Origin of the sequence: Lysinibacillus boronitolerans JCM 21713 = 10a = NBRC 103108 (assembly GCF_000772935.1) — a bacterium.
GTDB classification, from domain to species: Bacteria; Bacillota; Bacilli; order Bacillales_A; family Planococcaceae; genus Lysinibacillus; species Lysinibacillus boronitolerans.
The window spans coordinates 57,672-115,342 of record NZ_JPVR01000073.1; the positions used below are offsets into that span (position 1 = coordinate 57,672).

Genomic DNA, 57,671 nt, shown 5'->3' on the forward strand with positions numbered 1-57,671 from the left:
TGCTTTCACTGCATCAGAAAGTTGTGCAATTGAAAAATGCTCAATACCATTGTATACAAGCTTCTCATAAATTTCATCTGACACGATTAAAATATCTTTTTCTTCTGCAACAGCAGCAAGTTCTGCTAGCTCTTCACGAGAATAAATCATGCCTGATGGGTTGCTAGGAGAATTGATAATCACTGCTTTTGTCTTGTCTGTCACAGCTGCTCTCAGTTGATCCGCTGTAATTTTATAGCTTTGTTCACGTGTACCTTCAACATATACTGGTACGCCGCCAGCTAATTTCACTTGTTCTGGATAAGACACCCAATAAGGAATTGGAATAATAACCTCGTCGCCCTCATTTAAAATCACTTGGAATAGCGTGTATAAAATATGCTTTGCCCCTACACCAACAATGATTTCATTTGGCTGATAGGCAAGGCTATTGTCACGTTGAAGCTTATCAATAATGGCTTTTTTCAGAACTGGAAGTCCACCAGCAGGTGTATATTTTGTATATCCTTTTTCCATTGAATCAATGGCAGCATTTAAAATATTTTGAGGTGTATTAAAGTCTGGTTCACCAGCTCCAAGACCAATAACATCAATACCTTGCTCTTTCAATGCTTTTGCTTTTGCAGTAATCGCTAATGTTGAAGATGGTGTTAAAGTTTTTACACGTGTTGCTAATAAATTTTTCATTCGGGATCTACTCCTCTTATAAATTCGTAATGCGCTTCCACCAGTCGCCATCCTTAAACAAAATATAGACATAGTTGAGCTGGTCGTGGTCGTTCAGATACGTAATTTCCCAAACTGCGCCAGGCTCCTCATAGCCTAATTTCATGTGGAGGACTTTTTGTACATTTCCTTCATTTTTAAAAACCGATAATGCTTGCTTTTCCGTAATACCATCTTCTAATAACACTTCCTGAATGGAATCCTCGTCTAGATTCGTCGGAACAAAGACAGCTTTTTTATCACCGTATTCGTCTACCCCGAACACAGTAACATACGAATGTTTGCCATTATATGTGTAGGACTCCGATACAATTGCGAGGGCTTTGGCATCGAGTGCCAACTGTTCAGCCTGCTCTTCAATTGAACGGAACGGAGCCTCGGCTTTCCAGAGTACTAAAATACTAATGACAAGTGACAACGAAACAATAAAGACAGAAATGAAAATTAACCAGTTTTTCATCTATTCACCTTATGTTTCACATCGAGCTGTTTGGGCATAACACATAGCTGATGCATGTGTGTGTCTATAACTGTGTAACCATTCATTTTGCTTTCCATTTTGTCAACCTGCTTTCTTTCCTCATACCACAACATTATACAACAATTTTGTGCTGTCGTGTTTCTTAATTTCATATATTGTACGTTGCTAGAACAACGTTTTCAAATGATGACTACAGTAAATTTCATTCCACCACATAGAAGCCTCATTTTGGGGATAAAAAACATGGTCCTTTCACAAGAAAAATTCCTATTTAGCTATGTAAATAGGAATCTGTCATTATGATAATTCGTATAGCACGCAGCTAGCACGACCATTCGCTTTTGCTTGATATAAACAGCTATCTGCTTGCTCAAATAGCTCCTTGTATTGATAGTTTTTCTGATTATTCACACAAGCCCCCATACTGACACGTAAAGGATAGCTTTGCTGTTCTTGTTCGAGCTTTAATGAGAGCAAATAGGCATGTGTGTTATGGACCAATGTTTTGATATAGTCTTTTTGCGAATGCCTGAAACAAAGGATGAATTCATCTCCACCATAACGAATAATTTTCACATCTTCATCCTGTAAAAAATCCTGCAAGCTGTTAGCTAAAAGCTGTAAAATCATATCTCCAAATAAATGACCATGCGTATCGTTAAATAGTTTAAAATAATCGACATCCAAAACCGTAATACATACATAGGATTGCGTTATTTCGGCTGCATTGAGCCATTCCTGTAGCTCATAATCTAAAAAATGGCGATTTAAAACGCCTGTTAATGGATCATAATGCGCTTTTTTCTCAAGCTTTTCCTTTTGTCGCTTAAATTCCAAATTCATTACTTGTTGTAATAAATTTGCAACACTCATTTTTTCCGAGAGATCAATATATTCACGCTGTACATCAAAAATTTCATCTCGCCAATCCAATTGATACAATACATTTAAGAGTAAGCGCATCACTTTTTTTGTAATAGGCTTATCTCCATAAGATTGGGCAAGATCTATGGCTTGTTTATAATAGAATACGGCTTCTTCAAGCTTTTGTTGCTTTTCAAATAAAAAACCGTAGCCAAACAATGCCGCTACCTTTTCTCGTTTATGGTGATGAATAATGTCAGAAGATAACGTACTGTCCAGCAATGCCTTCCCCGTTATAAAATCACCTTCTAAAATATACACATCTGCTAAATTATTATTAATACGAATATCATGTAATTTTGCTAGATCAGGCATTGTTCTAGCTAAGGATTTATTATACGCTCTAGCTAATAGCCCCGCTTGAAGTGCTTCCTTTGTACAGCCCTTCTCTACCTCTAAATAGCACAGATTATTATGACAGCGAACAAGCATGATAGGATCTTGTAGCTCCTGTGCATAGGCGATAGATTTTTTTGTCATCTCTACCGTTTTTTCACGGATGCCAACTAAATCATAGATTAAGGACATCACTAAATGATACTGCATTAAATCTTTTGTCGTACCATAATCTTGACAAATGGCCTCATACTCATGAATTAGGCTGACCATGCTTAATGTGTCACCTAAAGAATGATGAACTAATATTTTTTGATAGTACAAATCCATAGCATATGGATAGTTATTGCTCTCTAATGCGACTAAAAGACCTTGATCAGCAAGCTTTAGTGCTTCCGTTAAATACCCCTTTGTGCGCATCTCCATTATCGTTTTATTTAATTCTTCTAATGTTAATTCCACCGTTTCACCACTTCTCCATGCCCCATATCATCCAGTTTACTTTGTGCTTTCTCAATTATAAGACATATTTATTCACTTCGTCCGCCTTTTTCGTAAGATACCAACTATTACCTACAACGCAAAAATCTCTTGTGATGATTGTTTTAAGATCTTACATCTGTTTGCTTTAAAATGAATCATTTTATTTCCATAATATGTAGTTAAATTTTTTATGTTCTTTACACATTTTTCTCCATTTTTGTCCCCGTTACCTGTTGTTTTTACCCATATGATGAGTCAATTAGCTTTTTTAGTATCGAAAAGGGACGTGATGTTGTGAGTATGCAAATTAACCCTTCTGTTCCAGCAACGATTCCAAAATTTGTAGATGAACTTCCAAAGCCAATGATCGCCAAACCAAAATACAGCAGAGGGCAACAGAAGAATGATTATTACGAATTGGTCATGATGGAAGGCCAGCATCGTTTTCATAAGCATTTTCCAAACACATTAATTTGGGGCTACAATGGGCTTTACCCAGGACCAACCATCGAAGCTTCTAAAGATAAAACGATTTATGTGAAATATAAAAACCAGCTGCCCTTACAGCACTTTTTGCCAGTAGATTTTACACTTCATGCTGCCAACGATTCACAAGAAGTAAGAACAGTTACTCACTTACATGGTGCCAATGTGGATTGGCAGAGTGATGGACATCCTGAAGCATGGTACACAAGAGACTATCGGCATACTGGTCCAAAATTTAATAAGGAAATACATGAATATACGAACCATCAGCCAGGCACTACCATGTGGTATCATGACCATGCCATGGCTTTAACACGTTTAAATGTATATGCAGGATTAGCAGGCTTTTATTTACTCAGGGATGCCCTTGAGGAACGCTCTAACTTACCATGTGGCGACTATGAATATCCGATTTTAATACAAGATAAATCATTTAATGAGGATGGCTCATTGTTTTATCCTGATGAACCCCCCTTTCCCGTGCCCGTTCACCCCTCTATCACACCAGGCTTTGTTGGCAATACGATAGTGGTTAACGGAAAACTATGGCCTTTTTTAGATGTAGAGCCACGTAAATATAGATTTCGTTTTCTAAATGGCTCTAATCGACGTGGCTATGTCATCAGTCTGTCAAATGATCAGCCAATGTTTCAAATTGGTACAGATGGCGGTTTCTTACCAGCCCCACAACTTATTCAATCTGTCGAGTTGCTACCAGCTGAACGTACGGATGTCATTATCGATTTTTCAAGCTGTGCTGGACAGGAAATTACCTTACTTAATACTGATACCGATTTTAGTGATGAACATACAAACGTGATTATGCAGTTTCGAGTAACTGTGCCTTTGAAATGTGAAGATACAAGTGAAATTCCAGAAAGACTTGCCGTTTCTATGGATCTACATCCACACCATGCACATATTGAAAGACAACTACCATTGACGGCGACTACCGATGAGTTTGGGCGACCTATGTTGCTATTAAATGATCGTATGTACCATGATCCGGCAACGGAAAAACCTTCTTTAGATAGTGTGGAAATTTGGAACTTTATTAATGCGACACCCTTTATCCATCCTATTCACCTGCATCTCATTCAATTTAAAATTCTGGAACGAAGGCCGTTTGATTTAGAGATCTATCAAAATGAAGGCATCGTTCAATTTACAGGGCCGCCTGAAGAACCAAGAGACTATGAGCGAGGTTGGAAGGATACGGTGAAGGCTGACGCTGGAAAGGTGACGAAAATTATTATGCATTGGAAAGATCATATCGGGAATTATATGTGGCATTGTCATTTCCTAGAGCATGAGGATCATGATATGATGCGACCCATTCTCGTTATGAAAGACGTCCATGCTGTCCAGCAGCCGCATGTAGCAGTAGAACATCCAGCAACACATCAAGAAGCAACAGCTCCAACAAATCCTACGAGCACGACAAGTACTACCCATCATAGCGAATCTTCAGCACCACTATTAAATGCGGTAGAACACTCATCACATGAGGAAGAAAGGGTAGACTCACCTACTGAAGAGGAATCCATTACTTTTCATATAGGAGATAATACACAACATATGCCAACACTACTGTTTCCAGCCCTTCCTTCCAATACTAATACCAGCAGAAATAGGCCTCAGCGTAGAACCCGAAGATTTTAGCTAAGTATTGCTATACAAAGAAAACTACCAATGAAAAGGTGGTTTTCTTTGTTCTAGCAATTTATTTAGCCTCCAATCGCCATATTTTTTTCGTTACGAAGGCTAATAATAATACACACATAGATATCATAAGGACTGGTATATAGATGTTGCCTTGAAAGAACTCAAATAACAACCCATACCCCATTTGCCCAAGTGGTGCCATACACTGTGATACTGCCATCATAATCGCCATGACCTTCCCTAATTGTTCATTGGGTGTTTCTTTTTGGACAAGGGTCATTACGTAAATGGAGATGATCGTCATCATCATCGCAATGATAAGAGCACAGCCAATAAATAAGCTATACGAGGGATAATAGCCAATTTGAAGTGCGCGAGGGAGCACAGCCATAGCCATGGGAATTACCAAAAATGCTGACACCAATACCCAAATATAGAGGGTGTGAATATGCAGCTTTTTTGCAAAGTAACCCATTGTTAACGCGCCTAAAATCGTCGCAAAATCAATAATGCCCATGCCTATTCCATACAATGTATCACTACTTTTCATCGTGACACGAAGAATAATAGGCACACCGACGATAAAAAGTGGGGTCAATAGTAGATTCAATAAAGCAGCTAGTAGCGTGCATTTTAAAATAAATGTTTGCTTTACCACATAAGTAAAACCCTCTTTCATGTCTTTCATTAAAGTCGGTACAAAATGACCATCGTAGCTACGATTCACATATGGAATTGTCATAAACATTTCTACAATAGCTGTAAAGAAAAATAATAAACCACTTACTATGACGAGAAGCTTGAGGCCAAGCATTCCATATAAAATCCCCCCTAGCACAGGTGCTGTCACCCCTGCTAATGCCTGAACCCCATTGACGATTCCATTAGCCTGCTCAAGCTTTTGTTCGCTGACTAATAGTGGAATACTAGCCATTACAGCTGGCGTGTACATTGCACTAATGAATGAAAGTAGCACCATAACCAAGCCAGTCCACAGTACAGAATGATTATCTGTTAGTAATACAATAAAAAAAATCAATACAATCCCGCTACTGACAAAATCAAATAGGACCATTAAATTTCGTCGATTAAAACGATCTGCTAGAGCACCACCAAATGGTGTAAGTAAAACAGGTAGGCTTGAAATAGCAAAAAGCACAGCAAAAAGGTCTGCCCGTCCTGTTATATCTAAAACAAAAAGTGAAAGAGCAAATCTTAAAAGCGCAGAGCCCAAAATAGAAATAATCTGCCCGACTACCATAATGATAAAATCCTTTGAAAAGCCTTTTTCTTTGACTAGCATTTCCATATAAAACACCCCTTACTATTTTTAGACCGACAGTCGGTCATTTAATATGTTAAAAAAATGTAGGCGCAAGTTGAGGCTTTACAGCTTCTTGGTCTTGCCCTACAGAAATAGACTGACTGCCGGTTTATAAATAGTATATGTGAACGCTCCAAAAAAAGGAACATATTTTTATATCTTCCTTTTTGTTATTCCTATTTGCTTTTAAAGTAATGTTTAATTTGCTCAATCATAGCTGTTGTTGCCTGACTGACATAGCGATCTACGCGGTAAATAATGGATAAGCTACGGCTTGGAGCACCATTTGAAATACGTATACTGCACAATGTAGGATCATTCATTTGTTGGAGCAAAGGATAGGGTTGCACCGTTACACCAATATTGGCTCGAACAAGATTCAGAATGGACGTGACAGAGCTTGTCTCAAGAATAGTATGGAGGTGAAAACCATGCTTTTTTACAGCCTCTTCTACAACCTCTCTACCAAGAAAGCCTTCTGGATACATCACCATAGGAAGGCCCTCTAATTCAGCAATTGGGATCACAGTTTGCTTTGCCAATGGGTGCTCCTTTGAAACGGTTAGTACATATTCCTCTTTACATAAAGGGATAATGACCAATCGATCATCTGATTCAACATTCGTCCCAATACCGATATCCACTTCATTTTCGAGAACCTGCCGCATAATATCGATGGAAGCAAGTATCTTTAATTTTACCTTTGGAAACTTTTGATGGAAATCTATCACAAGCTGTGTGATCCGATAATCAAGGTCAGATGGCATGATGCCAATACTTATTTGTCCCCCTTCTAGCGCCTGTAAATCTTTAATCGAATCTTTGACATTTTGTAATGTATTAAATACCTCTGTCGTATAGCTAAACAAAAGGGAGCCTGCCTCAGTCACAACAATTTTTTTGCCAATACGATCGAACAATGGCATTCCTAGCTCATCCTCCAGCACTCGTATTTGCTGGCTTAATGTTGGCTGAGAGATGCCAAGTTTCTCAGCAGCTTTTGTAAAATGTAGCTCCTCACAGACTGCCATAAAATAATGCAGATGCCGTATTTCCACATGGATCACGCCCTATCATAGTTTATAACTATCATTGTAATAGTAATAATAGTATTGTTCAATCATTCTAATTCCTATAGACTTCAATTTGGGCTTACTATTTATTTGATATGACGGAGAGAAAAGACAATGCATATAAAACGCAAAATTATACCAATTATCGCCATTATTTTAGCTTCTTTTAATTTACGGCCTGTCATTACTTCGGTGTCCCCTTTATTAGGAACTATTCGTCAGACTTTACATATGAGCGCAGCTACTGCTAGTTTGCTAACTTCTTTAGCTGTGCTCTGTATGGGCTTATTTGCACCTTTCGCAATCAAACTAGCCAATCGTTGGAGCATCGAGCGAACTATCGCTTACGCTCTTATTCTTATTGGACTAGCAACAGCTACCAGATATTTTGCTAATACTGCCTGGGTCATGCTAGTAACAGCCTTGTTATCAGGCATTGGCATTGCCATCGTGGGACCATTATTATCAGGCTATATTAAGGAGAAATTTGCAAACCCTTCCCGTGTAGTGGGTATTTACTCGCTAGCACTTGTAGTAGGAGCTGCACTTGGCTCAGGGCTTTCTATTCCATTAAGCCATCTTTTTCATTCATGGCAAGCTTCTGTTGCCTCTTGGGCTATTCTTGCTTTAATCGCTTTATTCTTTTGGTGGAAGCCAATCGAACAGCAAGCAGCTACAGCAACAGTCACAGATTCACCTAGTTTGAGCAATAATGCGAAGCAAATGTTACTGAGTCAAAAGGCATGGCTTTTAACAGGCTTTTTTGGTTTGATGGCCTTGATGTTTTATACCATCATGGCTTGGTTACCTCCCATCGCTGAAAATTTAGGCTATAGCAAACACGACGCTGGAATGATGCTGACACTATTAACTGTTGCCCAAATGCCAGCTACATTTTTAGTGCCTATTTTAAATAACCGTTTTCAGCATCGAGCCGTATGGCTAGTAGGTAGTTCATCATTAGAATTAATTGGCTTATTGATGCTACTGTTTTCTTATAATCCTTGGCTGAGCAGTATGCTAATTGGCCTTGGTGCAGGTGGGCTTTTCTCATTAGGGCTAACATTACCAATTGATGAGGCCAAAGATATTCACGAGGCTAGCTTCTTAGCTGCCATGACACAATCAGTTGGCTTTGTATTTGCTGCATTGGGCCCCTTCTTTGTCGGTCTTGTTCGAGATTTCACAGGCAATTTTACAACTGCTATTATTGGCATGATTATCCTCGTCATTGTGATGATTTTGATTCAACTTAAAATTGGAAACCAGAAGGAACCGCAAATACATCCTATTCACATGAAAAAGACGACTTTCTAACAAGGAAGGTCGTCTTTTGATAATGGAATCGATTTTGCGCCTTTGTTGTATTGCCTACATGGGGTGACACTGGCAATACATGTAGCGTCTTCACATGATAATTGCTAATTAGCTGACTGAAGCATATTTTAGAACAACTGCCTCTAAAACATCAATTCCTATTAATATATCTTCTAGCTCCGTATGTTCATCAGGATGATGACTTAAACCATCCACTGAAGGAATAAAAATAAGGCCAACTGGTCCGAGCCTCGTCATATTCATAGAATCGTGACCTGCTCCACTTTGCATATAGTGATAGGAGAGTTTCTTCTCTACACAAATCGCTTCTAAATCTTGCATTAGCTTTGGAGAAAGTAGGACAGGCTCCTCTGAGCTAATGACATTGTATTCAATCGTAAGCTGTCTCTTTTGTTGAACATTTGCAATAACCGTATAAAAATGCTGAAGCACTCGTTCTCTTGATTCCACAGAGGATGATCGGATATCTACAGTTAACTCCACTTCACCTGGAACTACGTTCATTGAACCTGCCACCACCTCTAGTATCCCAACTGTTGCCACAGTGCCAAACTCCTGCTCTGCTATCGCTGCTTTTTCCAATTCTAATGCCAATTCGGATGCTCCTAAAAGAGCGTCCTTTCTCATATTCATTGGAGTCGTGCCTGAATGGGACGCTTTTCCATTTAACTTCATTAAAAGGCGAACTGGTGCTGCTACCCCTGTGACAATACCAATTTTCTTTTCATAGTTAATTAGCAATGGTCCCTGTTCAATATGCAATTCGAAAAAGGCATGGAATCCTTCATCTACTCTTGTCGCTTGATCAACATTACTAAAATCAAGTCCACAATGAGCAAAAGCCTGCTCCATCGTAATACCATCTCGATCAACTAAATGGCGATATTTTTCTTTATCGATTAGTCCTGCCATTGCTTTACTGCCTACTGTCGACACACCAAATCTTGAAGACTCCTCACAGGCAAAGGCGATAATTTCAATTGGATGTTCTGTCACAATAGATCGCTCGTTTAATCGCTTGATAACTTCTAGGGCAGCAGTTACGCCCACAACACCATCATATTTACCGCCTTGATAGACAGTATCTAAATGGGAGCCCATGACAACAGGCTGCAATCCTGGCACACTGCCTTCTCTTCGAGCAATAAGATTACCACAATGGTCAATATGAATTTGAAGATTTTCATCTTTACATAAACGAATAAAGGCATGTAAACAAGCCTGTTCTTCATTCGTATAGGCAACTCTCGTAATCCCTTTCTCGCCTGAATTGTATTGATTCATTTTATCTAGTAATTGTTGATAACGTTCTTTATAGATCATGTAAACAGCTCCTTTTGAAGAATTACGAAGATGAAAATCAACCAAATGTACGCTTGTATAGTATCTTTTTTCATTGTATCAATTCTTTTACACTTTTTTGATTGAAAATTAGAAAAGGGATTCTCCATAACGAGATCCCTACTCTAATTCACTAGAAAGACTTAAGCAGACTATAACTGCTCCAATCTATTTACTATTCGCCATTTTGTCATTGAAACGATGGAACAATGCATCACATTCTTCAGTCGTTTCAATTTTTTGCATGTTCAATACACTTTTATCTTTACCCGTTAAGTAATCACGTAGATGCATATCAGAGAAGCCATGTACATGAGCATCTTCTGCTGTATTACAATAATGAACTTCTTTAATACCAGACCAAATGATAGCGCCCACACACATTGGACATGGTTCGCAAGTAGCGTAGATAACACAATCTGATAAATCCATCGTACCAAGCTTTTTAGAGGCTTCACGAATGGCTACTATTTCTGCATGTGCAGTGATGTCTGTATCACGCATCATTGTATTGCCAACAACAGCGATGATTTCATCACCTCTTACAATGGTTGCACCAAATGGTCCACCAATATTTTGTTCGATACCTTCTTTTGTTTTGTCAACAGCTAGTTGAATATAATCCATACCGTGATTCCTCCTAGTTAATAATATGAGTACCAGCCTGATTATTGATCGCTTCTTTCAGACTTTCAGGGTTTGTAATAATTACTCGATGACCACCATTTTCTAAGAAGCTTAAGCTTGCTTCGATTTTTGGTAGCATACTTCCTGGCGGGAACTGATTATCTTGAACATGCTGCTTTGTTTCCTCAACTGTAATTTCTTCAAGTGCTTGTTGTTCAGGTTTTCCAAAGTTAATAAACACACGAGGAACACCCGTCGTAATAATTAATGAATCTGCATTTACTTGTGCCGCTAATAAACTTGTCGCAAAGTCTTTGTCAATGACTGCATCTACACCCTCGTAGACATTGTTTTCTTTTTTCACAACTGGAATTCCACCACCGCCTACAGCGATCACGACATAATCATTATCAATTAATGATTTAATCGCATCTTTTTCCACGATATCGATTGGTTTTGGTGAAGGCACAACGCGACGATAACCACGGCCAGAATCCTCTACCATTTTCCAATCTGGATGCTCTACTAGCATCGCCTCCGCTTGCTCCTTTGTAAAGAATGAACCAACTGGCTTTGTAGGGTTAATAAAGTTGGGATCATTTTCATTGATTTCAACTTGTGTAATTACACTAACTACCTTTTTATTAATTTGACGTTTAGCCAGCTCGTTAATTAATGCTTGCTGAATTAAATAGCCAATTCCACCTTGTGTGTCAGCCACACAGTTTACTAGAGGAATTGCTGGCATACCCGATACCTCATTAGCAATTTCACTTCTTTGTAATGTGAAACCAACTTGTGGACCATTGCCGTGTGTGACAACCACTTTATATCCTTCCTGAATCATATCCGCGATATGTTCAACAGTTTGAGCAACTGCCTGTTGCTGACTTTGAATGGATTCGCTACCACTATCTTTTACCAACGAGTTACCGCCGATTGCTACAATTACTAATTTATTCACAACTACACCCCTACTTCTTTTTCTACACTATTTTGAACATTTTGCTGATTAAATCTATATAACAGCGTATATAAAATGAATGACACGATCAGTCCGCTAAAGAAAGCAAAGTTATTTAGCTGTACTAAAAACGGCACACTTTTCAGGAAAGCACCTGACATTGGTAAGAGGAAGCTTATTAATAGAACGATACATGCTACGATGTTATAGCCAGATTTATAAGCGCCATTATGACCTTCTTCCACATAAATCAAAGATAAATCTAAACGTCTTTTACGCTCGATAAAGAAGCTAGACAACATAATACCTGCGATTGGTCCAAACATAGAGCCTATAAAACTATAGAAGAAAAACAACGTCTCTGTACTCGATACGAGTTTCCAAGGCAAAATGACTGTGCCAATAATAGCTGTTAAAATACCTGCTGTTTTGACAGTAAAGACTTTAGGGAATAAAGCTGTCATTTGTAATCCAGATGGTAATAAATTACCGAAAACTACAAAAGCTGTTGCGCCCACATTTAAGGCTAAAATTAACACAATTACTGAAAAGGGATTTTGAATTTTATCAATAGCGTCCACAATATTAAAAATTGGTTGCCCGAAAGCAATTTCTGTCCCTGCTATTAAACTAATACAAGTAATCGCAAATAATAGATACGAGCCGATCATACCAATGGATAAGCCATAGATCATTGCTTTTGGTGATTTAGCTCTATGCGTAAAATCTGCAATGTTTACAATTGGACCAGCCCAGTTAGACACCAATGCGCTAACACATGCAATAAAGACCAATGGACTTTCCATCGTTGTTGAAGGCTTATAGTCTAAAATTGGTCCAATTCCTCCAGCAATATTAATTGCCCAAATCGCTGCGCCAATAATGAAAATATAAACAATTGGTGATGAGTATTTACCGAAGACTGTTAGCATGTCCATGCCGCCTAAAAATAGTAAAACTGTAACTACCCATAAAATAATATAAGAAATCATTGTCGGAACATCTAAGCCAAAAATAGCGAAGTCTCCACCAATAGACATATAGTTCGGAATGAATCTTGCAAATAATACATTAAGGGATTGAGCGCCCACAACGGTCGTCGTTCCAAAGAATACAACCCCTGCAATCAACCCTCGACATAACGCCGGAATAATAGAGCCTTTCACTCCAAATGAATCTCTTAGTAATATGGCAAACGGAATGCCATATTTAGAGGCGGAATATCCATTTAAGCAATAGCCTGCTGAGACGATTACTGCTGAAAGCATAATGGCTAAGAAAACTTGATTAACTGATAATCCTAAGACAAAAAACCCTGCAACCGTCATATAAGACATAATATTGTGAACTGCGCCCATCCACACGGTAATGTAGTTAAAGATTCCCCAGTCTCTTTCTTGAGGACCTTTTGGTAAAAGTTCTTCCGAATAGCCAAGTGCTCTATAATCTTGATTGGACTGTTCAATTTTTGCATGTTCCATAGAAAGCTCCTCCTACTTATAGGAAGTGGGCTTAAGCCCACTTCTCACTAATTGTAATTAATGCTTTTTCAAAAGCTTCCATTGGAGGATTTGTAATACCAGCACCAATCATTCCGATTCCAGCCTCTTTATGTGCGATCGCTGTATTAATAATTGGAAGAATACCTGATTGGATGACTTTGCGAATATCAATACCAGTAGGAATTCCCATGAAGTTTAATAATGGAATGGTAATATTTTGGTTTTCTGTCGTCGTAATTTCTTTCATTTTACGAGAATAACCAATTGCTTCATCCACTGTTCCACCTACTAAAGCAACGATTGCTGGTGCAGTAGCCATTGCGAAACCACCAATACCGTAAGTTTCTGTAATAGCACTATCCCCTATATCAAGGCCTGAGTCCTCTGGTTTGTAGCCAGCAAACATCGGTCCGATTACTTTTTGTGCTGGGCCAGTAAACCATGTATTACCTGGCATGCCACTAATACGAACACCAAATTCTACACCGTTACGTGCCATTGTTGTCACGACTGTACTATATTCGATGCCATGTGCAGCATCTAATGCACATTTACAGCATGCCATCCATGTAGGACCTGAGAAATAATCACTACTTGCCACGAAATCAAATACTGCTCGCTTCTGTTCAACAGGATAATCTGTTTCTAAGATATATGGTGTCAGTGCTTGAATTAATAAGCTTGTACCTGCATTATTACGGTTATGGCATTCGTCGCCCATGTGGAGCGCTTGTGCAAGCATTAATCGTAGATCGATGCCGTCTTTATTTAATTTCATTGCATCACGTAAAATTGGTCCTAACACATCACGCATCCATATTAATCGCTCAACAACGCTATCATCGTTGGCACCCATCCGTAAGATTTTTGCCATTTGCTCACTTAAATTTGTATAGGCGATATTGCCATACGTTTTATTTTCAACGATGTGCATAAACATCGAAGCAGATGTTACCCCAGCCATTGAACCAACTGCATTATGCTCATGGCAAGGTGAGAATGTGATATCTCCAGACGCCGCTACCTCTGCTGCTTCTTCTAAATCTTTCGCTAATCCTTCGAATACAAGAGCACCCATAACAGCGCCCTTCATTGGTCCATTCATATTTTCCCAAGTAATGGGTGGTCCTGCGTGTAAGATTGTTTTTTTCGTCATGCCAGGTACAACATTGATCGCTTGGTCGAAACCAATCAGCACGGGTTGAGAGTTCACAATTTTTTCCACCGCAAGACGATTTGCTGCTTCGATTTTTTCGGCAAGTTCTGCTTTATCGATATTGTTTAGTGCTGCAATAATTTCTGGCTTACCTCCACCCGGTGGTGACCACTCTAGGTGTGTAGCACTTGCATTTTGTGCTAATATATCATCCTTAAAAAGTTCAATACCTACGTTAATTACGTTAATTTTACTTGTGAAAAGTTCATTAATCTTACTCATGATTTTCTCCTTTCAACACCATTTCTCTAGCAAGTAATCCTGCATTTGTACTACTGCTTGCATGTGTAACACCTGCATTGACTAATTTTGTCACTTGCTCATCTATGTTTGGTGTATCTAAGTCTGTTCCAAGGACATACCCAATGATCTCTAAATGTCTACCTTCTTTTTCAGCTAATTGTTTAGCTTCAATGATGGCAGGAAGCATAACGCCCACTGGGTCTTCATGAGAGCCAAAGCCTAATACGAAGTCCATCACAATGACACCAACTGTCGGATCTTTTGCTTCTTGTAAGAAGCGCTCAATGCGAGAAGATGGATCGATCATTGGATGTGGTTTACCATTTGTAAAATCATCATCACCGAAGTCAATGAACGTATGTTCTTGACTCACATTGATATCTTTCAATAAGAAATCAGGATTCTTTTGGATGTTACTGTAAATATTATCTAATTTTTCCATCGCTAGATACATAGATTCATCACAAAGCGTACCGCCACAGAATAACCCACGAATGTATTTTTGCTCTGGCGCTAATTTTGCACGAACCTCTTCAACTAATGGAATGTTAAGTGCACGTTTGTTAATGCCTGCTTCATCAATACCTGCTAGTAAGACTGCCTTTAATGCTGCTTCTTTTGATGTTTTAGCAAATTGTCCACCAGCTGCCACTACAGCCTCTTCATTACCACCTATAAAGTAAACCACTACCGGTTTGCTGCATTCTTTAATTTGTGCAAGTACTTTTTTCTCAACACTTGCTTCAGGTGGCTTCGACACAAGTACAATCACTTTTGTGGCTTCATCGGCATCTAGTGCTTTGATGCCATCAAGCATCATCATACCGCCCACTTCTTTACTTAAATCTCTTCCGCCAGTACCAATCAGTTGTGTAATACCCCCACCGAAGTCATGAATGCGAACACTTACTTCTTGGCTACCTGTACCAGATGCCGCTACGATACCGATATTGCCTTTTCTTACAGCGTTTGCAAAGCAAAGTCCTGTATTACCAATAATGGCGGTACCACAGTCTGGTCCCATCATTAATAAGCCTTTTTCATGTGCTAAAGTTTTTAATTCTACTTCGTCTTCAACGCTTACATTATCACTGAACAGCATCACGTGTAGATCATTTTCAAGTGCTTTGCGTGCTTCGCGAACGGCAAATGCACCATTGACGGAAATGACCGCAAAGTTTGCATCAGGGATTCCTTGTGCAGCAGAATCAATCGTTGCATATTTAATATCACTTTTTGCTTGTGCTTTATCTTTATTTGTTAGTAATTCTTCCACTGCTAGGTAAGCGCTTTCTGTTTGATCCGCACTAGTAGTTTTGACAATAATCATTAAGTCCCCTGCTGTTGCTTCCTCCACTTCTGGTGTCATCAAACCAACGTTACGAATGACTCCTTTGTTCATTTCCGTACCCATACCAATAATTGCTTGCTCAACGCCTTCAATTTGATTCGCTTTTGTAGATAGTGACATCAATGACACTGAATCAAAATATGTGTTGCGCTTAATTACGACTTTAATACTCATCATTATCCTCCTAATACTATATTGGCTTCTAAGCCACTTATCAGCCCTAAGGCAATATCTGTTCCTGAGGAGGAGCCAATAGCAAGCACCCTTCTCAGAGCCTCAATGGATTCCACTTCTGTGCCATATAAAATGGCGTGTATGAATGAACAGATGGACTCCCTTACTTGTCCATGTGCTGCCTTCTTCAATGTTGTAAAGCTAATCTCATTGGTCAAAGGTTGCATCATTTTGATAACGCTTTCACACAACGGTTTATACATAGAACACGGGCTATTTTCTAAGTGAATGATAGCAAATAAGCCTACTAAAAAATCGTCCCCTGATGGTGTTAGTCCTGGCCCCAAGCCTACTAAATCAGTTGCATATGTCTGAAAGCAATCCAAACGTTGATTCAATATTTCCTCATAAAGCAAAGTTGTACGCTGCTGTAATAATCTCGATGTCTCCGCTTCAAATTCACTGACGGGTAAATCATTACGTTTGATACCGCCGCCTTTACCGTGTAAATCAATGAATTGTTTTACACGAATCATATTCATTTTTAAACTTGTACGATCTGCTGGATAAATCGGTAGCTGACATTGCCAACGAGTGGCTGTATGAATCGCTATTTGTAATTTCTCTTCTATTAATAGTTGATTATCGCGAACAGATACCCTGTCCTGTTGATTAATATACAGGTGATCCAATGTATCAAGATCAATAACTAGTGTATTGGGTGCACGATCCATTGCCTTCGTAGCAAGTGTAAAAATTTCATCATTACCATCACTCCGAATATTTAAGGCATGTTTAAACACACTATGAACCGTTCCCGTAAACGCCGTCGCTACTATTTGCTGCAGGAAATAATCATCACCCGATTTGGCATGTATCATATGTACACCCTCTTTATGTCGTAGGCATATTACTATTTCGCGCCTGCTTCAAGTAGAATTTTTTCAATTTCAGTAAATCCTTTTTCTCTAGCCATCGCTAATGGTGTCACACCATATTGATCAACCAATTGTGTATCCGCTCCATGTTCCACTAATAGACGAACTATTTCTTGTTGCTTTTCTCCGCCATCATTGAGAAGGATGGCTTCAATTAAAGGTGTCCAGCCACAAATATTTGTATGGTTGACATTGATATCTGTAGTCGTTACAAGTTCACGAACTACCTCTACAAAGCCCTTCTCACTTGCTGGATGAATTCCTACACCACCAAAGCGTGTTAAACGCTCTAAATCTGTGTTTGCTTGTAGCATCATTTTCACAAGCTCTAACTTTCCATTAATACATCCATACAAAAATGGGTTCAAACAAATTTGATCTTGAAGGTCGATATCCGCCCCTTCTTGAATTAAAAATTTTACTGTTTCTAATTGATCATTCATCGCAGCAAGTAAAATTGCTGTACGCTTGCGCTTATTTTGAGAATTAATATCCACACCTTGTTGTAAATAACCTTTCAGAGCGTTAATATCACCTGCTTCGGCTGCAGTTAAAAATTCTGAGACCACATTCATATCTACCAATTTCTTTCCTCCATTTCTCTGACCTATTGTTCATTTCAACTAAAAAGAAATAAACCGTGAGAATGTTACTACTTTCACATTTCCGTCTTACATGTTTTATTTTATTCTCTTATGCCGTGTATATCATTGTTTAGCAATACCAAAAAGAATGGAGATGATTTAGGCAATATGTACAATGTTTTGTGATAAGATGATGGCAAAGGAGTGAAATCATTTGCTAACAATTAAAGATATATTAGAGATAAAAGCACTTGAAGGTATTAAAATTGTTGCTGGAGAGCAAGGAATTCACAATGAAATTGCCCTTGTAAACATTATTGAAAATCCTGATGCATTTGATTGGCTGACACCGAATGAATTACTGTTAACGACTGGTTACATCTTCCAAGATGATGAAGCATTACAAAATAAAATTATCCAAGAAATCTCTAAAATTAATTGTGCAGGCCTTGTTATCAAAATGAGGCGCTATTTACAAAAGACGCCTCAAAACATGATCGATATTGCCAATCAGCATGGATTGCCGTTATTGGAGTTGCCTTATAATTACACCTTGTCTAAGGTGATCTCGATCATCAATGAAAAGGCATCTGGACGTTATGATCTATTAAATAGAAAATCATTGGATATGCACAATACGCTATTTAAGGTGGCGCTTGAAGGAGGAGGCATTGAATCCATTTCCTCAAAATTAGCCGAAACAATTAATAACCCGATAATCTTTTTAGATAATGACTGGAATTTACTGCATTATACAGATCTTGATACGAATCCTGTGCCACTTGCCTATGGGATCAACCTAAAGAAGAATCGTCCAACATTTTCAAAGGATTTTATTGATACCATTCCAAACGATCTCAACGAAATGCAAAAATCCATTACACGAATCTATCAATTAGAAGATCTAGCAGTAACATGTAGAATTCTCCCTGTTGCAGTGGCCAACTATATTTATGGCTATATTGTCATTTGGCAAACTGTACGGGATCTGAATGAGTTTGATTTCATCGTTTTAGAGCAAGCCTCCACGATCGTGGCACTAGAAAGGATTAAACAGAAGGAAATTGAGGGTGTACGTCTAAAAATTAAACAAGAGTTTTTTGATGATTTATTGACTGGAAAAATCACTTCGCTTGAAACGCTACAAACACTATGTGATCTCCACGGCCTAAAGATCAACCATAAATATTATTGCGTCGTCATCTCTTTTAGCAATGAAAACCTTCAAAACCAGCATGATTTAATTTCTAGAAAATACGAAACCGATAATATTGCAAAAAAATGTATGAACTTAATTTATGAGCACTCTAGCACGATCAATGGGGAGATTACTTGCCTTTATCGCAACAACCAAATCATCGTATTAGTTGGGCAGCAAGACGGCAAACAAGATTTCACGATTAATGAAACTAAGCAATACGCAGAAAACATTCTCCAATTATTAGTACAGCAACATACGCAAACCTCCTTCTTAATCGGAATTGGCAAAGAATATAAACATATTCGTTTTGTTCATAAAAGCTTTGCAGAGGCACATGAAGCACTCCGTCTTATGCGTCGCTTCGAAGAACGTGGAGCAGTGGCTCATTATGCGGATCACTCCATTTATCATTTTTTAGATTCGAATATTAATGAAGTGCCGCTAAAGGACTTTTTCTTAGAAAGCTTGGGCGCTGTCTTTGAGCACGATCTATTACATGGGACAAGCTATCTACTTACATTAGAAAATTACTTTATCAATCATATGAATATAAGTGAAACAGCCAAGGAAATGTTTATCCATCGCAATACGTTAATTTATCGGATTGAAAAGATTAAAGAAATTTTAAAAACCGATTTAAAAAGCTATGAGGAGCTGTTACAAATCCAGCTAGCCTTAAGAATCTATCGCTTGCTTGGTAAGTCTTTATACCACGATGAATTTGCAGACTAGTATCAAAAGGTGGTGATCGCATCACCTTTTTTTGATGACCATTCATTTCATATTCAGTTCATAAACGCATGCTATAGTAAAGCCATAGAAACGAAATACATTGTTTTTAGACAATGAAGGAGGCTTATTTCTTTGCAAGAAACATCAAATGATATGTCTAAACAAAAAGATTGGCGCCGTTTTATACAGTTAGTAAAACGTGCCGAACCACCGATATGGCTACTTGTCATCGCTTTAGTGATGAGTTTAGCAACGACAGGTGTAGGGTTTATTGTTCCATTATTTACAAAACAATTAGTGGATGGCTTTTCGTTAGAATCGCTTAATTATTGGCAAATTATTGTATTGGGTATTGCCTTTATCGCACAGGCTATTGCCAGTGGATTATCCATTTATTATTTAAATCGAGTTGGACATCATGTTGTGGCAAAATTACGTGACCAGCTATGGCGAAAGCTGTTGCATTTACCAATACCCTATTATGATGAACATGATACAGGTGAAACATTGAGCCGTGTTACGAATGACACAGCGGTTGTGAAAGAGCTTATAACAGAGCATTTAGCAAACTGTTTATCTGGCGTTATCTCCATTATAGGTTCTATCATCATTCTTCTATTTTTAGATTGGAAAATGACATTGGTCATGCTGATTGCGGTACCACTGGCAATGGTGATCTTAATGTTGTTAGGGCGACGTATGTTTGTGATTTCAAAAGGGATGCAAGATGAAACAGCGAAATTTACGTCTGTATTAAATCAAGTATTACCTGAAACCCGCCTAGTCAAGGCTTCAAATGCTGAGCAAATTGAATATGAGCGTGGAAAAAAGGGCATTACTAATCTCTTTTCATTTGGCTTAAAAGAAGCAAAAATCCATGCCCTTATTTCCCCGCTGATTTCATTCGTTCTGATGTCTGTACTAGTAGCTATTATTGGCTATGGTGGTGTCCGTGTTTCCTCTGGAGAGCTGACGGCTGGCGACATGGTGGCATTTATTTTATATTTAATCCAAATCATTATGCCAATGACGCAATTAACGATGTTCTTTACCCAGCTACAAAAAGCCATGGGTGCTACAGAACGAATTAGTGCATTGCTTGAATACGAGGAAGAACATATTGAAGAAGGCTTAACAGTAGAAAAAGTAGATCAACCCATTTATGTTAAAAATGTTGATTTTTCTTATGGTGAGGAACCCATTTTATCCGATATTAACTTCACAATTGAGCCAGGCAAAGTAACAGCCATCGTAGGGCCAAGCGGCGGCGGTAAAACAACCACATTTTCACTGCTAGAACGATATTATCGGCCAACGAACGGCAGTATCACACTAGGCGATACACCAATCGAAACATTCTCACTCCACTCTTGGCGCAGTCAAATCGGCTATGTGGCGCAGGAAAGTGCCCTGCTATCAGGAACAATTCGAGAAAATATTTGCTATGGTATTGACCGTGAAGTACAAGATGATGAGCTAGAAAAAGTGGCAAAAATGGCCTATGCAGATCAATTTATTAACGAGCTTCCAGACAAGTTTGACACCGAAGTTGGAGAACGAGGCATCAAGCTGTCAGGAGGACAACGTCAGCGTATCTCTATCGCAAGAGCGCTCTTACGTAATCCGCAAATATTAATGCTGGATGAAGCAACATCAAGCTTAGATAGTAAATCAGAAATTTATGTACAAAAGGCATTAGACAACTTAATGCAAGGGCGCACAACACTAGTCATTGCGCACCGTTTATCGACAGTGGTAGATGCCGATCAAATTTTGTTTATTGAGAAAGGGCATATTACAGGCTGTGGTACACACGAAACTCTCTTTGAAACACATGCTATGTATCGTGAGTTTGCCATGCAGCAATTACGCATTAAAGACGTTGAATAAAGGGGTTTGTTGAGATGACAAAACTATTAGTCGTGAATGATGATGCACATATTCGAGAATTGGTAAAAGTGTTTCTGCAAAATGAGGGCTTAGAGGTGATAGAGGCTATCGATGGTGTTGATGCACTGTCTAAATTAGACATTGAAAAAGTCGATATGGTCGTGATGGACATTATGATGCCCAATATGGATGGCTGGGCATTATGTGAGGAAATACGTTCATTCAATACAGATCTACCAATCCTTATGCTTACAGCTAAAGGAGAAACCTCTCAAAAAATCAAGGGCTTTCATTTAGGGACAGATGATTACCTTGTGAAGCCATTTGAGCCTGCCGAGCTAATCGTACGTGTTAAGTCTATTTTAAAAAGATATCGTATTTCCCTTTCTCAAGTTGTAGAGGCCGGTAATGTTAAACTAAATCGCCTTACACACGAAGTGGCAATGAACGGCGAGACGATTCTGCTTCGTTTGAAGGAGTTCGAGCTATTATTTACACTTGCAAGCTATGTCGGCAAAACCTTTTCCCGTGAACAGTTGATCGAAGAAATCTGGGGCTACGACTATGAGGGAGATGAACGAACAGTTGATGTCCATATCAAAAGAATACGAGAACGCTTTCCACAGGAGACGAGCGGCCTTGTCATTCGCACCATTCGCGGTCTTGGTTACCGCTTGGAACTAAGCACATGAGAAAACGAAGATTCTTGTTAAGATTAGCGATGGTCTTTTGCCTGTTTCTGATTGCAAACACCGTTTTCGCTTTTATTTCCTATCATGTGACTTCATGGCTGTATGGACGGTTAGGGACTGAGCCTCATGGATTTTGGCTACAGCTAGGTACAGTGATTGGTGTGTTTGCACTTTTTGCCTGTTCAGCTGCCATTATCTTTTTAATCGGACTAAATCGACAACGCAACTATTGGGATACGATTGTAGATGCATTAAGCCGCATGGCAAAAGGTGATTTTGATGTTCAGTTGGATCTGAGGGCAGATGAGGAGGATCAATTTGGGCAATTGATTCATGGTATTAATCATATGGCCGTTGAGTTAGGTGAACTGGAAAGAATGCGTCAGGAGTTCATTTCCAACGTCTCCCATGAAATTCAATCACCTTTAACATCTATTAATGGCTTTGCAAAGGCACTGAAGAATATTAATCTACCTGAAGAAAAGCGACAGCATTATTTAGACATAATTGAATTAGAAAGTAATCGATTATCAAAAATTAGCGACAACTTACTCAAGCTCACTTCCTTAGAATCGCAGCATCATCCATTTGAGCCTACAAATTATCGACTCGATAAACAATTACGCAATGTGGTGCTGGCACTTGAACCGAATTGGTTAGCCAAACAAATTGACTTCGATCTCGATCTTGATAACCTGAGCATCACTGCAGATGAGGATTTGCTAAATCAAGTCTGGATGAATTTGCTGACAAACAGTATTAAGTTTACACCTACCAATGGAACCATCACATTATCTATGAAAAAGCAATTCGACACGATAACCGTGATGGTTCAAGATACTGGCATTGGCTTAACCGAAGAACAACAAAAGCATATTTTTGAAAGATTTTATAAGGCCGATCAATCGCGAACTGCTGGAAATGGCGGTAGCGGATTAGGGCTGGCCATTGTCAAAAAAATAATTGATATGCATCAAGGAACCATTGCTGTAGAGAGCAAAATAGCTGAATATACAAAATTTTTGATTACTGTACCCATCGACAGTACGCCAACTCGTGCAAACGACTAAAACCGTCTGCACGAGTTATTTTTTCTAGTAAGCTACTTTGCTAAAGTATCGATATACTTTATTTAGTTTTTGCTGTTGCTTCCCTCTTTTGCTTTCCATGTTACCAAACTCAAAAAACTTCACTTTTTTCATCCCAACAAACTTAAACAACGCTCTCTTCATCAAAATTTTATGTGCATTGTTCAACCATAAAAATGGATAATTGGTTGGTCCCTTCATCGTGGATACACAGACTACAGACTTCCCTTTTAAAAGACCCTCTGGAAATAACCCCTTTGTATCTCGATAAGCAAAGTTTGCCGCAAATAATTGGTCAATATACCCTAACAGCATGGCTGGCGGTCTCCCCCACCAGATTGGATAAACAAATACAATTTGATCTGCCCAAGAGAGCTGTTGGCGGTATTTTTCCATTTTCGGATCCCGATACATATCACGACGTCGTTTATGTTCATGGAAAATTAAGCGTGGATCGAACTGTTCTTCATATAAATCTAGTATCTGAATCTCCTCGATGGCAGGATTTTCTCGACACCCCTTTATCACTTCTTGTAAAAAAGCATAATTTAAACTTTTATGGTTGGGATATGTATAAACAATTAACGTTTTCAACGTGTGCCTCCTCATTACTTATCATTTGATAACAAAATAATAATTCACTTCATTTTAGTTGTCAAATGATAATTGTTTTAGGACAAGTTATTTGTTATCTTGACAGTAAGAGGTGATCCCATTGAATAAAAGCGCTTTATTTCATCAGTTTGTAGCATTTACAGCTACAATCCATCAAGTGACACATGATCTCACACAAAATATTACCGCTGCGAATATCACACCGCTACAATATAAAATTCTTGAATATATTAAAGTAAGCCAACCCGTCACACCAACCGAAATCAGTGAATGTCAGCATATGTCCTTACCCAATACAAGCCGTGAACTACGAAAATTGCAGGAACAGCAGCTAATCCAAAAATTTAGCGACACAGCCGACCGCAGAAAGCAGTATGTCCGTTTGTCCAAAGAAGGTGAAAAAATGATGGAGGAGGCATTTGCCTGTATCGAAGAACGCTTTCTACAGCTTATCCAACACGCAACACAGGATGATCTAAAGGACATCCAGCATGCTCTAGCCATTTTAGAGGAAAAGGTTTTACGCCAAAATGGCTAAGACCATGCTGCTTTTGGGGTGTGGTGATCGCTACTATTCGTGAAGCAGGGAACGAGATCTTTTTTGACTGAAATTGCTCTTTCTTAGTTTGAAGTGCTCGCTTCTGATTCAAAGCCGCTCTTTCCTTGGCTTGAAGCGCTCTCTTTTACTTCAAACTTCTGAACCAAAAGTTGCTCATTCTTCTTGGAATTATTCGTCTTTCATGCAAAAAGGTTAGTCATAACTTGAAATGAATTATTAAAAAATCTTTATCAGCATACCCGTGTCACTCACCCGAGATTCGTAACCACTTTGTCTTTTCTTTAATAGTATAAAGGTGAGTAGAAGGAGGAGTCTTAAGTGGAAGTAGTAGTGTTTGATCGGGAGTGGATTGAGGAACAGTTTGAAACACTTCCATTATGGCAACAGTCAGCCTATACTGATTTTGCTGCCACGATTGCAGATGAAGCGAATACGTTTCCATGTATACCAGCAAGAATGGGCTTTTTATCAAACCATTTGCGCTATAGTTTTGTCGGGGATCCACGCGAGGAGCAATCGATTAGGATGTTAGCACAATGCTTAAAGGACTATACAAAAGCCTCACGAACTTTCGGGAAGTATACAACACTCACTGTGTTCTTTCATACCCCTCACGATATGCGAGATCGCTTTGAGGTGGCAGATTATCAGCAATTATTTTGGTCTATCTTAAATAATTTAACCAATATGGATGAGATGGAATGGCCTAAGAGTATACCAATGGAGCCTACTCACCATGAATGGGAGTTTTGCTTTCATGGAGAGCCCTATTTTATCTCTTGTGCAACACCAGCCCATAAATTGCGAAAGAGTCGCCATTTTTCCACCTTATTAATGGCCATTCAGCCACGTTGGATATTCGATGATATAAACAACTCAACGGCCTTTGGACGAAAAATCAAAAAGCTCATTCGTCAGCGAATTGCAGATTATGACACAGTTCCAGGACATCCAGATTTAAAATGGTACGGGCAAGAGGATAGTTATGAATGGAAGCAGTATTTTTTAAGTGATGATAACCATAGTCCATCCAAATGTCCTTTTTTAAGGATGTCTCAGGAAAACGGTTCATTCCGTAATGTTTCTTTGCCTTTTCACAACAATCCAGGTCGCCACACTGATTAAGACTATAAAGAGCAGGCTCACGTAAAAACCGAGTCTGCTTGTTTTTTCACCTAAAGTGCCAGACACCGTCACAGCAATGAGCAACATCCCTATACCATTCTTTACATGCCCCCACTTCGTTAACTCCATGAGTTTCCAGTAGGTCACCAAAATAAAGAGCCAATTATAGATCAACATTAAACCCGCAGCCGTGATCAAATATTCAAAGATTTTTTCTGGCATCAAAAAACCAATTACAATCGTAATTACTAGCCCACTCGTTAAAAATAAAAAGGCGGGAAAAGGAACTTTCATTTTTCCTTTCTTTGCGAGTATTGCCGGTGCATCATGGTCTTCAGCAAGTGTAGTGAGAATGGTAATAACCGCGTATAGCGAGGCCACCATTGTTGAAAAACCAGCAATGATTAGCACACCATTAAAGATATCTGCCACAAAAGGTATATGGTATCCTTGAAGCGCCGTAATAAAAGGACTTTCATCAATCGAAAAGTCTTTCCATGCAACGAGTGCCAATGCAAGGGCAATGGCCATGATGAAAATAATGGTAATCACGCTCAGCATAATTCTCCCTGCTTTTGGCGCCTCTTTTGGATTTTTCAAATCGATGACCATTAAACCCATCACTTCAATTCCTCCATAGGCATAAAAGGCATAAAGTAATCCGAGCCAAATACCTTTTATTCCTTGTGAGAAAAATGCTTCATAATTAGCCTGAAGTGAAGCCATCGTAGCAGATGATGTGCCCCTCATGATGATGACCACTGCTACAATAATGAACATAATGATGGCCGCTGCCTTTAAGGCACCGAAGATATTTTGGAAATTTTCAAAGCCCTTCATGCCTGTGAGAATTACGACTAAACCGATAGCAGCATAAATCGATGCAGCAATCCAGAGTGGTAACGCCGGGAACCAAAATTTCGTAAAAATGCCGAGCGCCATCAGCTGGCTTCCCATGATTAATAGCTCAGAAATCAAGTACACCCAGCCATTGCTAAAGCCTGCCCAGCGTCCAAAGGCTTGCTTGGCATAGGTACGAAAAGAGCCTTTATCTGGGTTTTCCACAGACATTTTAACAAGTGCATCATACACGATATACGTACAAATGGCTGCTAGCAAAAAAGGAATTAATACCGCAGGCCCACTTTTATGAATGGCCATACTTGTCCCAAGAAAAAAACCAGTTCCCAAAGTACAACCGATACCGAGAAGCGAAAGCTGCCACCAGGCCATACTTCCCTTAGCTGCTTTTGAAGTCATTTTTATCAACCCCTCGTTACGTTCTTACCAAAGGTAATGTCATACATCGAATGCCACCACCGCCTTTTTCAAGCTCAGTAACGTCAACCTCAAGCAAATTTTTATTCTTCAGCAGAGGATGCGTCAATAATTGTTGTGGTGTTGCCTGCTTGCTTATTAATATTGTTTCTGGATTCAGGTTAATAAAGTTGATGTCAAGAATGGTCTTATACGAGTCAAGCCAGTAAACATCCAAACCATGACGCTTTAAAAATGGCTCTACCATGTCAAAACGACTGCTTTGAGCTGTTAACACCTGTACAGGAAAATGGCGTACAAAGCTTTTAGCAACTACCAGATTCGGGTTCACAACATTACAATTCATATCTAAATGCAGCGTATCATTGCTTTTCGGTAAATCAATTATGGCGATTTCAGAAAATCCCTCTTGAAAAATGCTTTCCTTCAAGCTTTCGATAGCTTCTATCGTTGTTCTCATCCCAAGGTTAATGAGCACGGCATCTTTATTTAAAATTAACAAATCGCCACACTCGAATGAATGAAGCGGTTGTGATTTTGCTAGCCATTGTTGTGGAAACCATTTCTCTAAAAATGAATGTGCAAGAGGATACTCTGGTCTTCTAAGCGAACTTCCTGCCTTTCCAAGCAATAGTCGATTACCAATGACACAGGCGAGGTCACGCACAAAATAACGATTCAGCAACTGCTCACTTAATAACTGCTGATCGTGAGCTAGTTCCCTTGCATAATCTAGTACATGTACCCCAGCGTTTTCTAATGTTGTCTTTAATGCCATGAAATTCTCCATTGCCTTCTGATGGTTGACCGTAGCACTCCAACCAACCTGCTCCGCTATTTTTAGATCTGTTACATCTACGATGGAGGGTGCACAAAGCATTACCGCTTTCAGTTCCCCATGTTCTGACCAACAATTTAGTTGAAATGAATCCATTCAAGTATTCTCTCCTTCTTCACGACGATCTCTGTTAGCGTTACCATTGACTTTCGGATTATACAAGGATCATAATTAAGAAGAATTTACCAATTATAATTATTTAGAGAAAGGGGTGTCATTATGGAATACTATAAATTTTTAAGACAGTATGTAGGACACCAACCAATTATTTTACCTGGTTCGGTGGTTCTCATTCTTAATACTGAAAACGAAATATTACTACAAAAAAGATATGATGGCGGTTGGGGGCTCCCTGGAGGCTTAATGGAATTAGGCGAGAGCTTAGAGGATACTGCCAAAAGAGAGGTACAAGAAGAGACAGGACTAGCCATCACAGATTTACAGTTACTAGGTGTTTTTTCTGGTCCGGATTGTTACCTTAAAGTTTCGAATGGGGACGAATTATACGCGTTACAGCAGTCTTCTATACAAGAAATGTGCTTGGTAATTTAGTGATTGATTACAATGAATCAGAGACAATGCAATATTTCTCTCTTTACCATTTACCAAACGATTTAAAAGATCGTCGATATATTGAACCATATATCACACAATTAATTTAGAGAGAAAACAAGCCGTTCTCTCTCTAATTGTCATGTAAAATATTCTAATTTTGCTTGAGGGAAAAATTTCTGCATATAACCGTACAGATGCTCCTTTATATCTTCCTCTTCCTCTTTTTGATAGATATATTTACCAATGCCATATTTGCCCCATTTATATCGTCTTACCGTCTCGTCAAGCTCTAGCTTTGTCATTGGATAATTTTTTTCAATCACTCGTTTGGCAGGCTTTGTAAAGCGATGTTGAATAAATTCAAAGGTGATGTCATTGCGCACATCCTTTGGCAATTCAGCATCCAATCGCTCAAACATATGATAATAGCCCTCCTGCCAGCCATCATGAAGATAGATTGGCGCAACAATAAATCCGAGTGGGTATCCAGCTCTTGCCACTTTCCCCGCTGCCTCAATGCGCTTTTCCAATGGTGATGTACCTGGTTCAAAGTGTTTAATGACATAATCAGCATTGACACTAAAACGAAACCTTGTCCGACCATTATGCTTGGCATCCAATAGATGATCCACATGATGGAACTTCGTTACAAATCGTAACTGACCTAGCTCACTTTGTCCAAAATGCTCAATGGCTCGCTTTAAGGTGTGTGTAAGATGATCAATTCCTACAATATCAGAGGTACAGGAAGCCTCAAAGCGTGTGATGTCAGGTGCTCGTTCAGCCATATAATGATCGGCCTGTTCTAGAATCTCATCGACATTAACATAGGTCCGAATATAAGGTTTGCTGCCCATCGTTGTTTGTAAATAGCAATAATGACAATGCCCCATACAGCCAGTCGCAAATGGGATGGCATATTCCGCTGAAGGCTTAGATGTATCAAATTTTAATGTTTTTCGAATGCCCACTACTAAGGTCGATTTTGCTACCCGATACTTTTGAAAATCATTGTCACCAGGTAGATTTCTCACTTGATTGTGCGAAGTTGTATAGCGAATTTCAATCCCCATCTGCTCAAATTTCTCTTTTAGCTCCTGACCTAGTGGATAGTGGAGAGCATCTGGCTCAAAATAAACAAGCTGAGGGGTAAACGGCTTCATCATGCGAGTCCTCCCTTAATGAAAATACTGATGATAGGCCTGTTCAGCCGCCATCTCACTTGCAAAAATTACCATATCATTCGTGATTGGATAATATGTTTCAAATAAAAATAGCGCTAGCTCCTCTGGTTTTTCTGGATGATATACTACTGCCGCTTCCTGTATATTCGTTACATCTTGAATATGTGGATTGCGGTAAAAAATATAAACAATATCTCCCACATCAAATGGTTGTTGCATTTTTTTCACCTTCCTCTGCCTTTCCATTAGTTTGGTGAAAGTGTACAAAAAATATGTCATAAAAAATTTAGTTGGTAATATACATACATTCGTGCGGTTATTTTTAAGAAAATTGCACTTCCTGTAAATTGTAACACTTCAATTGAACCTGCTTTATTCAACTCTCCTACGTCGAATAGTGTAACGTTATCCACTCAAAATTCCCTTACTCTTTTCAGTCTACTTGTAAGGAAAGTAAGCCAGAATAAGTATCAAAACTGCATGTTGGTTAAATTTTCTTCAAAAGGTAAAAGGGTGAAACTTTTAGATTGCTCATACGTTTAATTAGATGTCTTGCTAAGTCAATCAAATGGCATGAAGAAGGGTGGAATTTATGAAAAAAATATGGACTTTACTTTTTGCTGTGATGCTTATTGTACCGTTAGTATTGCAGCCGGCAACCGCACAAGCGGCAAAAGCCATCACAATTAATGTGGATGGAGTGCAATTAAAAACCGATCAGCCGCCTGCGATGATTCAAGGACGTGTTATGCTACCACTTAGAGCGATCTTTGAAGCATTAAATGCAAGCGTAAACTGGAACCCAAAGACTCAAACAGTCACAGGGATAAAAGGGGATACAACGGTAGTTCTCAAGATTAAATCGAAGACAGCTACTATTAATAACCAGACAGTAACGCTTGATGTACCAGCACAGGTATTAAAAGGTAGAACAATGGTGCCAGTACGCTTCGTCAGTGAAGCACTTGGTCAGGATGTTGATTGGAACTCGGAAAAACAGCAAGTATCTATTAAAACTGACACACCAAGTAATAATAGTATTGCGCCAGTGAGCAATGTGTCGGTTCGAGATGTGGATGATCAGGGAGATGGGCGTGATCTTGAGGTTAGCTTCTCTAAATCGTCTACAGAATCATATGTAGATCATTATCGGGTTATGGTTGTGAAGGCTTCTAAAAGTTTCAATGTGTCATCAGCTCTTAAAGTCTCCTCATCTAATTATTCGGTGGTATCGACTTCAAATTCGAATCGTGTCGTAACTTTATCGCAAAGCTCGCGAGATGTGGACGGAGACTACATAAAAAATGATCAGTCTTATGTGGTTTATATACTTGCGATTGGTAAAGGTTCTTATTCTAGCGTATTATCAACTTCTTCTCCGAAGATTACTCTAACAAACATGTCTACTGTTACCGCAGTAACAAATGTGAAGATTAGCGATATTAACGATTTTGGCGATGGACGTGATGTTTCAGTTAGCTTTACTCGTCCACAGAATGATAGCAATACATCCAATTACCGTGTGTTTATAGTAAAGACCAAGGATGCTAACAATTTTAGTCTTACCACTGCGAATAATTTATCCAGCAATTATTATACAACAGTGGACAAATCGGGAAGCAACGGCAGTACGTTGATAGCAACTCTGTCCTCCTCAACACGAGATACTTCAGGTGACTTTATAAAGAATAACGAATCCTACACAGCGTTCGTTATGTCTGTAAGTAATACAAATTCTAGTATGAATAAACTCTCACCTGCTTCATTATCAGTAACGCTTACTGTATCTACTCCGATTATTACACAAGTAGATGATGTTAATGATTTTGGCGATGGACGCGATTTGAGAGTTAGCTTCAACAAAATGTCTGATGAATCGAATGTTCTCTCTTACCGAATTTTTGTTGTAAGAGCTAACAACTATACGAACTTTACATTGACAAAAGCCAACAGTTTACCTAACACTTATTACACACAAGTGAACAAAACAGGCAACAATATTACGCAGGTGCTCTCTGCAGGAGCAAAAGATACTGACGGTTATGCCATTCAAAATGGCGTTAGCTACCGTGTATTTATTATGGCAGTAACTAATAACTCTGCAAATAATGTACTTTCTCCAGCCTCCAATATGATTTCGCTGCTAAGCAACAATGTGGGTGCAGTGTCGAATATCATTGCCAGCGATGTGAGTGATAATGGTAACGGTCGTGACCTCTTTGTGTCATTTAATAAAGCTGCTGATGAGGCACCTATTAATCACTATCGGATTATGGTGGTACCAACAGCAAATTACAATAATTTTAGTCTGACGGATGCTAATAGCGTATCCAGCAGCAATTACACGACTGTTAACAAATCTGGGAAATCCACATATGAGCAAGTATTATCTGAAAATACTCGGGATGTGCGCGGAAATACTATTAAAGAAGGTACGAACTACCGTATCTATGTATTGACGGTTGCCAATGGAAATACCTTAGGAAACAATGCGCTAACTGCCGCAACATCTACGATTACACTAACTAAAAACTTCACAGTGCAAGCTGTAACTAATCTGAATGTTGCAGATATAGATGATAAAGGGGATGGCCGTGATGTGCAAGTAACGTTCACGAAGCCTACAGATGAATCGAATGTTAATCATTATCGGATTCTAATGGTTCCAACTGCATATTACAGTAGCTTTAATCTTTCACAAGCCAATAGCAGCTCTTACTATATCACAGAAGGCAAAGGTGGAAATTTAGTAGCGAATAGAACGTTAGATGGGATTAGGGATGTACGAGGTAATTTTATTACAGAAGGAACTAGCTATCGCGTCTATGTACTGACTGTTGCAAATGGTAACTCTTCAAACGCCTCTGCTCTATCCTCTCCTTCATCTGTGATTACAATTAGTAAAAGCAAAGCTGTTCAGGCAGTAAGCAATATTAATGTAAGCGATGTTGGTGATTATGGAGATGGTCGAGATCTACAAATATCGTTTACAAAACCTTCTGATGAATCAAATATAGATAGTTACCGTATTCTAGTTGTACCCGCATCAAAGGCAAATGACTTTGATCTGAACACAGCTATTAGAGCAACTAATTATACAGGTTGGGGTAAAGGCCAGTATAGTATGAAATTGGGGGCTACTAGTAGAGATACAGAAGGAAGACTTATAACGAATGGCGAAGAATATCGCGTATATATATTGTCTGTAGGTGGTGGAAATTCTAAGGAAATGTATAGCTTATCCTACCCATCTCCTTACATTGTTTTGGAAGACCTTTCAGCCGCTGGATCAGTGGAGAAAGTGACACTTAGTCTCTTGAATAAGGGATATAAATATAACGATATAAACATTAGCTTCGATGTCAAAAATGGTCAAAGCGTAACGGAGTATAGAGTGTTTATGTTGCCGAAGGATAAAGCAGAAAGTTTCAAATTGGAGGATGCTATTAGCAATCCAAATAGCACCAGAATTCATCCGAATCCTCTCTCCAACGTTAGCCAAGCGCTAAGCACACCAGTAGATGCATTTGGTAATCAACTTGATTCATCTACAGAATATGTTGCTAAGGTTCTGATTTTGGCGAAAGGAACTTATTCGCTATCGAACACATCAATTAATTCGGTGCAACTCCAGAAATATCCTGATAATAACCAGAATGAGGCGTCCCAAGGCCCTCAAATTAATCAATAGGTCCATTATTTTTAGCAGGTACTCCTATGGTGTATACATCACCATAAGGAGTACCTGCTTGTTTTGTAATAATAGATTACTTTTCTCTGTTTAAAACATGATCCTATTGCATTATATACTTCATCGCTCTATTTCCACTTCACTTCGTATACTTGAACGACAGCCTGGCTTATAGTTGCTTTGTCATCTGTACCTGCTCTGTTGTTACCTTTAATCCATGCTTTAACAAATAGCTCGTTGCTGGATTGCTCGCTAAGAAATTCACTGTCATCAAATGGACTTTATCTGTTGTAATACTTGCTAAAAACTGTGTTATTAACTCTACATTACTTTCCTCTAGTACTGCCATTTGATAAAGTAGAATACGCTCCACCTCACCACATTCATTCCACAAGGTTTTGTATAGCATATAGCCAAGTGGTTCATTGTTATCTTTATAAAACACCCTTGCTTCTCCCTGCTTCACGCTCTGCCAGCTACACTGCCAGGGAACATTTTCCCGATAGAAAGATAGATGTGCTAGCTGCTCTGGGCGAATGGTCGCCATACGAAGGGCTGCTGTAGGTGTCACCTTTGCTTCATACTCGCCGCTTAAAAATAGTAATTGATTGGCAATCACATAACCATATTTTTCATACAAAGCAATGGCTACCTGATTTTCCTTAATGGCTTCTAGCGTACCCAATTCTACATTTTCTCGCTGATAAATAGCTAGGGTTTCCTCCATTAAAAGGCGCGAGACGCCCTTACCACGATACGCTGGGGAAATACCAGTCCCCCCATTCCAAGCTGTCTTTTTGCCATCGATGGTACGAAAGCCATTCATCACAATGGCAATCGGTTCCTCTTGATCAAAAACGACGATCGAATGCTCAGGAGATAACCCCTCCCCCACTAGTCGCTGTAAAAACATTTCTGCTGTCATATTGATTTCAATAAAATAGCCTTCAAAGCCTTTATTCCATGCTTTCAATACTTCATCCAATGTGCATTGTGCTACTGTTTTAATCTTCATATGCTCCCTCTCTTCAAATGGAATCTAATGCTGCTAAATTTTCTAAGGTTAGTTTTCTCACAATCTCATAACCTTGTCCTTGACCTTTAGGCTTTATGACAACTGTCCCCATATTCGAAATGATACCCAGCCCCACATCTCTTGGAAAGCTATGACCAATAATTATGTTGTTTATGCCCTCGGGTGGGATGATTTCCAGCATTGATGTAGAAATCGTTAATATACTGCTTTGCACTACTGGAGGGAGGTTGCCACCTAGCATAAAGATTTCAAACAAGAAGGGGTCAATTTGGATATTGCTGTTTGGAAATGCCAATCGGGCAGTTTCAATCGTCCGACAAAAAGGGCTGGTTCTAATGGTGGAAAGGATGGGAATTTGCCAATAACGCAGCATTTGACCATAATAAATTGCCTCCCTCCGGCCTTGATCGGATAAATTCCGTTGATTTTGACAACATTGCAATGTGCCATATGCTTGATCTACACCAACAGTCGCTGTCCCATGTCTTGCATATAACGTTAGCCCACCCTTTCTTAATAGCGCCAGGAGACCATTTTCCATTTTCTTCATCTCCTTCATCATATCACTTCTACTTTGTAATGTATGTGTTATACATAGAAAAAAGCTCCCCACAATTTTTGGTAGGGAGCTTTTTTCTGTTATTTTATTGGAATTCTGACAATAGCAGTCGTTTCTAAATGTTTTGATGAATCAATTGAAATATGACCATTATATTTCGTGACAATTTCTTTCACAATAAATAAGCCTTGTCCTCTTATTCTTCCATTCTCATGTTTTTTCGTTGAAAATCCTTGATTAAATATTTGATCAGGATACGTAATATTTGGCCCTGTATTGGTAATTTTAAATTCATACTGTGCCTCATCTGCTGTACAGCAAATTTTAATTTTACGTTGTTCCTCAGGTAATTCAACAGCTGCATCAATCGCATTATCAATTAAATTGGATAGAATCTTGATTAAATCTGTCGTTTTAATCCTATTAAAGTCATTTTGAGAAAGCGTAAAATCCATATCAATATGAAGATTTTGAGCCGTTAATTTCTTCGTTTGCAATAAGATGGACAAACCTGGATGATCAATATTTAATTTTAATGATTTAATGGCTTGAACCTCTTTCGAAAGTGAGGATAAATATTGTTTCGCCTGATCTGTTTTTTCTAATTGCAATAAACCATGTAACACTTGAATATGATTTGTAAAATCATGACGTAGTGACGACACCGAAGTAATCAATGTTTTGATTTCTGCTAAATACGTGTCCTCTGTAGCGCCAACTTCCTTCGCCACCTCTTTTTGATACCATCTTTGTAAAAAGAAAAAAGAACCGATGACTATTAAAATAAGTACACCATTAAAAATAAAATTAAATAGGTTGTCTTCGATGACTTTACCCTTGATACCATTTAGTGTATCTGCACTAATGTCAATGCCTAAATACCCGATAATTGTTCCATTATCATCTTTGATGGGTGCACCAACAGATAAATAAGACCCATGTTCAGAATCATGAATTACCTCTGTAACATAGGTTTCACCATTATAGGCTTTTTCAACATGCTTTGCAGGAACAGTACAAACCACTCCTATACCGAAGCCCTCTTTCATTTCTTTTGGCATCCCTGTAATCATGGCTATTGATACTTCAGGATTGTCCACCTTTAAGGTGTATACGAATAGTGCACCTAGTTTTATCCTTGCGTCGTTTAAATAATTTCTTACTTTCCAATAATAATCATTTTCCTGTGGATTATTTAAAAATTGCTGATAGGCATCGGTATCGATGGATGCAGCAATAGAACGGGCTGCCTCTAAACTTTGATTGGCAATCGACTCTTCAACGGTCTTTTTTATTTTTACATAGGATGTAAAGATGTTTAAACTTGTAAACAAACATAATAAAATCGTTGATAGAATTAATATTAGTTTTATTTTTCTATTTTTCATAAAACACGGTACTTCCTCATCTGTAAATATTCTAGAATACTATTATATTATAATTAACTCTATTTTTTGTTTGTAAAGCAAACATTGCTTGTATATCCTACATAAATTAAAACACAAAATCAATTTTTATTTTATTCATACCCAAAATTACACACCGTAACCAATAGTTTAATAATCCTTGACAAGAAAGTAAACTAAAAAGGTAAGGAATAACGTTTTATGTCTCATTTCCTATTTAAATGGAAAAATGAAAAGACTACTAAAGAAAAGGTAACAAAAAAAGATCAGGTGCCAGCAATACCTGATCTTTAATACAATTTGCTTATTTTTTACTTGAAGTACGTGTTTGATCCTGTGGCTTTAAAAAGGTAGGTCGTTTACTATAACCTTTTGGAGACAGTCGCAATAAGGACTTACGTATATTGCCTTTTTCGAAATCGGCACTAAAGTTTACATATGGCACTCCCAAGACTTTCATATTTGCAGTGTATAAAAGAATGAAAAACACGGCTATAAAAAAACCAAATAAGCCAAAAAACGCCGAAGCCATAATAATGATTAATCGAAAAATACTCATAGCCGTCACAAAGGATTGATTGACCAATGTAAATGCAGCAATACTGGAAATGGCAATCACAACAATCATTGAAGGGCTTGTAACACCTGCTTTAATAGCAGCATCTCCTATAACAAGTCCTCCAACAACGCTGACTGAGCCACTGACTGCACTTGGCAGACGCAAGTTAGCCTCCCGAAACAATTCAAACATAAATAGCATCATTAATATTTCTAAAATAGTTGGAAAGGGCAATCCCGTCCGTGATTCTACAACTGTGGCAAGGAGAAGAAATGGAAGCTGTTCTTGATGATAGGTTGACAATGCAAGCCAAAAACCTGGCAGTAGCATACTAATTAATATCCCTACAATTCTGAGTAATCGTTCTAATGAGCTGACAATGATTGGGTACTCATTATCCTCTGCCGATTTAAAGAGCAACATAATATTTGTAGGTGTAATTATGGCATAGGAAACACCATCAATCATTAATAGTATTCTTCCTCTAATTAATGCCTGCATAGCAAAATCAGGTCTTCCAGTATAATCATGTCTTGGAAGAATTGTCGCTGTCTTTTCGACTGTTTCCATTAATAAGTCACCATTGATAACAATATCCGTATCAATTTTTTGTAATTGAAGTTTAATTTGTTCCAGCATATTTAAATTCACAATGTCTTCCATATAAAGTATGGCTACTGTTGTTTTAGAACGCTTGCCAATTTCTAATGTCTCTACACTAAAAGAATTAGTAGGTAATCGTTTTCTTAATAAAGCAATATTAATAAAAACATCCTCTATAAAGTCATCCCTTGGCCCCTTAACCACTAGTTCGAGTGTTGTTTCTCCAGGCTCTCGATTGGGTCTTTTTGAAATATCACTAGAATAAAGTAACTGATTTTCTTCAAAATACAATAGGACATGGCCTTTATAGACCCTTGTCACTGCATCCTCTTTCGATAAAATCTTTTGTAAATAGGGAATGTGTAAATGCTGTTCGATTTCTTCCTCTAGCATGTCCTCCGTGACATTACTTAACAAAGATTGAACACGTTGAACAACCACAGTTTGAAGTATTTGCTCATTGACCATTGCATCACAAGTTATCAAATGTACTGTATATTGCTGAAAATTATATTGTTGGAAAATCACGTCAGCAGAGCGTTGAAATAGTGATTTCAACATTTTCAAATTAATCAATTGTTCCATTGATGAAATACTTCTCATCTCCTACTGAGCCAGCTCAAGATTAGTACATTTATGAAAACAATCACCTTCAATAAATACACTTAAGCATATTTTTCCCATGGTTGTTCAAAATATTCAAAGAAACAAATGTTGTGACGAGCTTTTCACTTAGTCCTTATCCAATCATTTTCTTGAGATTTGCCATCTCAATCGCAGACATTGCAGCATCATAGCCTTTATTTCCAGATTTCGTGCCTGCACGTTCAATTGCCTGTTCAATATTTTCAGTTGTGACAATACCGAAAATAACAGGTACATTCGTTGATAAAGACACATTGGCAATGCCTTTTGCAGATTCATTACAAACATAGTCATAATGTGTTGTAGAGCCACGAATAACAGTACCTAAACCAATAATAGCATCATATTTCTTTGTTTCTGCCAGTTGTTTCGCAATAAAAGGAACTTCAAAAGCCCCTGGCACCCATGCGACATCAATAGATGCTGAATCAACCCCATGACGAGTTAAACCATCCATTGCTCCATCCAATAACTTGCTAGTAATGAACTCATTAAAACGACCTACAACTACTGCAATTTTCAAATCTGTTCCAATTAATTGTGCTTCAAATGTTTGACCCATTGTTCTTTCTCCTTTTTACATAGAAATTTTAGATTTATTTGTTGATAAGAGCTTACGATAAGCAACTAATGCTTCTATCGATATCATTTTTAAGCCATGATGTGCAGCGAATTTTGTCAGCTCTTCAAACCGAAGCATGTGTCCATCATCACCCATGATTTCGCAAATAACACCTGCAGGTATACTCTGACAAAGCGTCGCTAGATCAATCGCCGCCTCTGTATGCCCTCTTCGTTCGAGCACACCATGCTCTTTCGCAATCAGCGGAAAAATATGGCCTGGTCGACGAAAATCAGTCGGCTTAGCTTGCTTTTCTAGCATCCTTTGTATGGTTAACGCACGCTCAAAGGCGCTAATCCCTGTCGTTGTTTCTACATGGTCGATGCTTACCGTAAATGCGGTTTGATGATTATCCGTATTGTGCTGAACCATTGGATATAAATCTAGCTTTTGTGCAAGCTGCTGCGAAATCGGCGTACAAATTAAACCTCTACCATTGGTTGCCATAAAGTTGATTGTTGCTGGTGTGATGAATTCAGCGAGTGCCAGAAGATCTCCTTCATTTTCCCGATCCTCATCATCAACCACCACAATCATATTGCCCTGCCTTAAATCCTCTAGGGCTTCTTCAATTGAATGTAGCACGACTATCAACTCCTATTCTGTGATTTAAAAACCATGCTGTGCTAAATAATCTCGTGTAATCGCTGGCGTTGTTTGCCCTTTTTTTAATTGCCCTATAATGTATTTACCGACTAAATCGGTTTCGATATTAACGATTGCTCCAACCCTCTTCATACCTAAAACAGTTTCTTTGTAAGTATGAGGAATGAGTGAAATCGTGACACTATTGGCTTCAACATGAAAAAGGGTTAAGCTTGTGCCATCAATTGTTATGGAACCCTTTGGGATACAAAAGTTGGTTAGTTCCTCTGACATTTCGATATCAATATAAACGGCGTTTGCTACTGATCGTTTTCGCAAAATTTTGCCGACTCCATCAACATGACCAGCAACAAAATGACCACCAAATCGTCCATTAGCAGGCATGGCACGCTCCAAATTAACAGAATCACCTATTTCCAGCTGCTGTAAATTTGTTGCTTTGACTGTTTCAGGCATAACATCCATCGTAAACTGCTGTTGAGTAAAATGTGTCACCGTTAAACAAACGCCATTGACCGCTATGCTGTCACCAAGCTTAACATCCTCCGTTATCTTGGCTGATTGAATCGTAATTTTCATACTGTCCCGATCGCTTTGCACGGCTTTTATGATACCAATATCCTCTACAAGTCCTGTAAACATTCCATCACCTACTCTACTTTATTAGCACTTCTATCCTTTACTTTTAAAGTTGATCCACCTGTTTTTGTGCCTTATCCTTCTCCCTTCTTTCGTTAGCAATAAAAAATAAAAACCCCTTTCATCAAAGGGGTTTTGGGAGTATAAGACATCAACAAATAAGCCTACTTGAAAACAATTTTTTCATAGACTGTCATCTCATTTGTTCTTCTCCCATCCAGACTATCACTGTCGGTTTTGGATTTGCACCAAATCAGCTTGCGCTCACGGACTTTGAATTGCTTCATCACCGCCGATTGGGAATTTCACCCTACCCCGAAGAACATCTTCTATTCAATTGTAGCTAAATAAAAAAACTTCCCAAAAGATGATTGGGAAGTGATGTAATAAATGCATAGTCAAATAAACCTTCTAAACTAGAATCAATTTAAAAAGTTCGCATTTTTACCCTTCTCCCATCCAGACTGTCACTGTCGGTTTTGGATTTGCACCAAATCAGCTTGCGCTCACGGACTTTGAATTGCTTCATCACCGCCGATCGGGAATTTCACCCTACCCCGAAGGATATTTTTATTTAGCTAGTTTTACGATAACACTATTTTATAATATTATCCATCCTTCTTTTTAAAATTTTTTCCGCAGCATCAAATTTAAGCAGCTCTAACGAGACTTAAAAAATGTAAAAGAAGTGATTAAAACAATGACATTTAACCTGTTTATGGAACTTCTTCATCCAAAAAACGTTACTTTACAAGTGACTATTCAGTCTAGCCGTTTGGAGGTCATTTACTTGACACTTTTAAAAAATATATCGTTCAAGCAAGGTATTTTCTATGCCCTATTAGCACTCTGTTGTGGGCTTTCGATTGTTTTCGTACATCATAATGAACAATTTTATGATCGACCGATAGCGGAAATAACGCAGGTGGCTGTAACAGAATCGGAATCGATGACAGATATGTATGAAAATGAGGATTATTTGTTTACACAGGAAATCACGGCCATTATCAAAAATGGACAGCATAAGGGACAATCCATTTACCTGACGAATGACTATTCTTCCTCTGGTGCTTTTGATCAAGAATACCATGTAGGCAATGAAATCTTTGTTACAATAGATGATCGCGCCACACAATCAGCTTTAACAGGTACTATCCTCGATTTAAAACGTGATCAAACCATGGTAATAATTGCATGGATTTTTATTTTTACTCTACTCATTATAGGTAAAAGACAAGGCTTATTTTCTATCATTAGCTTAGGTGTCAATGCTGTGATTTTATCATTCGCATTAGATCTTTATGTGAAGCATGGGAGCGTAAGCCTGTTAGTAGTCAGCGACATTTGTGCCCTGCTATTTACGATTATTTCGCTCCTACTTATTAGTGGATTGAATACAAAAACATATGTAGCCATCGTGTCCACACTTTTAGGCACTGTTATAGCGCTTATCATAAGCTCTATTGTAATGTGGTTGACAGGTGAAAATGGCCTTCGTTATGAAGAAATGCAATTTTTAACACGTCCCTATCGTACCGTCTTTATGGCAGGTTTATTTATTGGCTCACTCGGGGCAGTAATGGATGTTTCTATTACAATGGCTTCCTCAATTTTTGCTTTATATGAGCAAGATCCTACAATCTCTGTCAAAGCACTTAAATCTTCGGGACATGAAATCGGTAAAGATATCATGGGTACGATTACAAGCATTTTATTCTTTGCCTACCTTTGTGGCTCCATACCTATGATTATTCTCTATTTAAAAAATTCATCCACATTAGGGCTTACATTGTCCTTGAATCTTTCTTTAGAATTAGCTCGTGCCTTAGCAGGGGGTATTGGTGTTGTCCTTACGATTCCTATCAGTCAGTATACCGCTATATTTTTCATTAATCGAAAGAGGGTTCAAGAATGAATGTTATCGTCTTATTAGCAGTTATTTTATTTGCGTTGATGGTGATAGTAGGAGGTAAACAGGGAGTACGCTCATTTCTTTCTTTATTCCTCAACTTTGGTGTGCTCTTTGTCACCATCTTTTTAATGACAAACCCTAAAAATAGCCCAATCATCTTGACGTTCATAGCCTGTACGATCATTAGCTGTATTAGTCTTTTCTATATCAATAAAACAAATAGTAAAACCATTACAGCCTTTATCTCAACAATGGTGACGATTGTTGTATTACTGCTATTTATTACCTTTATAACGGATAAGTCGATGATCCAAGGGTTTGGTGAAGAATCAACTGAAGAAATCAGCATCTTTTCTCTCTATATTGGTGTTAATTTTGTGCAAATTGGTGCATCAGTTATTATTATGAGTACGATAGGTGCCATTATGGATGTGGCTATTTCTATCGCTACCTCCATGCACGAGATTTTTTATCGCAACCCTTCAATTAGTAGAAAAAAACTATATACAGCTGGGTTAAGTATCGGGAGAGATATATTAGGAACCGATACCAACACGTTATTTTTTGCTTTCTTTGGTGGCTATTTAAGCTTATTAATCTGGTTCAAGGACCTCTCCTATTCGATTGGCGAGATTGTTAACTCCAAGGTTTTTAGTGCCGAAATGACAACCATTCTTTGTGCAGGTATCGGCATTGCACTCATTATTCCAATAGCCTCCTCTATCAATGCCTATTATTTAATTCTAACACGCGAAAAAACAGAAAAACTTTCGTAAACAGTTACGAGCACCTATCATGCATATGTGATAGATGCTCGTTGTTTCTTCTCTTATCACTCAAAAAATGAATGCTACGTCAAAAAAGTTTGTCCAAAATTTACGCCTGGTACTATACTTGTTGTGATTGGCCATGGACTTTATGAGTTGGGATGGTATTAGCCTCTGTCCAAACAAATACGCTGAATGCCTTACCTAGACAATGCTTTCCAGATGGTATTGCGATTACACAAACCACTCAGCAGGTATCTGGTGCAATTGGTATTGCTGTAATGGTATCGTTGTTCTCAGCAAAACAACAGCAGCTCCTAAGTGACATAACAACTAATACGCAAGAAGCAGCGGCATCAGGTTCAGCCTTTGTCTTTACTATCAGTTTTGTACTGGCAATAATGAATGTCATACTCTCTTCTTTTTGAAAAAAACACAATAATGCCGAGGTGTCTCCATGTACTTTTGAGACACCTCCTTTTGTTGTACTATTTTCATTGCAATCGCCGCATTTTCTGATAATATTTACCATAAGATGTTTACGTACGCTCAAAATGGTTGTTATTTCAAGAATACTAGATCGCCCATTCCATGTAACATTTTTTAGCATAGAACGTCAATACAACGAGATGAAAAAGGAGAAAGTTTGCAATGAAGCATATTATCTTTGATTTTGATGGGACGCTGGCAGATTCTACTGCCGTGTTTGCATCAGCATGGAATACTTTAGCCCAAAAATATAAATTTAAAGGCATTGAATTGAAGGAAATTGATACATTAAAAAAATTATCAATTTCAGAACGCAGTAAATTATTTGACTTCCCAATGTATAAGTTGCCTATGATTTTACCGCAATTTTATAAATTGTATCGTCAATCATTAAATGATGTTCATCTTTTCGAGGGAATGAAGGAAGTATTAATAGAGATTGATAAAAGAGGCTATAAAATCCTGATTATTTCCTCAAATTCTAAAGAGAATATTTTAGAATTTCTTAAAATGAACGGTATTCATTGTGTAGCAGATGTACTTTGCTCCAACCGCATTTTTGGTAAAGACAAAGTAATGAAAAAGTTTTTAAAGGAAGCGAATGTCGACTCGTCTGACGTCGTATACATTGGAGACGAACAAAGGGATATTGTTGCGTGTAAGAAAGCTGGTGTACCAATTATTTGGGTGGAATGGGGCTATGATGCCAAAGAGGTCGTGCAAAATGACGAACCTGAATACAGTGTCACAACACCACAGGAAATTTTAGAGATCATTTAATCATGAAAAAGGATAATAGCACTTGTCTATTATCCTTTTTATATAACTATCCTTTGATGTCACTAATTTGCATTAGCTTTTCTGCTGTACGATTAACCCCTTTATAGGCATCTGTTAATTCATGCATACTCGCAGCAAACTGCTGTGTAAACGCTGCAATTTGATTAGATGATGCATTGACCTGATCGATGGATTGTTTAATGTTTTCTAGTTGCACAGTTATACTATTAGCACTTTCTGTACTACTCTGGGACATTTTTTGTATTTCAGACGCGACCACCGCGAAGCCACGCCCATGCTCACCTGAACGTGCCGCTTCTATCGATGCGTTTAGACCAAGGATTCTCGATTTCATCGCTAAATCTTTTACTAAATTGACAATCACATTAATTTGTTCAATATCACCTGTCATCGTTTCTGAGAAATTAGATAGCTCTTCCAGACGATTGGAGACATCCTTACTGGCAATGGCTAATCCTTCATTTGTAGCTGTCATTTCTTCTACAGCACTTGAAAGCTCGGTTGCCAATAGACGCATACTATCCATTTTTTCGTTCGAAATAATGGCACTTACTACGCCAATAATACGTCCTCCTTCAAAAATAGGCTGGGCAGAGGCGATATAGGCCATACCAAAACCTTCTGCACTACGCTCCTCTTTCACAAATTTCCCTGAACTTAACGCTATTTCTGTTGCTGTACCTCGATATTTATGTACTGGGTCACCAACCCCAACTTTTAAATCAACCTTTTTTCCTGGTTTGTAGGCAAGCACGCTTTCCGTATCTGCCACGATGACACAAGCATCCTCTGGGTAAGTTGCTTGGTATAAATCAATCGAATCAATTGTTGCTTGTAGTTTAGGATGCATTGTCTTTTCCTCCCTAAAATTTTCTGAACTGTATCAATTTAACTATAGCATGCGATCCAAAAAAAGACACCAACGTGCAGTGGTGTCTCGATACAACATTATGATTTTTTCAATAATTCTACATATTTTTCTGCCGTTCGAATTTCAATTGTTAGAGAATTGTCCTTATAGCTTGCCTTAATTAAAAATGGTACATCATTTGAGTTTTGAAACCTAAAATCTAACGTATCATAAGAAACCGTAGCATCTCTTCCTTTTGGGACATATCCTACATCTAACGAATGATGATGGCGCTCAACATATTTGATGGGAATTTGGTCAACTGCATTAAACAAGGTGGAAGAAGTTTGACAGATTCCACCACCAATTCCCATGACTACCTTCTTATTAATAATTTCAGGTGCGGGTTGATAGCCATTTGCCTCATCTCTTGGACCTACAATTGTATTAAAAGAAAAATAATCGCCACTTCCTACGATCACATTATGAATGGCTCCGGCAGAAAGCTCTATATTTTTATTTCTTCCTAAATCAGCACGATTGAAATATGTCGTATAAGATGCAACAACTACTTCCTCTAATAATGGAAGGTCCTCAAAATTATAGCCACTTTCTGTTATATAGAGCGGCATTTCTACCTGCCCCCCAGTCGCAGAAGCTTCGATAATACGCTCGACTAGCTCACTTTCCTTTAAAATGATTTGCGGCTTCCCCTTGATCACTTGCCCGTTTTCATCCAAACGATCAAGCATCATACGCTGATCATAGCCATTTGATGTGTCCGTTCCTCTCGCCCATTCCCTTGCTAATTGCTCTAGATGTTTTTGATAGGCTAGTGGGTCTGTATCAAAGCCAAACTCCTTTGGAGATATCGTTTTAAGTACCTTACTCGTAGTTGGATCAACAACCTCTACAATAGGATCAATCATTTGTTCTTGTTCATATGTAACAGGTTGCTGTACTTCCTCACGTTGTTGAATTTCTTGTTCTAGCTTGTTATGATGGACTGCTTCTTTTTCACAACCAACTAGACCCATCATACAGATAACGCAGCATGTAGCTAACCACTTCTTTTTCAACCATAAACACCACCTCTATCTTCATACTACAGTGACATCTTATTCGTCTATTGCTCATAGTGTGTTGTTTTTTGGTTATTTTATTTGTCAAGACAGCAAAAACTCGCTACATTATCCTTACGCCTGACATAACTCCAGATTGTTTGAGGTTTTGAAAGATGAACATCAACGTGTAAAGTTGTTTTTTCATCCCCATTCCTGTACTTGATTAACATTTTAAAGTTTGCCGATGATTTAGGAGGAATGATTCGAGAAAAAGAGCATCTACTAGCTATCCCAAAAGCCAATAGATACTCTTTCTTTTTCAACTCTATTTTATAAACAGACTTTTATTTTTGAATAAACATTTGTGTCCAGTAGTTACCGTCCTGTACATAGCCTACACCAATATGCGTGTAGCTTTTATTAAGGATATTGGCACGGTGTCCTTCACTGTTCATCCAGGCCGTTACAACTTCCTGTGCGGAGCGTTGGCCCTTCGCGATATTTTCGCCAGCAGATTTATACGTAATACCGAAGTTTTTCATCATTGTAAAAGGTGTACCATACGTTGGACTTGTATGGTCAAAGTAATTTTTATCGTGCATATCTTGCGACTTATATTTAGCTACCCTTGATAGCTCCCAATCTTCTTGCAAAGCTGCCAGACCTGCTTTTGCCCGTTCTGCATTGACAAGTTTAACAACCTCTTGTTCAACTGTTGCCTGTTCTTTTACAGGGACGTTAATTTTTTGCCCTGGAGAAATTTGATTTGGGTTGGCAAGTTGTGGGTTGGCATCAATTAATTCCTGTACACCTGTTTCTGTTTTTAAAGCTATTTTCCATAGAGTATCACCAGATGTCACTGTATAGGATTCGGCGGCCATTGCCGCAACTGGCACTAATAATGAAGTTGCTACTACTGAAGCTAGTGCTGCTTTTTTTATTTTTTTAAACATGTTAATCATCCTTCCTAATTGCTCTACCATTATCGTAAATAGTTTCTGAGCCATAATCATCACAAAATATTTGGAAGGATTTTTACAATTGTATGACAAGCTCACCATATGTTTGGTTAAAGCCCTTTATCCCGCTATTCTTTACCATTCGGCTTGTCATCAAGTTGCAATATGTTTGTAATTGGCATACATTACTAATAGATTCAGCGATCAATAGCTGCACAATATATCCTATTTTGCTAATTGCTTACGCTGTAATCGATAAATTAAGAGAATATAGAGCCAATCATAAAAGAGCGTTGCTACAGAAATAATGGTAATTAATGGTGTGCGGAAGTATAGATAAAAGCCAACCGCTGCAAATAATGTACCCACCATCTTACAAACTGCTATCCCCATTGATTGACCAGCTAAATTCCCTCTTTGCAATAATAAAGCAATAAATAGTCCCGACATCATAAGATTTTGGAAGAATGCTACATACTTACCTTCGAAATCTTGAAATTCATAGACTATACCTAAAATGATCAGCATGCTAAAGATTAACGTGATCAAAAAGGAGAAATACAATAGCTTTTTTGATAGCATCTTACGATATTCATTTGGAGCATAACGTAAAAATTGCATCAAAATAAAGACATCCAATACAAACCAAATCAGCGTAATATAGCGTTGGAGGTCATTTTGTGGGTAGAAAAAGGCAAAGATAAATTCCCATGAAATATTGGCACAAATAGCAACCATAGGCATGCCATAGCTTTTATCTTGCCATCCCTTATAGATAACAAGTATATATGTAAAAATCCAAAAAAGACCCATGCCTACTTGGCAAATTAATAATATATCTCGGTCACTCAACATACACGCTCTCCCCCTCTCTAGCATTCCTTCTACTATATGAGGAAATCAATTCTTTATGTCTAAAAGTTTGCTAGACGGGTAAAGGAGTAGCTAAATATTAAATGACGGCAACCTATACATTCCATAAGCAATCCTATATAGTAAAACGAGGTGATTGAATGAAAATAAAAATGTATATAGATAATGAGCAAATTATCGCGGGGACTACCTTAAAAGATGAGATGGAAGTAGAACACAATAATATGGCTTTGCATAGTTGCCATGATGTTCAAGCTATCATTGACAATCGTCAACATTTAGCCACGACATTGAACTGTGATTTGCAAAATTTTATTTGTACAGAGCAAACACATAGTGCGAACTTTCATAAAGTCACATTAGCGGATCAAGGACGTGGAGCTGCGCAAATGGATACAGCGGTGAAGGATACAGACGCGCTTTATACAGTAGAGCCTAACTTACTATTATGTAGTTTTACGGCTGATTGCGTTCCAGTTATTTTCTATAATGCTGTGAATGGACTTGTCGGTGTGATTCATTCGGGATGGCAAGGAACAGTCAAAGAAATAACACCCAAGCTGTTTCAGCATCTAATGAATGAAGAACAGTGTCGACCTGAGGACTTTCATGTTCAAATCGGGATGGCGCTGAGTCAGCAGAAATTTGAGGTAGACGCAGATGTTTATGAAAAGTTTCACAGTCTTGGTTATGCCGAAGAATTTATGTATTACAATGCAGAAACGAAAAAATACCATATTGATAATCAGCAGACAGTTAAAAGGCAATGTGAGCTTGCGGGTATTCCAGCAAATCAAATACAAATTGATGAAACCTGTACATTCCTTAGTCCCGATGGCTTTTCTTATCGTCAAGATAAACAAGCTGGAAGACATTTAAGCTTTATTATGCGAAAAACACACTAACAGCAAAGACCCTTCTTATCGAATGGGTCTTTGCTGTTATTTTAAAGTACCTGTACTGATAATGGACGTTTCTACATGGACATTCACGTCTAATTTTCTAATAAGCTCTCTTGTTTTTTTCGATGTCCATTTTCCATGATGATACATTCTAAATTCTTCACTTAAGCCAGCTGGGTCTACCTCTGTTTTATTTAATCGCGCTAAAAATTCACTAATATCCTGTTCAAGCTGTTTATTTACATCTTTTTCCAGATCACTAATACTTTCAACTGTAAATAAATGTGATTCTCTTTCTCCCTTATATTCGCTTAGCGTACCCTTTATTTTTAAGAAAATCGTTAATTTGGGTGATTCCATATTTTTATTACTCTCTTTTTTCACACTGCTCTCGATTAAATCAATCATTACCTTTTCTTCTCCATGTCCTGCATTTAAATCAAGATGCAAAGGAGCAAGGTTTTTCTGTCCACTTAAAGCTTGAATAACTAGTGCTTCCTCAGGTTTAATTAATTCATGCATATGATTCCCTTTAAATATGGCAACGCCTTTAATCTCTAATTTTTCCCCACGTTTTTCAACATAGGGTAATACTGTATCAACTACTGGATTGGTAATCGAATACATAAAATCATGTATATTGGTATTTGGATTAAAAGCAGTATTTATACTAGGCTCTAATAGATTGTTCAAATAGAAAGTAATACTCGGCTTATCAGGATAATCCCCTTTTAAAATCGCTTCCGCATTATCCTTCACAACAGCTATCAATACTTTATTACCTACTTCCGCATTGCGATACAAGTGCTGAACGATTTTTCGAACATTCCCTTTCCGTGCAAAATCTTCATTTACTAAGACAACTCGCAATTGATTGAAGACTACTTTCTTATCGGATTGCTTTTCTATTTCCACGATGCCGCTTGATACTAAATCTGTTGTGATCGAAAAAATTTGTGTGTCTTTCTCTGCTTGTGGAGAATATTGGGGAATCGCTACTGTGAGTCTCATCTGGTCTTCATCGATATAGTCAAAAGCCATCGAGTCTACCATGCCAACATCCTCTAAAGGAACTTTTAATTCTTTTTTAGAACAGCCTGCGAGTAAAACTACAATCAAAAAAGAAATGATGCATAGACGCTTATTTTTCATATCTGCACCTGCTTTTTCCGAATAACATATATCAGGATTAAAAACACTGGCCAAATGACCAGCACATAGCCCACATAATTACTTGCCATAAATAATTTCTCTTGGAATTCACGCGAAAAGGGCATTTTTATAATAATAAAAATGATACAGGCGATGATATACAACTGATAACTTTGTTGCTTTTTCTTTTTAAGGAGGGTATCCACTCCCCGTTTTGCACACCATACATAGGCTGTGACAGAGGATAAGATGAGGAAAACCCAAAGCGTAATGCCAATGATATCGATTCGTTCAATAAAGGTAAATTCTCCTGCCTTAAATAGGTTTAATACTGAAAACTCTACATTTTTTAATTGCCACTCTGAATAATACATGACGCTAATAGCAGTTGTAATAAAACATAAAGCTATACTAATCCAAATGCCGATTAAGGAATGACGAAATGCCTTTTTTTGATCGATGATATAGGGAAAATAAAATAGAATTAATTCGTAACCCAGTATAGAAAAATAACCTTGCTTTAACGCTTCATAAAATTCCTTAGGCGTAAAATTAAATAGAGGCAAAAAATGACTTGGATCACCCTTTTCAATAGCCCAGCGCGTAAAATAGACTAATCCAATTGTGATAAAAAATGTCATCACACAAAATCGTGCAATTGATTTAATACCCCCACTTACAATGTAAATTAGTAGCAGTAAAAAGCAAAGGACAGGCATGGTGATGGTTTGTTCCTGCAATGCTGTACTTTGAATTAAGTGCATATAATTACTAATAATCCCTGCACTAAAAACAATAAATTGAATAATGACAAGTAGATTTATAAATTTTCCGAGCCATTTTCCCAATAATATTTCATTCATTCGAAATAAATCATCGTTGGGAAACTTCGAACAAAGCCATACCATCGCAAATAGTGTCAGGCTAGCAATCACACCAAAGAGAAGAGGCATAAATGATTGTGTATAGCCCATAGGACTTAATTTCTGGGGGAGCGAAAGGATACCGGTACCAATCATAATACTTTGCGCTAAGAAGATGACATGATAACGATTTAACACCTTTCCTTTTGTTTTATTCAAAGTTAACCACCTCATTCCCATTCTGACACTATTTTTTCTGTGCTTTTGAAATACCAGTTTTACTTCTTATATATTTAGTTGGAAATCGCATGACACTATCCAATAAATCGCTTGGCTTTCTTGGAATGGCAGGTGTCATATAATGCGTTCCTAAAGATTTGAGACTTAATAAATGGTGGATTAACCACGCAAAGGCGAGCATCTGTCCAAACAAGCCGAATAATCCTGCTGATAAGATAAAAATATAACGGATAAATCGGCTCGTATTACTCATTAAGAAAATTGGCGGTAAGAAGGAAAGTAGCGCAGAGGTAGCGACTAATACAATGAGTATATTACTGAGTAATCCAGCTTCTACGGCCGCAGTACCAATTACAATACCTCCTACGATACCAATTGTTTGTCCGACCTTGGCAGGCATTCGGGAGCCCGCTTCTCGCAACACTTCAATAATAAGCTCGATAAATAACACTTCAATCAGTGGTGGAAAAGGTACTTTACTTCTTGATTCTTGAAGATTTAGTAATAATTCATATGGCAAAATTTCTGGATGAAAAGTTAAGGCTGATATATACATTGGTGTAATCATGATCGTTAAGAAAAAACCAAAAAAGCGCAACATCCTTAATAAAGATGCTGTTGTCCAACGGTTGTAGTAATCCTCAATCGACACGAACATTTCAAAGAAAGATGTGGGACAGACAATAGCTAGTTGACTATTATCCATAAAAACGACGATTCTCCCATCCAGAAGATAACGGCAAATACTATCTGGACGGACTGTCATATAGTATTGAGGAAAGGGCGATAATGGATTATCCTCTATTAATTGCTTCAACACGGATATATCTGTAAATAACGGATAATCTACCTGGTCAATACGGTTTCTTAGATCATCTAAATTTTCATGGCTCACGATATTATCCATATACATAATTGATATTTTAATATTGGCTTCAGACCCTACAATTCGGTTTTCATTTTTTAGCATAGAGCTTTGAATACGTCTTCGCACTAACGAAATATTCGTTTCTAGTGATTCCGTAAATGCATCCTGTGGACCAATTACAGTTGACTCTGTTTCCGTATCCGTAATGGCCCTTGTAGGCGCACTATACGTATCGATGCTTAATAGGGCATTGGTTTCGTGGAAAAAAAGAAGGGTTTGCCCCGCATTCAATTTTTTAACGACACCCTGCACATCCTTCGGGTCAACATATTGAGCCATTTGGTGTATTTGTTTCAAATTATTAGCTAATGGAATCGTCACCATGGTTTGTAAGGTCATTTTCTCGATGAGTGAGGAGAAATAAATGACCGTCACATCCCCTTCCTCTGTATCGATCATTTTCAGTTTTACATCATCGACTTCGTTAATCTCCTGCTTTAATTTAGCGACAATCTGCTCGGGTATCTCGTTCATTTGCGCTCCACCCCTTTGTTCCGATAAATACCAGTTCATATTTTCAGTTTTATTAGTTTGTCTTTTTTTCATTTAATTATGTAAAAATTGTGCTAGCAAAAATAGCCATACAAAAAGGATGCATCCCAATTAGAGATACATCCTTAAAGGTTATTCTATAGAATCTTTGCTGTATCGGTTTTTACCAATACCAAATACATAGTAGCTAATTGTTACGAGAACTAAGAAAATAATGCCCACTATTAATGACACGCGTGTATCATCATTGAACCACATGCCGACTAGTACCATGATTAAAAAGATAATGGTTACATAGTTTGTAATCGGTGCGAACGGCATTTTGAAAGGATGCTTTGCTAGCTGCGCTCCCTTTGCTTTTCTAAAACGAATTTGACTTATTAAAATGATAAACCATGGAATCATCCCTGGTAAAACACTTGCACTATACACATAAACAAATAAGTTTTCAGGGGCTATATAACTTAGGATAACACCTATGACTAATCCAACTAGTACACCCGCTGTTCCAAATAAAGGCACGCCATTACTAGAAAGCTTAGCGAAAAATTTTGGTGCTTGACCATTCATAGCAAGAGTATATAACATACGTCCAGCACTATAAATTCCACTGTTACACCCTGACATCGCCGCTGTGATGACGACGAAATTAATAATACCTGCAGCAGCTGTGATACCCACCTTAGCAAATGTCGCCACGAAAGGACTACCAATTGTGCCAAGCTCATCCCAAGGATACACTGTAACAATAACAAAAATTGCACCGATATAGAAAATTAAAATACGCCAAATAATGCTTTGGATGGCATTGGTAATCGTTTGTTGAGGATTCTTTGCTTCACCTGCTGTAATCCCAATAAGCTCCACCCCTTGATAGGCAGCAACGACTAAAGATAAGGCAAAGAAGAAGCCTGTCCAACCACCCGTAAAGAAACCACCGTGACGCCACAGATTAGATAAGCCTATTGCTATCCCATCATTGCCAAAGCCAAAGAAGATGAGTCCGACGCCTGCAATAATCATTAAAATAATTGTAACGATTTTAATCATCGCAAACCAAAATTCAAATTCACCAAATGATTTGACAGATATGAAGTTCGCCACACCTAAAATCACCATTGCAATTAAACCAGGTATCCAAGCTGGTAATTCTGGATACCAATATTGCATATACGTTCCTACTGCTATAATTTCAGACATCCCAACAATAACCCATTGGAACCAGTTACTCCACGCTGTTAAATACCCTGCTAAAGGATGAATATATTTATAGCCAAATGTGGCAAAAGAGCCTGTACTTGGCTCCATATAAAGCATCTCACCCATTGCCCTCATAATGAAAAAAATAAAAATACCTGCAATACCATAGGCAAGGAGTACAGAAGGTCCTGTCCATTGAATAGCACTTGCTGAGCCCATAAATAGCCCTACACCAATCGTACCGCCAAGTGCAATCATTTGAATATGACGTGCTTCTAATCCTCTTTTCAATTCCTTATTGGCCACTCCATAACGCCTCTTTTCTGATGTAATTTCTACGTTGACTATCCTTTAAAAAGCATAAACAATTATTCTAAAAAAGACAAATGTATTTTTAGGAAAAACAAAAATTAATGATAATTTGATAGTTTCAGCAAATTGCCCTCTTTTATTTCATAAAACTCTGAAAATTCACTCCTTTAAATTTTATTTCACAAAAGTAATTGATTATCAAAAGGATATAGCGCCACAGATGAGACTCTTGAGCGAACGCGAGTGAAGCGGCTCATCGAACGCTGGCGGAACGGAAAGCAACCCCACTCTTTGCCAAAAAATCTTTTTCTGCTATAGATACGATTTTTTTGCTCAATCCATCCCTTTAATACAAGGAAAACACAAAAAACTCTATTCCCAATTTAACGAAAGGAATAGAGTTTACGTCTTTATTGTAGTAATGTTTGTTCCTGTAATTTTGCAGAGAAGTATTTACGTGCATCTGCTGTTAGAATTTGTAGCAATGTCACTTCTTCTTGACGAGCAAATTCTACAAACATCCCACTTAAATTCTCGTAGACATATTTGATTTTAAAGCCACTATCTAAATAATGATCTACTTTTTGAATTTCCTCTGTGCTTTGTTGGAATTCAGACATGCCATCACCTCACCTTCTTTTGAAAATGTCTTGATGTTGTCTCTCTTACTCGGCACCCTTCATCTCTAACAGAGGATCTGGTTGCTCCACCAGTTCATCTTCATCTGGGACCGCCGCTGGAGCTGCTGGTTGGCCAAATATTTCGTCTAAATTATGTCCGACTGTAATACCTAAATATTTTGCATCGCTTGGATCATCTAGCTCAGCTTGTGGATACTTTTTAAACCACCAATACTTCGCTAATACATAATATACAATCGCCCCTACAGCGAACCCTACTAAAGAAGAGTAAGTTGAAAAAATATTGGCCACTGCACCGCCGATTACCCAGGCGATTAACCCAGCCATATTAAAGCCCTTATAATATTTAAATTGCCCGTCTAATTCATAAAGCTCTTTTACATGTACGCGCCGTTTACGAATCAGGTAGTAATCAGCAAATAAGATCCCTACAATCGCTGTTAAAATACCGCCAATGATTAATAGGACATTGACCATGACATCAAATAGACTCCAAGGCTGTGCAAGAATACCAATAATCCCCGCAATCACAACCCCTACCCAGAATGGCACTTTCGGTCCACCGATATTAGAGAAAATAGTAGCTGCTGGGACAACGTTGGCAGAGGTATTTGTCGACCATTGTGCTAATACAATCATCAGCAATAGAATCCCAAGAATAAAGCCGCTTGCACTTTGCTGTAAGGCATTAATTGGATCTGCCGATGCAACTGCCATATAGCAAACAGCACCAATTGTCACAATGAATGTATTTGTGATGGGCATGACAATTAAAGAGCCTACAAGCTGTGTTTTATTACGCTTGAACCAATTACGCTCATTTTTAGGTGCCTTAAAGAATCGGGACAAGGACGGCATATCAGCTGCTAGTGTTGCCCAAAAGCCCATATTTGCCATCACCACTACCATAAAGGCGGTAAAAGCAGCGAAGCCTGTTGTTGGGGTTTCCACCCACGTCCAAATATTTTTCCCCTGAGATGTTGCATTATCTGCCAATGTGTAATACATCCAACAAGAAATTAAAATAATGACAGGGGCTGCTAAATCAGCAAAGCGCTCAATGGATTTAATACCGAGTGATGTATTAAAGAGTTGAAGTGCTGCAAACACAAGGAAGCAAATAAACCAATTATCAAAGCCAAACAATAAATTTAAAATTCCGTTTATTGCTAATGCACCAAAATACGTATTCAAACCAAACCAACAGGCAGCTGTAACACCACGTACAAGGGAAGGTATATGCGTACCGAATGTGCCAAATGGTGCGCGCATATAAACAGGGAAAGATAATCCATGCTCTATGCCGATATCACCAATTAACGTCATAAAGACGCCGATTAAACAAGAACCTACCAATGTTGCCACAATCACCATTGGTAAGGATAAATTCATGATAGCCGAACCACCAATGGCAAAAGCCGCTAATACAATTGCCATTCCTATCCAAATCACTGCAAAACCAAATGTTCCAATATTTCTTTGTTGATGTGTCACTGGAAGTAAATCTGGGGATTTTAAATAATTCCCTTCACGTTCCATAATGTTTCTCTCCTTTTTTTCTAATTTCCGTGACAACCTACTTGAAGTGCCTTCCTTCACCCAAAAATGCTGAAGGAAGGTGGAATTTCGATTTTAATCTTTATTCAAAATTGAACATAGGTGCTTTATTTTGATAGACTGCTCAGAAGTGATTGGCGTTCATTCCATGTCATTGATGGAATTGTGGATGGACGTTCAACCATTGAAATGGCGCCATCGACAGGACAAACAATTGAGCATAAATTACAGCCTACACAGTCTTCCTCACGAACCTTTAGCATTGGACGACCATCCTCCGTATAAAGGTCAATACATTGATGGGATGTATCCTCACAAGCAATATGGCATTTATTGCAATTAATACAAACATCATTATTAATTTCTGCAACAATTTTATAATTTAAATCTAAATCACCCCAGTTTGAATACCTTTGCACAGAGCGACCAACTAAATCCATGACTGAAGCTAGACCTTTCTCATCTAAGTAGTTATTCAGCCCATCAATCATATCCTCCACAATACTAAAGCCATGATGCATTGCTGCTGTACAAACCTGTACGCCTGTCGCACCCATTAGGATAAATTCCGCTGCATCTTGCCAATTGGAGATCCCCCCAATGCCGGAAATCGGTACATTGACTAATGGATTACGAGCACATTCTGCAACCATGTTCAGTGCAATTGGTTTAACCGCTGGGCCACAATAGCCCCCATGAGCTCCTTTGCCAGCCACATGTGGTATGGTATTCCAAGAGTCTAAATCAACACCTGCTAAACTATTAATCGTATTGATCATACTCACAGCATCTGCGCCACCTCGTGTTGCCGCTTCGGCCGTCACGGTAATATCCGTAATGTTTGGCGTTAGTTTAACAATGACAGGTGTACGTGCCGCTTCCTTTACCCAGTACGTTTGTTTTTCCACCAATTCAGGGACTTGACCAGAGGCAGAACCCATGCCTCGTTCTGCCATCCCATGTGGACAACCAAAATTAAGCTCAAGACCATCAACCCCCACATCTTCTACTCGTTTGACAATTTCATGCCATTTTTCTTGCTTTGGTTCCACCATTAACGAGGCAATAATTGCGTGATTAGGAAATTTCTTTTTCGTCTCATAAATTTCTTGTAAATTCACTTCTAATGGCCGATCCGTAATTAATTCAATATTATTAAAACCTGCCACACGTTGGCCATTATAGCTAACGGCTGCAAAACGGGAAGACACATTTAAAATCGGTTCTCCTAACGTTTTCCAGACTGCGCCACCCCAGCCCGCTTCAAATGCACGCTGTACTTGATAGCCTGAATTCGTTGGTGGAGCAGATGCTAGCCAAAATGGATTCGGCGATTTGATACCCGCTAAATTAATGCGTAAGTCTGCCATATAAGTTCCCCCTCTATCCGTACTAACAATCTTTTGTCAACTGAAAGCATAGTGCCAGATACAGGCTGTATGACCATCATTTCAAAACATCGAATCATGTATTCTTTCAGATGGGGGATTAACAGCCTGTAAAAACCCGATTGGTGAATCTATCAATCAGTGGAGCCTCCACTGATTGAAGGTTCACTTTATGCAATCTCACTTGGTTTTCTTAAGCGTTCATGAATCTTATATGCTGCATCTTTTCCTTGCTGTACAGCGGTCACTACCATCGCTTCACCCTGTCCATTGCCAAAGACAACATCTCCACATGCAAATACCTTGTCATTGGACGTTTGCATTGTTGTCTCATCAATATCGACAACACCATTTGTATGAGCTAAACCAAAGGCTTCAATTA

The 57,671-nt window shown here is 38.3% G+C and carries 51 protein-coding genes, 1 pseudogene and 2 riboswitches (2 of these 54 cut by a window edge); of the genes and pseudogenes, 15 read left to right on the forward strand and 37 right to left on the reverse strand.

Annotated features, from left to right (window positions below):
* The 3 genes from CD31_RS10775 to CD31_RS10785 form a co-directional block, all read right to left on the reverse strand.
* A protein-coding gene (locus CD31_RS10775) for a pyridoxal phosphate-dependent aminotransferase (protein WP_016994291.1) crosses the window boundary here: on the reverse strand, positions 1–687 show its 5' portion. Its footprint begins 507 nt before the window's first position; only the first 687 of its 1,194 coding nucleotides appear in the window; it begins with the start codon at positions 685–687; the stop codon falls past the left edge of the window.
* Positions 688–703: 16 nt separating this feature from the next.
* Positions 704–1,186 (reverse strand): cell wall elongation regulator TseB-like domain-containing protein, encoded by a 483-nt coding sequence (locus CD31_RS10780; RefSeq protein ID WP_016994292.1) that lies wholly within the window; start codon positions 1,184–1,186, stop codon positions 704–706.
* A gap of 318 nt (positions 1,187–1,504) precedes the next feature.
* Positions 1,505–2,929: a tetratricopeptide repeat-containing diguanylate cyclase gene (locus tag CD31_RS10785; RefSeq protein WP_036077568.1), complete on the reverse strand. Its 1,425-nt coding sequence runs from the start codon at positions 2,927–2,929 to the stop codon at positions 1,505–1,507.
* 321 nt (positions 2,930–3,250) lie between these two features.
* Between CD31_RS10785 and CD31_RS10790 the strand changes: the two genes are divergently transcribed.
* On the forward strand, positions 3,251–5,098 hold the full coding sequence (locus tag CD31_RS10790; RefSeq protein WP_036077709.1) for a multicopper oxidase family protein: 1,848 nt from the start codon (positions 3,251–3,253) through the stop codon (positions 5,096–5,098).
* Positions 5,099–5,159: 61 nt separating this feature from the next.
* On the opposite strand, the gene CD31_RS10795 is transcribed toward CD31_RS10790, so the two are convergent.
* Entirely contained in the window at positions 5,160–6,410 is a 1,251-nt protein-coding gene (locus CD31_RS10795) for an MFS transporter (protein WP_036077570.1), read from the reverse strand.
* Between the two features lie 191 nt (positions 6,411–6,601).
* Positions 6,602–7,483, reverse strand: coding sequence for a LysR family transcriptional regulator (locus CD31_RS10800; protein WP_036077572.1), 882 nt, complete (start codon positions 7,481–7,483; stop codon positions 6,602–6,604).
* Positions 7,484–7,612: 129 nt separating this feature from the next.
* Between CD31_RS10800 and CD31_RS10805 the strand changes: the two genes are divergently transcribed.
* The gene (locus tag CD31_RS10805; protein WP_036077574.1) at positions 7,613–8,815 is read left to right on the forward strand and encodes an MFS transporter; all 1,203 of its coding nucleotides are present in this window, start codon (positions 7,613–7,615) and stop codon (positions 8,813–8,815) included.
* Positions 8,816–8,923: 108 nt separating this feature from the next.
* Here CD31_RS10805 and CD31_RS10810 read toward each other — a convergent pair whose 3' ends face one another.
* From CD31_RS10810 to CD31_RS10845, 8 genes are all read right to left on the reverse strand, one after another.
* Positions 8,924–10,159, reverse strand: a complete 1,236-nt coding sequence (locus tag CD31_RS10810) for a Zn-dependent hydrolase (RefSeq protein WP_036077576.1) — start codon at positions 10,157–10,159, stop codon at positions 8,924–8,926.
* Positions 10,160–10,345: 186 nt separating this feature from the next.
* Positions 10,346–10,804, reverse strand: coding sequence for a nucleoside deaminase (locus tag CD31_RS10815; RefSeq protein ID WP_036077577.1), 459 nt, complete (start codon positions 10,802–10,804; stop codon positions 10,346–10,348).
* A gap of 13 nt (positions 10,805–10,817) precedes the next feature.
* A complete protein-coding gene (arcC, locus tag CD31_RS10820) occupies positions 10,818–11,768 on the reverse strand; it encodes a carbamate kinase (protein WP_016994302.1) in 951 nt (316 codons plus the stop codon).
* A gap of 2 nt (positions 11,769–11,770) precedes the next feature.
* The gene (locus CD31_RS10825; RefSeq protein WP_036077578.1) at positions 11,771–13,249 is read right to left on the reverse strand and encodes a cytosine permease; all 1,479 of its coding nucleotides are present in this window, start codon (positions 13,247–13,249) and stop codon (positions 11,771–11,773) included.
* A gap of 31 nt (positions 13,250–13,280) precedes the next feature.
* Positions 13,281–14,708 (reverse strand): YlbE family protein, encoded by a 1,428-nt coding sequence (locus tag CD31_RS10830; RefSeq protein ID WP_016994305.1) that lies wholly within the window; start codon positions 14,706–14,708, stop codon positions 13,281–13,283.
* Positions 14,701–16,254: an acyl-CoA synthetase FdrA gene (fdrA, locus tag CD31_RS10835; RefSeq protein ID WP_036077579.1), complete on the reverse strand. Its 1,554-nt coding sequence runs from the start codon at positions 16,252–16,254 to the stop codon at positions 14,701–14,703. The genes CD31_RS10830 and fdrA overlap by 8 nt, the downstream gene beginning before the upstream one ends.
* Positions 16,255–16,256: 2 nt before the next feature.
* Positions 16,257–17,135, reverse strand: a complete 879-nt coding sequence (locus CD31_RS10840; protein ID WP_036077581.1) for an oxamate carbamoyltransferase subunit AllH family protein — start codon at positions 17,133–17,135, stop codon at positions 16,257–16,259.
* Between the two features lie 32 nt (positions 17,136–17,167).
* Positions 17,168–17,776, reverse strand: a complete 609-nt coding sequence (locus CD31_RS10845; protein ID WP_036077583.1) for an ankyrin repeat domain-containing protein — start codon at positions 17,774–17,776, stop codon at positions 17,168–17,170.
* Positions 17,777–17,990: 214 nt separating this feature from the next.
* Between CD31_RS10845 and CD31_RS10850 the strand changes: the two genes are divergently transcribed.
* The 4 genes from CD31_RS10850 (at position 17,991) to CD31_RS10865 (ending at position 23,361) form a co-directional block, all read left to right on the forward strand.
* Positions 17,991–19,709 (forward strand): PucR family transcriptional regulator, encoded by a 1,719-nt coding sequence (locus tag CD31_RS10850; RefSeq protein ID WP_036077584.1) that lies wholly within the window; start codon positions 17,991–17,993, stop codon positions 19,707–19,709.
* Positions 19,710–19,841: 132 nt separating this feature from the next.
* Positions 19,842–21,599: an ABC transporter ATP-binding protein gene (locus CD31_RS10855; protein ID WP_036077585.1), complete on the forward strand. Its 1,758-nt coding sequence runs from the start codon at positions 19,842–19,844 to the stop codon at positions 21,597–21,599.
* A gap of 14 nt (positions 21,600–21,613) precedes the next feature.
* Positions 21,614–22,291: a response regulator transcription factor gene (locus CD31_RS10860; protein ID WP_036077587.1), complete on the forward strand. Its 678-nt coding sequence runs from the start codon at positions 21,614–21,616 to the stop codon at positions 22,289–22,291.
* Positions 22,288–23,361 carry a sensor histidine kinase gene (locus CD31_RS10865; RefSeq protein WP_176408508.1) on the forward strand — a complete coding sequence of 358 codons (1,074 nt, stop codon included), beginning with the start codon at positions 22,288–22,290 and terminating at the stop codon, positions 23,359–23,361. The genes CD31_RS10860 and CD31_RS10865 overlap by 4 nt, the downstream gene beginning before the upstream one ends.
* 24 nt (positions 23,362–23,385) lie before the next feature.
* Here the strand turns inward: CD31_RS10865 and CD31_RS10870 are convergent, their stop codons facing one another.
* Positions 23,386–23,973 carry an NAD(P)H-dependent oxidoreductase gene (locus CD31_RS10870; RefSeq protein ID WP_036077589.1) on the reverse strand — a complete coding sequence of 196 codons (588 nt, stop codon included), beginning with the start codon at positions 23,971–23,973 and terminating at the stop codon, positions 23,386–23,388.
* A gap of 121 nt (positions 23,974–24,094) precedes the next feature.
* Between CD31_RS10870 and CD31_RS10875 the strand changes: the two genes are divergently transcribed.
* The gene (locus CD31_RS10875) at positions 24,095–24,532 is read left to right on the forward strand and encodes a MarR family winged helix-turn-helix transcriptional regulator (protein WP_036077591.1); all 438 of its coding nucleotides are present in this window, start codon (positions 24,095–24,097) and stop codon (positions 24,530–24,532) included.
* A 339-nt stretch (positions 24,533–24,871) separates the two neighbouring features.
* Entirely contained in the window at positions 24,872–25,678 is an 807-nt protein-coding gene (locus CD31_RS10880; RefSeq protein WP_036077593.1) for a YqcI/YcgG family protein, read from the forward strand.
* Here CD31_RS10880 and CD31_RS10885 read toward each other — a convergent pair.
* Complete coding sequence (locus CD31_RS10885) at positions 25,622–26,938, reverse strand: amino acid permease (RefSeq protein WP_036077594.1); 1,317 nt, start codon at positions 26,936–26,938, stop codon at positions 25,622–25,624. The genes CD31_RS10880 and CD31_RS10885 overlap by 57 nt on opposite strands.
* Before the next feature lie 16 nt (positions 26,939–26,954).
* Entirely contained in the window at positions 26,955–27,890 is a 936-nt protein-coding gene (locus tag CD31_RS10890; protein ID WP_036077597.1) for an arginine deiminase family protein, read from the reverse strand.
* Between the two features lie 123 nt (positions 27,891–28,013).
* Here CD31_RS10890 and CD31_RS10895 point away from each other — a divergent pair, with 123 nt between their 5' ends.
* Complete coding sequence (locus CD31_RS10895; protein WP_338009839.1) at positions 28,014–28,346, forward strand: NUDIX hydrolase; 333 nt, start codon at positions 28,014–28,016, stop codon at positions 28,344–28,346.
* Positions 28,347–28,486: 140 nt separating this feature from the next.
* Here CD31_RS10895 and splB read toward each other — a convergent pair whose 3' ends face one another.
* Positions 28,487–29,515, reverse strand: a complete 1,029-nt coding sequence (gene splB / locus CD31_RS10900) for a spore photoproduct lyase (RefSeq protein WP_036077599.1) — start codon at positions 29,513–29,515, stop codon at positions 28,487–28,489.
* A 12-nt stretch (positions 29,516–29,527) separates the two neighbouring features.
* Positions 29,528–29,752, reverse strand: a complete 225-nt coding sequence (locus CD31_RS10905; RefSeq protein ID WP_004232790.1) for a transcriptional regulator SplA domain-containing protein — start codon at positions 29,750–29,752, stop codon at positions 29,528–29,530.
* A gap of 373 nt (positions 29,753–30,125) precedes the next feature.
* Here CD31_RS10905 and CD31_RS10910 point away from each other — a divergent pair, with 373 nt between their 5' ends.
* A complete protein-coding gene (locus tag CD31_RS10910) occupies positions 30,126–33,224 on the forward strand; it encodes a copper amine oxidase N-terminal domain-containing protein (RefSeq protein WP_036077601.1) in 3,099 nt (1,032 codons plus the stop codon).
* A 169-nt stretch (positions 33,225–33,393) separates the two neighbouring features.
* Here CD31_RS10910 and CD31_RS10915 read toward each other — a convergent pair whose 3' ends face one another.
* From CD31_RS10915 to ribE, 7 genes and pseudogenes are all read right to left on the reverse strand, one after another.
* Positions 33,394–34,239, reverse strand: coding sequence for a GNAT family N-acetyltransferase (locus tag CD31_RS10915; protein WP_036077603.1), 846 nt, complete (start codon positions 34,237–34,239; stop codon positions 33,394–33,396).
* Between the two features lie 13 nt (positions 34,240–34,252).
* Complete coding sequence (locus CD31_RS10920) at positions 34,253–34,801, reverse strand: histidine phosphatase family protein (RefSeq protein WP_016994322.1); 549 nt, start codon at positions 34,799–34,801, stop codon at positions 34,253–34,255.
* A gap of 98 nt (positions 34,802–34,899) precedes the next feature.
* Positions 34,900–36,207 carry an ATP-binding protein gene (locus CD31_RS10925; RefSeq protein WP_036077605.1) on the reverse strand — a complete coding sequence of 436 codons (1,308 nt, stop codon included), beginning with the start codon at positions 36,205–36,207 and terminating at the stop codon, positions 34,900–34,902.
* 322 nt (positions 36,208–36,529) lie between these two features.
* Entirely contained in the window at positions 36,530–37,972 is a 1,443-nt protein-coding gene (locus tag CD31_RS10930) for a spore germination protein (protein ID WP_036077607.1), read from the reverse strand.
* A 154-nt stretch (positions 37,973–38,126) separates the two neighbouring features.
* Positions 38,127–38,594: a 6,7-dimethyl-8-ribityllumazine synthase gene (gene ribH, locus CD31_RS10935; RefSeq protein ID WP_016995511.1), complete on the reverse strand. Its 468-nt coding sequence runs from the start codon at positions 38,592–38,594 to the stop codon at positions 38,127–38,129.
* Positions 38,595–38,633: 39 nt separating this feature from the next.
* A pseudogene (ribB, locus tag CD31_RS10940) lies at positions 38,634–39,239 on the reverse strand (3,4-dihydroxy-2-butanone-4-phosphate synthase); the annotation flags it as partial.
* Between the two features lie 24 nt (positions 39,240–39,263).
* Positions 39,264–39,902: a riboflavin synthase gene (gene ribE, locus CD31_RS10945; protein WP_036077609.1), complete on the reverse strand. Its 639-nt coding sequence runs from the start codon at positions 39,900–39,902 to the stop codon at positions 39,264–39,266.
* A 198-nt stretch (positions 39,903–40,100) separates the two neighbouring features.
* Positions 40,101–40,226, reverse strand: a riboswitch (FMN riboswitch).
* A 116-nt stretch (positions 40,227–40,342) separates the two neighbouring features.
* A riboswitch (FMN riboswitch) is annotated at positions 40,343–40,468 on the reverse strand.
* Positions 40,469–40,689: 221 nt separating this feature from the next.
* On the opposite strand from ribE, the gene CD31_RS10950 reads away from it, so the two are divergent.
* The 4 genes from CD31_RS10950 to CD31_RS10965 all read left to right on the forward strand — a co-directional run bounded on the left by CD31_RS10950 (position 40,690) and on the right by CD31_RS10965 (position 43,847).
* Positions 40,690–41,814: a YibE/F family protein gene (locus tag CD31_RS10950; protein WP_036077611.1), complete on the forward strand. Its 1,125-nt coding sequence runs from the start codon at positions 40,690–40,692 to the stop codon at positions 41,812–41,814.
* A complete protein-coding gene (locus CD31_RS10955) occupies positions 41,811–42,587 on the forward strand; it encodes a YibE/F family protein (protein WP_036077613.1) in 777 nt (258 codons plus the stop codon). Before CD31_RS10950 ends, CD31_RS10955 begins: the two co-directional genes overlap by 4 nt.
* Before the next feature lie 152 nt (positions 42,588–42,739).
* Positions 42,740–43,006, forward strand: coding sequence for an MFS transporter (locus CD31_RS10960; protein ID WP_036077615.1), 267 nt, complete (start codon positions 42,740–42,742; stop codon positions 43,004–43,006).
* A gap of 223 nt (positions 43,007–43,229) precedes the next feature.
* A complete protein-coding gene (locus CD31_RS10965) occupies positions 43,230–43,847 on the forward strand; it encodes an HAD-IA family hydrolase (protein WP_016995506.1) in 618 nt (205 codons plus the stop codon).
* A gap of 46 nt (positions 43,848–43,893) precedes the next feature.
* Here CD31_RS10965 and CD31_RS10970 read toward each other — a convergent pair whose 3' ends face one another.
* From CD31_RS10970 to CD31_RS10985, 4 genes are all read right to left on the reverse strand, one after another.
* Complete coding sequence (locus CD31_RS10970; protein WP_016995448.1) at positions 43,894–44,718, reverse strand: methyl-accepting chemotaxis protein; 825 nt, start codon at positions 44,716–44,718, stop codon at positions 43,894–43,896.
* A gap of 98 nt (positions 44,719–44,816) precedes the next feature.
* Positions 44,817–45,797 (reverse strand): VanW family protein, encoded by a 981-nt coding sequence (locus tag CD31_RS10975; RefSeq protein WP_036077617.1) that lies wholly within the window; start codon positions 45,795–45,797, stop codon positions 44,817–44,819.
* A gap of 329 nt (positions 45,798–46,126) precedes the next feature.
* On the reverse strand, positions 46,127–46,735 hold the full coding sequence (locus CD31_RS10980) for a CAP domain-containing protein (protein WP_036077619.1): 609 nt from the start codon (positions 46,733–46,735) through the stop codon (positions 46,127–46,129).
* A gap of 231 nt (positions 46,736–46,966) precedes the next feature.
* A complete protein-coding gene (locus tag CD31_RS10985; protein WP_036077621.1) occupies positions 46,967–47,596 on the reverse strand; it encodes a transmembrane-type terpene cyclase in 630 nt (209 codons plus the stop codon).
* A 158-nt stretch (positions 47,597–47,754) separates the two neighbouring features.
* On the opposite strand from CD31_RS10985, the gene pgeF reads away from it, so the two are divergent.
* Positions 47,755–48,519 carry a peptidoglycan editing factor PgeF gene (gene pgeF / locus CD31_RS10990; protein WP_036077623.1) on the forward strand — a complete coding sequence of 255 codons (765 nt, stop codon included), beginning with the start codon at positions 47,755–47,757 and terminating at the stop codon, positions 48,517–48,519.
* Between the two features lie 36 nt (positions 48,520–48,555).
* Here pgeF and CD31_RS10995 read toward each other — a convergent pair whose 3' ends face one another.
* The 8 genes from CD31_RS10995 to CD31_RS11030 form a co-directional block, all read right to left on the reverse strand.
* The gene (locus CD31_RS10995) at positions 48,556–49,668 is read right to left on the reverse strand and encodes a Ger(x)C family spore germination protein (RefSeq protein ID WP_036077625.1); all 1,113 of its coding nucleotides are present in this window, start codon (positions 49,666–49,668) and stop codon (positions 48,556–48,558) included.
* A complete protein-coding gene (locus CD31_RS11000; RefSeq protein ID WP_036077627.1) occupies positions 49,665–50,750 on the reverse strand; it encodes a GerAB/ArcD/ProY family transporter in 1,086 nt (361 codons plus the stop codon). The genes CD31_RS10995 and CD31_RS11000 overlap by 4 nt, the downstream gene beginning before the upstream one ends.
* Before the next feature lie 28 nt (positions 50,751–50,778).
* Positions 50,779–52,173: a spore germination protein gene (locus tag CD31_RS11005; RefSeq protein ID WP_052125372.1), complete on the reverse strand. Its 1,395-nt coding sequence runs from the start codon at positions 52,171–52,173 to the stop codon at positions 50,779–50,781.
* Between the two features lie 150 nt (positions 52,174–52,323).
* Positions 52,324–53,697, reverse strand: a complete 1,374-nt coding sequence (locus CD31_RS11010; RefSeq protein ID WP_036077633.1) for an amino acid permease — start codon at positions 53,695–53,697, stop codon at positions 52,324–52,326.
* A 416-nt stretch (positions 53,698–54,113) separates the two neighbouring features.
* Positions 54,114–54,323 carry a hypothetical protein gene (locus CD31_RS11015; protein ID WP_016995612.1) on the reverse strand — a complete coding sequence of 70 codons (210 nt, stop codon included), beginning with the start codon at positions 54,321–54,323 and terminating at the stop codon, positions 54,114–54,116.
* 45 nt (positions 54,324–54,368) lie between these two features.
* Positions 54,369–55,883 carry an NCS1 family transporter gene (locus tag CD31_RS11020; RefSeq protein ID WP_036077635.1) on the reverse strand — a complete coding sequence of 505 codons (1,515 nt, stop codon included), beginning with the start codon at positions 55,881–55,883 and terminating at the stop codon, positions 54,369–54,371.
* Positions 55,884–56,008: 125 nt separating this feature from the next.
* Entirely contained in the window at positions 56,009–57,271 is a 1,263-nt protein-coding gene (gene preA, locus CD31_RS11025) for an NAD-dependent dihydropyrimidine dehydrogenase subunit PreA (RefSeq protein WP_016995346.1), read from the reverse strand.
* A gap of 188 nt (positions 57,272–57,459) precedes the next feature.
* On the reverse strand, positions 57,460–57,671 hold the end of the coding sequence (locus CD31_RS11030) for an NAD(P)-dependent oxidoreductase (protein ID WP_052125373.1). Its footprint extends 1,156 nt past the window's final position; the window shows 212 of its 1,368 coding nt (coding positions 1,157–1,368); the start codon falls outside the window, past its right edge — the gene reads right to left on this strand; its stop codon occupies positions 57,460–57,462.

Bases quoted from the DNA above. Each gene is read 5' to 3' on its own strand.
- CD31_RS10810 (WP_036077576.1), bottom strand. From the start codon at position 10,159: ATGATCTATAAAGAACGTTATCAACAATTACTAGATAAAATGAATCAA.
- pgeF (WP_036077623.1), top strand. From the start codon at position 47,755: ATGAAAATAAAAATGTATATAGATAATGAGCAAATTATCGCGGGGACT.
- CD31_RS10930 (WP_036077607.1), bottom strand. From the start codon at position 37,972: ATGGAACAATTGATTAATTTGAAAATGTTGAAATCACTATTTCAACGC.
- CD31_RS10815 (WP_036077577.1), bottom strand. From the start codon at position 10,804: ATGGATTATATTCAACTAGCTGTTGACAAAACAAAAGAAGGTATCGAA.
- CD31_RS10890 (WP_036077597.1), bottom strand. From the start codon at position 27,890: ATGGATTCATTTCAACTAAATTGTTGGTCAGAACATGGGGAACTGAAA.
- CD31_RS10970 (WP_016995448.1), bottom strand. From the start codon at position 44,718: ATGCATCCTAAACTACAAGCAACAATTGATTCGATTGATTTATACCAA.
- CD31_RS10905 (WP_004232790.1), bottom strand. From the start codon at position 29,752: ATGCAACAACCATTTGATGTGGGAGATATTGTTTATATTTTTTACCGC.
- CD31_RS10985 (WP_036077621.1), bottom strand. From the start codon at position 47,596: ATGTTGAGTGACCGAGATATATTATTAATTTGCCAAGTAGGCATGGGT.
- CD31_RS10795 (WP_036077570.1), bottom strand. From the start codon at position 6,410: ATGGAAATGCTAGTCAAAGAAAAAGGCTTTTCAAAGGATTTTATCATT.
- CD31_RS10910 (WP_036077601.1), top strand. From the start codon at position 30,126: ATGAAAAAAATATGGACTTTACTTTTTGCTGTGATGCTTATTGTACCG.
- ribH (WP_016995511.1), bottom strand. From the start codon at position 38,594: ATGGGTCAAACATTTGAAGCACAATTAATTGGAACAGATTTGAAAATT.
- CD31_RS10980 (WP_036077619.1), bottom strand. From the start codon at position 46,735: ATGTTTAAAAAAATAAAAAAAGCAGCACTAGCTTCAGTAGTAGCAACT.
- CD31_RS10920 (WP_016994322.1), bottom strand. From the start codon at position 34,801: ATGGAAAATGGTCTCCTGGCGCTATTAAGAAAGGGTGGGCTAACGTTA.
- splB (WP_036077599.1), bottom strand. From the start codon at position 29,515: ATGATGAAGCCGTTTACCCCTCAGCTTGTTTATTTTGAGCCAGATGCT.
- CD31_RS11020 (WP_036077635.1), bottom strand. From the start codon at position 55,883: ATGGAACGTGAAGGGAATTATTTAAAATCCCCAGATTTACTTCCAGTG.
- CD31_RS10840 (WP_036077581.1), bottom strand. From the start codon at position 17,135: ATGATACATGCCAAATCGGGTGATGATTATTTCCTGCAGCAAATAGTA.
- CD31_RS11005 (WP_052125372.1), bottom strand. From the start codon at position 52,173: ATGAACGAGATACCCGAGCAGATTGTCGCTAAATTAAAGCAGGAGATT.
- CD31_RS10825 (WP_036077578.1), bottom strand. From the start codon at position 13,249: ATGGAACATGCAAAAATTGAACAGTCCAATCAAGATTATAGAGCACTT.
- CD31_RS10895 (WP_338009839.1), top strand. From the start codon at position 28,014: ATGGAATACTATAAATTTTTAAGACAGTATGTAGGACACCAACCAATT.
- CD31_RS10960 (WP_036077615.1), top strand. From the start codon at position 42,740: ATGGTATTAGCCTCTGTCCAAACAAATACGCTGAATGCCTTACCTAGA.
- CD31_RS11015 (WP_016995612.1), bottom strand. From the start codon at position 54,323: ATGTCTGAATTCCAACAAAGCACAGAGGAAATTCAAAAAGTAGATCAT.
- ribE (WP_036077609.1), bottom strand. From the start codon at position 39,902: ATGTTTACAGGACTTGTAGAGGATATTGGTATCATAAAAGCCGTGCAA.
- CD31_RS10885 (WP_036077594.1), bottom strand. From the start codon at position 26,938: ATGACTTCAAAAGCAGCTAAGGGAAGTATGGCCTGGTGGCAGCTTTCG.
- fdrA (WP_036077579.1), bottom strand. From the start codon at position 16,254: ATGAGTATTAAAGTCGTAATTAAGCGCAACACATATTTTGATTCAGTG.
- CD31_RS10805 (WP_036077574.1), top strand. From the start codon at position 7,613: ATGCATATAAAACGCAAAATTATACCAATTATCGCCATTATTTTAGCT.
- CD31_RS10995 (WP_036077625.1), bottom strand. From the start codon at position 49,668: ATGAAAAATAAGCGTCTATGCATCATTTCTTTTTTGATTGTAGTTTTA.
- CD31_RS10955 (WP_036077613.1), top strand. From the start codon at position 41,811: ATGAATGTTATCGTCTTATTAGCAGTTATTTTATTTGCGTTGATGGTG.
- CD31_RS10830 (WP_016994305.1), bottom strand. From the start codon at position 14,708: ATGAGTAAGATTAATGAACTTTTCACAAGTAAAATTAACGTAATTAAC.
- CD31_RS10780 (WP_016994292.1), bottom strand. From the start codon at position 1,186: ATGAAAAACTGGTTAATTTTCATTTCTGTCTTTATTGTTTCGTTGTCA.
- CD31_RS10790 (WP_036077709.1), top strand. From the start codon at position 3,251: ATGCAAATTAACCCTTCTGTTCCAGCAACGATTCCAAAATTTGTAGAT.
- preA (WP_016995346.1), bottom strand. From the start codon at position 57,271: ATGGCAGACTTACGCATTAATTTAGCGGGTATCAAATCGCCGAATCCA.
- CD31_RS10925 (WP_036077605.1), bottom strand. From the start codon at position 36,207: ATGAAAAATAGAAAAATAAAACTAATATTAATTCTATCAACGATTTTA.
- CD31_RS10865 (WP_176408508.1), top strand. From the start codon at position 22,288: ATGAGAAAACGAAGATTCTTGTTAAGATTAGCGATGGTCTTTTGCCTG.
- CD31_RS10860 (WP_036077587.1), top strand. From the start codon at position 21,614: ATGACAAAACTATTAGTCGTGAATGATGATGCACATATTCGAGAATTG.
- CD31_RS10965 (WP_016995506.1), top strand. From the start codon at position 43,230: ATGAAGCATATTATCTTTGATTTTGATGGGACGCTGGCAGATTCTACT.
- CD31_RS10915 (WP_036077603.1), bottom strand. From the start codon at position 34,239: ATGAAGATTAAAACAGTAGCACAATGCACATTGGATGAAGTATTGAAA.